We start from the raw sequence: 57,671 nt of genomic DNA, 5'->3' as shown, positions 1-57,671 counted from the left end.
ATGCTTCAATAGGCAACTCGGCCCGTCGCCCATGGCGTCAAAGACAAGTGATTCATCCTTGGCGAAATCGGTGATCACGTCTCCGCTTTGCAAGTCATAAAGTAGCACCTTTTGGGCTGATTGGACGGCAAGCAGGGTGTCGCCTTGGTCTGTGAGTGTGTCGATCGATTCGATGTCCGAAAAGGCAACTCGCAGGATGTCAACTTGGTAGTTGTTAGGCTCGGTAAGGTAAAAGCGACCCAAAAAGCTTTGCGATGCCGCGATGAGTGCACCGTCGTTGGGATCCCAGCAGATCGTTTTCACCCAACCGGATGTACCTTCGCCGCGTGTCTTGTAGGCGATTTCAAGTCGGTGGCCGTTCCAATGATAAATCCGTAGGTGATAACGCTCCGTAATCACCGCCAGTCTTCGTCCGTCATAGGACCACTCCGCTTGAATCACTCGGTCTCTGGGAGCAACCGTCGTGATACTCGCGTTGGTGATCGTGGGATCCAGCCGTTGCATGCGGCCGAGAAGCTGCTTGGATGTTGAAAAGAAGTCGACGTTTGCTTGGGGGCGATATTTTAAGAACGAAGCGTATTCCGGTCCGAAAACCGTATAGCCAACACCTCTTTTGGATAAGAGAGTCTCCGGTGGTGAAATGTCGGGCGTTATTGGCGAACTGTTTGATGTGGCCTGATCGGCCTTGATGCGGGCAGTCGCGAGGCGGTTCGGAGATGATCGGCTGTGGCTGCGATTAAGCCAACGCAGCGAGCCATAAGCGATCACAGCAAGTGCGAGGCACGAACACGCAACCAACGCTAGTCTGCGAGCTGCAGTCGGTTTCGATGGACTGTCCAAAAGGTCGGTAATGCCGACGGTGTGCCCCGTCGCGTCGGGCAGCGGCTTTTCGGTCGCACGATCACGAATCAGCAGGGATAAATTGGGCGTTGCTTCCGACTCAAAGGTCTGGATGAGTCTTGTGAGTTCTTCAGCGATGTCATGCATCGATTGGAAACGGTCGCTTGGCTTGGGTGCGAGTAGCCGTTCGATGAGTTTCGTTGCTTGTCCGCGAAGGTCGGGACTGCCCTGTGTCGGAGTGATTGTTATCGCAACGGGTCCCCGGGATACCGCTTGGAGGACTTTGCTGGCGTTCAGCTCGCTGGTCGTCGATTTCTCGTGGGGTGATTTTTGGCTGAGCAGAAAATACATCGTGCACCCGAGAGAGTAGATCTCGGATCGAATGGCAGAATTTGGATCGTTGCGAGTCTTGAAACGAACACTTTCGCCAGGCTTGGGATCCGTGACTGCCTCTTCGATCCGCTCGGGAGCCATGAATGCCAGCGTCCCGAATTGAGGTTTTTCGCCGCTCATTTGATCGTCCAGTGCGGCGGTGCCAAGATCGAGCACCTTGACCACGCCGGAGCGATCGAGCATCGCATTGGATGGTTTGATGTCAGCATGAACCACACCGTGGTCATGAACATATGCAAAAGCATTGGCCATCTGACGAACAATCTCGCAAGCGTCGATGACGTGCAACGGTCCCGTGGTCTTGATTAAACTTGAGAGGTCGAGGCCGTCGATCCATTCCATGACAAGGAAGGGATGATGGTTGATCAGGCCCGCGTCGGTTGCCGAAACGATGTTCGGATGGCTCAGCCTTCCGTGGGCACGCCATTCGTTTAAAACGAGTTCGGCCTGGTGCCGCGGCACAACGCCCCCGTCAAGGTCGGCGAAGTTTTCCATCCACTTGATCGCGACCGGCCGCCCCAAGTTGATGTGACGTGCTAAGTGAACTGTGCTCATCCCTCCTCGAGCCAGAGGCCCCGTAATGACGTAGGGACCAATTCGCGTGGGGATCTGATTCGATGGAGAACGAGGAGAGCGTCGTCGTTTGAGAAAACGACTGACCACCTCGTCGTCGGAGGAATCGTCGGCGATTCCCGCCAGACGCCTTAGTCGTTTGGCGATTCTTTCCGACGCCGTACCTCGCGCTGGCCGACCGTTTTCCGAGTTCAGGTCACGTGTCTCATCCTCGTGTTGACTATCGGTCGTGGTTTCCAAAGACGCCGCTTGTTCAACAAATTCCTTGCATCGATCGCAGGCATCGACATGAGCGATGATGTCTTCGAGCTGATCCAGCGCAAGCTCACCGCGGACCAGCGCTTGTAGTGCAGCGGTGGATGGGCATTGGGTTAAGGGCATGGAAGTACTCGCGACGAATCGTTGGCTGCCAACTCACTGTATCTTCGCGGCAGATTGGACATCTCCATTTTCGGCGAGGAATGATCGCGGCGGCCAGAGCACCGGTGGGCTGCGGAGAAAACCTGGCAGTTCATCCGATTTGAAACTCTTCGCCGAAATCCGCCTTCAATCGCGCGAGCACACGGGCTTTTGCCTTGTAGACGGCCCAGACGCTTGAACCGAGGTCCTCCGCGATATCTTTGGGAGCATCTCCATCGATGGCCGCTCGCCAAAATGCAGTCCATACGTCTTCGGAAAACGATAATCTGAGCTCTTTGAGGACCCTGAGGTGTAGATCGGCAATGTCGTTTTCCGTTTCCGGAGGCTCTGACGGGAGTGGGGTGACATCCGGAACGCTTGTGAAAAATTTGACGGCGTCAGTGCCACCGATCACAGTTTCATCGCTGGGGCGTCCTCGTCGCGCATCGGCGATCTTATGACGACACATACCCCAAAGCCATGCTCGGAACGAACCGTCGTGCGAACGCCGTTCAAATTTCTCGATGGAGTCGTTGACGCTGAAAAGGACGTTCTGAGTGATGTCCTGAGCGTCGGAAGTCTGGAGACCTGAGCGTTCGCACCACCGAAGGATCAGCGGGGCGTAGATTCGAACAAACCTCTCCCAAGCCTGCTGCTCGCCGTTGGCGATCGACGTCAAAAGCGTCGGCGAAGTCGGAGTGTCGTCGTGCAAATCGGACATCAGGTTGGGAAATGAAGAAAAGGCTGGGTTCAGCGATCCGTGGCTTCGATCGTTTCATCTCCGCGTCAGGCGAACCACAGTCATCCGATTTTAGTGCCCGTGGGCGAGAATTCTTGAGTCAAGTTCGCCGAAATGTCCAAACCGCGGCGAATGAAGAATGAGATACCCCATTTTTCCGCATAAAGAGGCGGGTCGGTCGATGACCACTTTCCATCCAAATGGTGGGACGCCGGAACGAACCAGCGTCCGAATTCAACCGCGAACCGCATCCACGCGGCGTCGAGCTCGACGTCGAATGCTCAAAGAGCAACTCGAAGCCCGCCAGCTATTGGCGGCAGATGGATTGATGGGGCCGATACCCGCAGAAGTTTCGACGCCTGCGCTGTCCTCCGCTGAGGCAAACTTCGTCGAGACCATCGACGATGCCGCGGCAATCGGTGCTGACGGCATCGAATCGTTTGGGTCTGGGCTTCGGCAAACGGTTCAGCAAATTTCTCGGGTGCTTTCAGCGGTTGAGAACGCGAGCGGGTTTGCGGCCGAAGTGCCTTATCTGGGCGAACTGTTGCCGGACGCGGTGGGTGGATCGAGTGTCCTCGATACCCAGTCCATCCGATCGCTTCTGAACTTAGCGACTCGGTTTGATACGGAGGTGCTTCAGCCACTCGAGGCCTTTCTTGATTCTAACCCGACGGCGACCGTGGCGGGTTTGATCGCCGAGTTTGATTTTCTCGAAGCCGCTGAAGGACTTGCCAGCGGACAAACCGGCGTGCGATTGGATTTTGCTCCGGTGCAAACGTTTGATGCAACCCTGGCTGGATTGCTTGAACCGATCACCTCGCAGGCGGGAAGCATTCTGCAATCGATCGATGGTGAGTTGTTGTCGCAGGCGTTGCCGTTTCGCATCGATTTGCAGGACTTCAATTTCGACATCATCCGCGATGCTGCGGAAAACTTTACCTTGACGATTCCCGATGTGTCGCTTTCGATTCTCAGTGAATCGATTCCACTGAACTTCGCCGCCAACGTCGGCGTGTTGGCGGGTGGTGTGACCGACGGTGTCATTCTGGCCGATCTTGGCGTACAGCTAAACACGTCGGACATCCTGGGCGAATCGATCTCGTTGGACGCCTTGCGTGGCCTGTCGATCATCGACGAGTTGTCGTCGCTGCAGGTCGAGTACGTTGGTAATGGCATCACGATGGACCTGCCCTTCGACTTTGAATTGGGCGGTTTCGACGTCGGCGGATTTTTGCCGACGCTGCGGGCGGTGGATGACAACCCATTTGACGATCGGTTCCCCGAATTTGAACTGATCGCGCCGACTGGCGCGGATTACGACGCCGACATGGTCTCGGGCTTTGCGACGATCAACGCGACGTCGATCCTGTCGACGATCGATGAGCTCGGTTCGATGTTCGGGGCATGGGAATCCGGCGAAGTACTGAATCATCCGTTGCCGCTGGGCGACAACGTTTCGGTCGGCGACGTCGCCGGTTTTGCCGACGCGTTTTCGGGTGCGGTCTTGCAGTTCCTTCGCGACGACGAGGGGTTGCCGGCGTTCGACACGATTCAGGAATTGGCGAACCTGATCCCACAGGCTGCCGACGCCGTCAACGACTTTGTTTCCTACGACAAAGACACGCGAACAATCACATTGGACCTCGGTTTTGGCTGGGTGCCTGAGGACATCGTGGCCCAGGCAAACTTGAGTGTGATCGCTGGTGGCGAAGATTCTCCGATCGCTTCGGTAACGATGAATCCGGGCGAGGACGGCACCAACAACCGCCTGACGATCAGCCGTGAGGTCGCATTCGATTTCCAGGTCGAGATCGGACTGGGACGTCCGGAGCCGGCGAAGGTCAACGTGGTCGAGCAGGCCAACCGCATCAGCCTCGAGGGTCAAACCGATGCGGTCAAAGATGACCGCGCGAACCTCGCGACACCAATGATGGCAATCCTACGGCGGATGGGTTTGGCGGATGTGGCCGATACCCCGCAAAAGCTACGAGTTCGATTGAACGATCCGGCGGCGGCCCCGGTCGTCGCCGGAGTTCCGGCAGGCGAGATCGAGATCGACATGGGAACGATCGATCCGCATGTCACTCTGGGCGAGTGGCTCGAAAGAGGCACCTACGTCGGTGACAACGACCAGTTGTTGGTGACCCTGGATTTCGAACCGACGGTGATCGCCGGGTCGCCGCTGGGCAACATGACTGGACGTTTCATCGTTCGTGACCATACAGCGGGAACAGGACGCGTCGACATCCAGTTCCAGTATTTGGAAGCTCCCGGTAGCAATCGGGGTGTGTTCGATCAAACGGCGATCAGCGACGAAGACGTGCCATGGGCGCGTACGCTCGGGGAGTTGAGGCGATGGGGATTTGAGCAAATCGCCGAGCACCTCGAGGGAATCATCGGCACTAGAGCGAACTTGGGAACGTTCGACACCGTTCTCGTTCAGGCAACCTTCGATCCCTCGCTGGAACCCGCTGGAGCCAATTTCGACTATGCCGGCACACTGGCATCAGCCAACGCGGCGAACAGTTTTTTTGGCCTGGCGCCAACGACTGATCCCAGCATCATCTATCCGATTGCCCAAATCGCTTCGATTTCCGGTATCAATCCGTCGGCGATTGCCGCTGGGCCTCACATCAAGACCCGGTTCAATCCACGGTTCGACTGGGATTTCGACACCAGCGGTGCCGCGGACCCAAACCGATCCAGCTTTCTTTCAACGGGGACTCACGAGCTCCTGCACGGGCTAGGATTCTTATCGAACATTTTGGGACCGGCGATCGATCCTGGCGACCCGCCGGGCGGTTCCTTTGATAACAACGCTCCGTCGCTGTACGACACCTTTTTGGTCAATATCGCACCGGGGGTCGGCGGTGCCGCACCCGTGGTCACTCCGTTAACGGCTCCGGGGACCACTAACGCCCAACGGCTGGCCGCGATTACTAGCGGGACCGCTGCCAACCCCGGGACGCTGTTCTCCGTCGCTCCAAACTCCGTGCTGGTCAATCCAGCCGGTCCGGGCTCGCCGCTACAGATGTACGCTCCTGCAAGCTTCGAGCCCGGTTCAAGCCGCCATCATTTCGATCAAGCGACGTTTGCACCGTTCGATGAAACGATGGTTCCGAGGGATCTGTCGGGTTCCGACGTTGCCATCGGCATTTCCACGTTATCGGCCGCGATGCTGACCGATCTGGGCTACGCCCAACCGCCGGTGGCGACCACCGCGGTGACGTCGAACGATGAGTTTTGGAATCGATTTTTCGAAACTGACACCACCCCGTTCTCGGTCCCGACCAGCATCAACCTGAACCTGGTCCCGTTCTCCGACATTCTCGACACCCCCCTGGCGGCGTTCGAACCCGCGTTGGCGGATCTAGGGGCCGCCCCGATCCCAACACTGCGGTACCAGTTGCGTGACGGCACGACCGACACCGTAAACCTTGGTACGGCCTCCGGTGCAACGTTCAGAGACTTCACCCGTCTCTTCCGAACGGGCGCCCCGGGTGGCGAGGGTTTGTCTGTCAGATCCAAGGGCGACACGATCTTCTTAAAAGACACCACCATGCCGATCGCGGGCGGAAGATTTTCGATCGGTTTCGATGATCCCGCCGACGCGAACCATCCGATCGGACGGCTGCTCCCCCCCGAGATCGCTCCGGCGGATTCCGCCGTGATCGTCCTAGATCGATTCATTCGAACGCTCCCGCGGTCGACCACCATTTCCAGGAACACGCCACTCTTCGACATCCTGACCCCCTCGGAATACAACAACGTCCTCAACCGAGATCACTACGCCCGGATCTCGCGGATCGATGGCGGCGATGCCGTCCAGGTGAGTACGGGAGTGCTGAATCCGGATTCCACCGTGGGGACCCTTCTCGACGCGTTGACCGTCCGCTCGGGCGGCGACATCCAAGTCCAGGCCTACATCGCGCCCGGTGACGACCGGATTACCCTGCACGATCGCCTCGGCGTTCTGATGCCGGCAGCATTCAGTGACGCGACGCCCCCGGGTCCGACGGACAAGGTGGCGTTGGAGATTGAGGATCTGACGGGCGGCGGTGGAATCTTCGACCTGTTATTCGAACAACACCGCGTCCCGCTGGCGGGTGGGGCGGCAGTGGACGCCAACCCCGACGGCGACGAGTTTTTGACCAGCGACTCGCTGGGAACGCGACGGGGTACAACGGTCTTCGGAAACGACGAACGTGTCATCGCAGTGGAGAAATCGACTCAGGCGGCACCGGGGCTACCCCTCGGCATCGTGCTTGATCGGCTTCTGCCCCGCAGCGAGTTAGCGTTCGACCAAAGCGCGACGTTTCTTTTGACCAACGGAAGTCAGGCGACGATCACGCTGCCGGGCGACCCGCGGAGCTACACTTCGTCGTCTGCCCTTGAAGCGATGGTGATCTCCGACCCGCTGGTGAGCGTCTATGCGGCGGACCGTTCCTGGATTGTCGCCGATTCGAATGGGGGCAGCGTCAACCCGCTGACCTTGGTCGACGCTGACCCGTTGTTTGATCGGCTCTTCAACGGCGGTCAAGCGTTTGGGACGGTTTTGCAAACCGTTCCCCTCAGTTCGACGACTGTCGGGAATACCGCAGGCGAAGCCCCGATCAGTGTCTACCTCGATGGCGGTCTGGTCCGAGACGAAGATGGCGAACTCGCGGCGTTTGCATCGCTGGACGCCGCAGCTGCCGGGGGTGCCAGCCCGCCGATCGAGATCCGTTTGCGGGACGGGACGGTTCGAACTATCGAGCCGATTGATTGGCAACGCGGACTAGACCATCTCGACCTCATCGATCGGTTCACGCTCTTTGAGGGTTCGCGGCAGCTCACCGAGGCGTGGATCGAAAACCGGACCTTCAACGTTCGAGACCTGACGACCGGTGTCCTGGGTGGGACGCCGAACGACCCCGAGAGCATCTTTGATCTTCGAACGTCCATCCGCTACTCCGAGGGTTCTTCAGGAAGTCTCTTCCTTTCCAGGATACTGCCGCTCGGGATCGATTTCGATGGTGACCGAGTGCTGCACGGTTTGCCGCTCTATAACGCGTTCCCGTCGGTTGCCGAAGCCACGGTTGATGCGACCACGACCTTGGATGGAATCGTCGCTGGTCTCGCGGCCGGCGACGAAGTCGGTCAACAACAATCGGTCCTGATGACCTCCAGCGACGGCATCGAGCGACGGATCGACTTGGGTGTCCTTGACGACAAGACCACGCTCGGCGATCTGGTCAATCTGTTGGCGGTCGAAGACACGCCGGGGGTGCCTTTGACAGTCGCCCAGATTGTCGAGGGATCGCGAATTTTTATCAGTAACACTGGCGGTGGGACTCTGGTCTTTCGGCCGGATCCGATGAGCGAAGGCTCGCTATTTAGGGTGCTTGGTTTGCTCGGACCTGACGGATCGGGATCGGTCAATCCGACCGACGAGGTCACGACCCGGGAGTTGCTGCTCAGCCCCGTCCGTCTCACTGCGTCGCTGGGAGATCTGTTCGATGCCGATTCCGGGTTATTTTCAGACGGGACAACGACCTTGGCGTTTGACCCGGGCGATGCCGTTATGCCAGTATCTGGCGTCGTTCCCGACACCGTCATCGGACCTTTCACGCCCGACCAAACGCTCGCCGATCTGCTGATCGCGTTGACCGTCGCCGATCCGGCAGATGCCGATCGCAACCTGTTGTCGTCAGCCTTGAACGGCGACTCGATCGTGGTCACCCACGCGGCCGGACCCAGCTCCGCGCTTCCGGCGGCGTTGTCGTTCGAGGGCGGCAATGAAGATCTTCGGCAAACACTGGAAGATCTTTTCGGCCTCTCGCTCGACTTCAACAACGACGGACGCTTTGTTAGTGAATCCCTGGCGACGTCAGCCGTTGCTAGTCCCGCTGACCCGGCGACCCCGATCCGGGAGGTCGTCGGTGCGGCGCGGTTCGATCAGGCAATCGCTGGGGGAGACATCGTGCCGGTAAGGGTCGCGCTTCGGGATGGAACCACTGCGAATATCCAAGTCGGTCACGCCGCCAAGTCGATGCGGAGCTACCTAGATCAGTTCACGATCGAACGGGACGGTGAGGTCGTGCTAGGTGCCTCGCTGCAACAGTTCGAAACCGATGAAGGCGGCGTCAGCTATCGTCCGGTATTTACCGATTTCACGTCGTCGACCGGTTCGACGCCGCTTTCGATCACCGTTGATCACGCCAACGCTCCGTCACCCGAAGCGGCGGCTTTGCCGATCGAGTTGGGCATTGTTGGTGTCGATCAATTCGACACGGGGAAAATCACCGGCCCGGAATTGAAGACCTCCGGTGCAAGCAACCGTCGCGGACCAGTGATTCGCATCCCGTCGCCGCCGCGGTTATACGCGTCCTTCGGGGCGGTGGCATCGGACGTCAACGCCACCGCGGCGATCGGTGAGATCCTGACCGCGTCGGTCGAAAACGGATCGGCATCGCTGACGGGGTCGGTTGAACTGACGATCCCGATCCCGGATGGACAGGGCTTTCTGTCGATCGGCGATCTGACTCGGGCGATCGTCAATCCGTTCTCGTCGTTGGAACTGAACCTGGACGCCGATTTGCAAATCGGCGCTGAACTATTCGTTGATGTCGGCGGTTTGAACGAACAACCGACCGACCCGGACGAAATACCTCGCATCGATGTCGCTTGGCCCGACGCGCTGACCGCCGATCCGCGGATTCGGCTGCAGACCGAAAATTTTGAGATCACGACCGAGAACCTCGACAACCTGCTGGACTTCTCCGACGTCACGATTCAGGACGTCATCGAGCTGATAACTCGCGTGGTCGATTTTGTCGGCACGATCGCCGTTGAAGATTTGCTCGGTCAGGATCTGCCGCTGATCGGCGTGTCGCTGGGCGAAGTGTTGGCGGTCGCCGACGACGTCGCCGGTTTGGTCGAACAACTGCAGAACGACCCCGGTGGGCTTTTGAATCAGTTGGAGGCCGAAGTCGAATCGGCTTTGGGTCTGTCGGACGAACAATTCGACTTGTACTTGGACACGAACGCGGCCGTCGTGCGCGCGGACCTCAATCTCGACTACGACGTTTCGACGACTCGGTCATTGAACCTAGACCTGTCGGAGATTTCTGGGTTCGACACGCTGGACAACTTCGTCGACTTCACCGGTAGCGGCGAGATCGGCGTCGACGCCTCCGCGACGTTGCGAGCGCACCTGGGGCTCGATACCGCCGCGGTCCGCGCGGGTGACGTCGCCGATGCGGTGCGCGTTTATGACACCAGCGGCGTCGCGGCGGAGGCGCGGCTGTTCGCCGACGATTTGAACTTCACCACGTCGGTGCTCTCACTGGAAGCCGCGGTGGTCGGCGGTCGCGCGGCGTTCGACCGTGATGGGTTGAACTTTAACGGCACCGCGGAGTCTATCGATCCGGTCGACATCTCGATCACCGCGGGCGATTGGCCGGGCGGGTTCAAGACGTTGACCTCACTCACACCCGACGACTTTGAATCGGACCTGGGGCTGATCGATGACGCTGCGATCGGCGTCGATCTGCCGCTAACGATCAATGGCACCGCGTCGCAGCTGCAATTGCAGTGGGATGACCTCGATAGCTTCCAGTTCACAATCCTCGACGACGGCACCCCGATAACGACGCAGTCCGGTAACGTCTTGGCGGTGCCCGACATTGCGGCGGCGATCGACAGCATCACGTTGGGTGACGGTATCGCCGCGTTGGCGACCGGTTTGCAAGGGTTGTTCGAATCGTTGGAGACGCAACTCGGCGACCAGATCCTCGGCATCGACGTGCCGTTGATTGGCGAGGCACTCGAGGACGCAGTCGAGTTCGTTGACCGTTTTGTCGCGCCGATGGCTGACGCGTTCAATCAAGGTTTTGACGACTCGCCGCAGCTCGGAGATGAAGTGCAAACCGCCTTGTTCGGCGTGCTCGGGCCGGCGGGGCTTAATGTGGTCGGTGACCAAGACAACGACGGCAACGTGACGTCGTCGGACATCGGCATCATCACGTTCGACGAAAACGACCGCGCGATCGGGTTTGATTTGGAACTGGATCTCGGATCGTTGACGCGTTCACTACCGATCAACCTGGACCTGGGCGGCAGCGGCATCGGGATGGACATCGCAGGCGACGTTGGGTTCAGCGCAGGTCTGACGATCGACGTTGGCGTCGGGATCGATTTGGACGCCGGCCCGTTCGTTCAATTCGGCGACGGCCAAAATCTGGGTTTGGAATTTTACGCGGGCATCGATGACCTGGTCGCCGACGGTCGTTTCGGTCCGCTGGCAGTTCAGATCTCGACGATCGACGCCGGGGCGTTGTCCGCGTCGCGTCGCCAGGCCGCGCGGATCGATCCCAACGACGAATCGACCGAGGCGATCAACGCGATCCGCGGTGGCTTCGGTATCAATTTCCCCGCCGGTACTTACACGATCGGCAATCTGGGCGATGCCTTCGACGGAATTCAGGTGACGACCGAGTTCGTCGGCAGTGTTCATGCACACATCGACACGGGCTTGAACACGGCGACCGAGGGTTTGCCGACGATCGTCGCTGACTTGCATTTGAATTTCGACGCGGTTGTTGGAAGTATTGACGACGTCATCGATTCCATTTCATCGCCGCGGATCGAGTTGACCAACGCGGGGCTCGATCTGGGCACGTTCGTCGCCGATGTCATCGCGCCGATCTTGGGGCCGGTTCAGGACTTTTTGGAACCGCTACAACCAACGATCGAGACGCTGACTCAGCCGATACCAGTGCTGTCGGACATTCTCGGCCCGACGACGTTCATCGATTTGATCGGCACCTTTGGCAGCGGTGGCGAAACGGTCGCCCGGTTTGTTGATGCGGTGATCGCGGTTAACGATGCGATCGTTTCGTTGCCGTTGTCTGCCGATGGATTGGTATTGCCGCTGGGCAACTTCACGATCGAAACCGACACCTTCGGCAACGCCACGCCGCGATCCAACGGCGGTGCGGAGAACATCGATGATTTCTTGGAGGACGCCGACAATGCCGCCAACGATGCGGCGGAATACCTGCGCGAATTGCCGAGAGGTCAATCGACCGCCTCGGCCGGCGGGTCGACGACCGTCGAACCTGGCAAGTTCGCGTTCCCGATCTTCGATGACCCCGCTTCGGCAATCGGTTTACTGTTCGGAAACGACATTGACCTGGTGAAGTTCCAAGCGCCAACACTGAATGCCGAGTTCGGATTCAACATCGGTATTCCGGTGTTCCCGGCGTTCAACATCACCTTCGGCGGCCAGTTCAACGCGATCATCGATTTCGCGTTTGGCTACGACACCGCGGGCATTCGTCAATTTGCCGAATCGGGTCGGGCGTTGGACCTGCTGAATGGCTTTTATTTGGACGACTACCGACAGGTCGGCGTTGACGAAGCCGGCAATCCGATCTTTGAGGAGCGTCCGGAGTTGACGTTTGCCTTCGCGGTCACGGCCGGCGGCGAGATCGATTTGGCGGTTGCCAAGGCAGGGGTCCAAGCGGAACTGGGCGCGCGGTTGTTGTTGGATTTGAACGATCCCGACGGCGACACGCGGGTGCGACTGGACGAGTTGGCGGCGAACCTGCAACTAGGCAATGCACCCGGGCTGGGGCCCCTTTGGATCTTCGACGCCAGCGGCCAGCTAACCGCAGCGTTGACAGCGTACGCCAAGGCGTTCGGCATCCGCGTGTCGGCAACCTTGGGTCCAAAGGTGTTGGTCAATTATGACTTCCCCCGACCGCAGCCCGCGGAAATCGTTTTGGGTCGGGTCGAAGATGACGGGACGTTGGTGATTCATACGGGCCCCGAAGCCGCCAACCGCGTCGGCGGTGATGCAACGGACATCGACGAAACGGTTTTCGTGGAGATCGATGAGGAAACCGGAAATGTTTTGGTCACCGGTTTCGGTAAGACTGATAAGTTCATCGGAGTCCAACGTTTGTTGATCGACACAGGCGACGGCGACGACACGGTGGTCGTCGACGCGACGTTCGACCTGCCGGCGACGATCACCGCCGGCGACGGCAACGATGACATCACCGTCGGCTCTGGGCCGACCACTGTGTACGGCGGTTGGGGTGACGATTTGATTACTGGCGGAGACGCCGACGATCGGTTGTTTGGACAGGGCACGTCGGACCCTCGGTTGGTCACAATTCCCAATCCTGACCTTTCGGACCCCGACGCCCCGGAAACAATCGATGTCCTGTCCAGCGACAACGATCAAATCCTCGGCGGTGGCGGAGCAGACATCATCGTCGGCGGGTTCGGCGACGATAATTTGAAGGGCGACGCCGGCAACGATCGCGTCGAGGGCAACCAGGGCGATGACTTCATCAACGGCGGCGACGGCGATGACATCCTGATCGGCGGCGATGGCGAGGACGTCGTCTCAGGAGACGGAGGCGATGATACCGGTTACGGCGACGAAGAATCCGAAGCAGGTTCGACCTCGACCACCGATGGTCCGGACGTACTCTTGGGAGGGCCCGGTGCCGACCGTTTGTTCGGCGGTGGGGGCAACGATGAATTGTTCGGTGGTCTCGGATCCGACCAACTTTTCGGTGGCAACGACGACGACTTAATCGTCGGGGCGATCACCAGCCGAGACGACCCAAATTTCGAGTCGATCCAAACGTTGCCCGACATTGAGGTCCACACGCTCGACGGCGGAACCGGCCGCGACCGCATCTACGGCACCGCCGGAACGGACACCGTGTTCGACGCCGGCGGACGAACGGTCGTGTTCACCTACGAGGGCAACGACTACATCCTCACCGGCGATGAAAACGACACGATCGATTCAGGCACAGGCGACGATACCGTCAACGCGGGCGACGGCGCGAACATCATCATGGCGGGCGGCGGTTTCGACATTGTCACCACCGGCAGCGGCCCGGATGTCATCGACTTACGTCCCGCAGTCATCATCCAAAACGGCCGCGCTGTGCTGACGACCGATACGTCCGGCGGTCAGGTTACCGACGGCGGTGGCAACAACCGGATCCTGACCGACGACGGCGACGACACAATCGATGTGTTGGGGTCGGGCGTGAACTTCATCAACGCCGGCGGAGGCGACAATTTCATCCGCACGGTCGGCCAAGGTGGTGACTTCATTCGCACCGGGGCCGGCGATGATGTGATTGATGCGGGTGATGGCGATAACGACATCAGTACTGGTGACGGCGTTGATGATGTGACCACCGGAACGGGCCGCGATAGCGTCTTCTTGGGTGCCGGCGATGACCGTGCCAGTACCGGCAGCGGCGATGACACCATCGTTGCCGGAATTGGTAACGATTGGGTTGACGCTGGTGGTGGCAGCGACTTCGTCAGAGGCGGAGCTGGTGACGACGATCTGGTGGGCGGAGTCGGCAGCGACACCATTGATGCGGGTGAAGGAATTGATGTCGTTTGGGGTGGTTTGCGGATCTACATTCGTGAAGAACTGCTTGCCGAACTGACGACGCCCGATGGCTACGACGCCTCCGCCACGGCGGTGGAGCTCGACCCCATCGTGCCGGTCATCGTCGGCGGGCCGCTCGAAGGTTCGCTGGAAGATGGAAATGACTTGATCCGGGGCGGTGGCGGCTTGGACTTTCTGTTCGGTGGCGGTGGACGCGATCGTATTGAATCGGGTGACGGCCAGGCATACATCGACGGCGGTCGCGGAAACGACATTCTGACTGGCGGTGATGACCACGACGTGATTCGCGGCGGCGATGGCGACGATGACGTCCAAGGTTTCGGCGGCATTGACTTCAGCTTTGGTGATGGCGGTGATGACTTCATCCGCGGCGGTGCGGGGGTCGACGTCGACGGCGTAATCGAAACGCGCGGGCAACGTTCGTTTGGCGGTGACGGCAATGACGTCATTTGGGCTTGGGCGGCATCAACATCGCCGGCTGAAACGTTGCTTGACGGTGAGTACCTTGATGGAGGTCAAGGTGCCGATGAGTTGCTGGGCAATTTGCGTCGTGATGAATTGCGTGGCGGCGGTGGGGATGACCGTCTGCTGGGTGATGAATTGACCGGCCCGGTTTATCAGCCGAATGTCTCGCGTTTCATCTTGGGCGGCGATGACTTGATCGTCGGCGGTTTCGGTGATGACCTGTTGGCCGGTCATGGGGGGAATGACCGGTTGTTCGGTGGTGGCAACGTTGATGAACTGGAAGGTCATGATGGTGACGACGAGCTGTTCGGCGGTCGAGGGATTGACTTCCTGCGGCTGGACGTGCGAGCCGAGTACGGCATCGATAACGACGTGCTTGATGGCGGACGGACCAATGCACCCGAGGAGGGTCCGTTCGGTTTGGATAATTCAACCGACGTGCTGATCATCAACGGCGTCGTGCCCGAAGACGGCAGCTCGTTCAATGACAACATTACCATCGCGGGCGATGGAGCTGGCCAAGCGGTCGTGCGTTACAACGGTCGCGATTTGCCCATCGTGATCAAAGACACCGATGGCAACACATTGGTTGAACAGTTCCAGATCAATGGCTTGGCCGGCGATGACACGATCGGTTTTGATCCGAGTTTTGATACTTCGGACTTGGCCGCCCGCAGCCGGGATTGGGTCGGCGTTTTCCAAGGCGGTTCAGGCGATGACCGGCTTACCGGTTCCGCTGGCCGCGACCGGCTGGATGGTGGATCGGGGGACGACGACCTGTTCGGCTTGGGCGGCGACGACCGATTGTTCGGTGACTCCGGTGAAGGTTCGTCGGATGACTTCGATCAACTGTTCGGCGGCACCGGGAACGATGACTTGCTTGGCGGCATCGGACGCAATGACCTGTACGCGTGGTCCAGTGACCCGAATGCCGGTGCTTCGTTTGGTGTGTTCGCTGGTAATGGTGAATTAGAAGATACCGGATTGAACCGGATGCTCGGTCGTGATCAGGACGATCGTCTGTTTGCCGGAACCGGGCTCGATTTTATGTACGGTGGCGACGGCGACGATCAGTTGTTCGATGTCGACGGGAATCTGCTGGAACAGTTTGGCGTGCCGCAGGGTGACGAATGGCTTGAGTACGCTCGCAACCACGATTCGGTGTGGTACTACGGCGGATCGGGTCTCGATGATCGCATCACCGTTGATTACGTGACCGAACCCGGTTTACTTGGTGGCCACCACCTGATCACACGGCAAACCGAGAACAACGGCTTTTTCAGTTTCGACGCCACAGTGCGATTGGACTTTGCCGCGACCAACCCCGATGGAACGCTGGTTTGGGATCCCAGTGACTTGGTCCAGCGGGTCGAAGAGATTCAAGACGCGACCGATGAAGATACTCGGCGACTCGCGGCGCGTTCGTTAGAACTTTCCGGCGATCTGCTGCCACCCGAAGGCGACTTCTTGGCAATCATCGTGAACGCGGGTGCGGGTGACGACGAAGTCCGCGTTGGCCCGACGGTGCAAAAGACCGTTTGGGTGGCTGCCGGAGAAGGCGATGACGTGGTCGAGTATGAATCGGGGACGGCAATCCTGGTTGATATTGGCGACGCCGACCGGCGCAACGAAGTGATCGGCGATCCGGATGATTTTTCTGCCGCGTTTGATTTGACGTCTTTGCTTGATGACAACCAAACGATGATTTCCGACACGACGTACTTTGAGTTCGCGTCGCTCGATTCGCCGACGGACATCGACTGGTATTCGTTCACCGTTGACGACATGACGTTTGCGGCCGGGTCGCAGTTTGTCATTGATTCCTTGTCGGATAACGATCAGATCGAATTGCAGCTGTTCGAATATGACGCGGGCGATGACAACCTGATTCTTCTTCAGACCGGGGCCGGCGACGTTGGTCCCTCGAATCTGGATAGCCGCCGAACATCACGAACGTCGCTATCGATTGCTGGCCAGTCCTTCTCTGCCGGCCAGCAGTTTTTCATTCGCGTTCGTAGCCTGAACGACTACCCGACTTCGTACAACCTTGGAATCGACCTGGCCGACGAGTTGCCGCTCGGAAATAGCCGGGTCGCTTTGGGAACGGTCTCGGACACCTTCCTGCGCCGCGACGTTCTTGTTGGTGGCCCCGGTGACGACATCCTTCGCGGTGGACCATCAGAAGACTGGGTGATCGGTGGATCAGGTGACGACATCCTGACCGGTGGCATCGACGGCAACGCTAGTGACATTTTGGTCGGCGAGGACGGGGACGATACGTTCCAAATCATTCCCACATTGGATGGTGGGCTCAACACGACGCTGGCCGATGAGATCGAAGGAGGTGACGGAGTCGACCGCGTGCTTTACCTCGGTGGTGATGTCGATGACTTTGGCAACACGGTACCTGATGTGGTGACGCTGCGTTACCAGCCATTGCTTTCGTCGTATGAATTAGCCGCCAAGGTTTGGGATACTGCCAACCAAACGTTCCTCGTCGATGGAGACGAGTTCGTCATCGCCACAGCCAGCTATCGCACTCGCGGTGTGGAGTTGACCGAGTTCGACACCCGCGATGGTGACGACGAAGTTCACTTGGAAGAGGCTTCGGTCAGTATTCTTCCGGATAGCGCCGGCGAATTGCAACAGGTTCGCGTGGGTGGCTTCCAGTTCGATCGGCCCGATGGCAGCAGTGACGAGCGAGAAAGCTACGGTATTTCGCCAGGTGACTTTGCCGGCGGTGCCTTGGCATCCTCGTTCATTATCGAAGGCGGTGCGGGCAACGATCGTTTGTTCGGATCCCCATTTGACGACATCATTCGTGGCGGAACCGGTATCGATCAAATTGTTGGCGGCAAAGGCAATGACGATATCGATGGCGGTTCCGGAGGCGACTTGCTGATCGGCGATGATGTGCAAACTGGCACGACGCTGTTCGATCGCTTTGAGTTCACGATCAACGGCGATTCAAATTCGCTATTGACCGGCGCACGGCCAATCGATCTGTCCTCCGGTACAGCCGTCGGGTTGTCGCTGCACGAGGGCGATGCGACCGATTGGTACCTGTTGCCGCTGCCGGCCGACGGCGAGGCATTGTCTAACGATGACATCACGTTGACGCTGACGGATCCCTTGTCCTCGGAGTTGTTCGCGTTCAGCGACGTCGCCGGTTTGCAAGTCTTGCCCGCCGCACTGGACCCGGTAACGGATCGCATTACGGTGACCGATGGAACCGCAGAGATGTATCTGGTGGGTGTCACCAATCCGACGGCTTCCGCATTGGTGGCAGGGGGGCCACTGCTGACGGATCTGATTTCACCTGACGGTTTCACGCCGGTTGAATTCCGCCTGCAGACCCGTTCGCTGGGATTTGCTCGTCGAGTGAACATCATTCTCGGTCCGAGCAAACCGGGATCATCCGTTGCCCAGAGAATCAACGACGAACTTGAATCGATCGGCGTGGACGACCATGTGCGCGCGTTCTATGACGTCGCCCGCGAACGTCTGTTATTCCTTTCGTCGGCCGGGCAAACGGTCACCATCACCGGGAACGAACTGGCACTCGCGAATCTGGGATTCGCTGATGGTCAAACCAGCGGCCAGGCCGCGTTGGGTTTGGGCGAGTATCAGCTGACGACACCTCGGGACATTCCATCGCCAACGGCAGCGACCGCCGCGATGCCTGCGCAGCCGTTTGAGTATCCAACGGCGACGCGGCGATTGATTCATGTTCCCGTTAGTCCAACAACGCTTGATCAACCGGTGGTGACGCTCCACAACGTCTTCACGGCCGAGGGAGTGGCGTCAGGTGAAGGGGTGTCGCGAGTGATTTCAGCAGGCGACATCAATGGTGATGGACGCCCCGACGCGGTTTTCGCCAGCGACAATGCGGCCTACGTTGTGCTGGGGAGCGAGAGACTCGATCCGTCCGTCGCTGACATCACCGAAGTTGCCGACTACGTGATTGATCTGACCGCCGGCGGTTATCAGATCGCCGATACGATCGTCGACTTGGACGGCGATGGGTTGGACGATTTGACCTTCCATCAGACATCACTTGGCGGCATCACCCGTGTCAGAGTCCTCCGTGGTTCAACGCTGACTGGTACCAATGCGGCTTTGGCGCTTCGGGGGCTAGACCAGCGCGTTATTACGGTGGGAGGTTCAGCGAAGGAAGTCGCGGCTCTGACACATTCAGGTGATCCAAGCCGTGTTCAAGTGGATTGGATCCAGTACGACGATGACGGTGTGCCGGATCTGGCGATTTTCGCGGAGTTGCCGACGTTGTTGGTCACCGGAACGGCGGACCAGTTGGGATATGGGGTCATCCGCGACGGGGCGCCGATCGCCACAAACTTTGAAATCAACTCCGTTCTGAGTGCCGCGAATCTGTTGTCGGTCGGCGAAGGAAAATCGAATGAGATCGCGGTCAGTGACGATGTGCTTGACGCAGAGCTGTCTTCGATAGGTGGCACCGACCAACTTCATGTGACTTTTGGTGACATTGATGGCGATGGTCGGGACGATTTGATCGGAACATTCCCCTATGGTTGGAAGTTCGATCACGATGAGATCACCGCGGTTGCCCTGACACATCGAATCGCGGGCGGCACGACGGGGTCTCGAGTCTCCATCGGTGATCGACCGGTCATCGCCGCGTTTAGCGAGATCGTCCTATCGGGTGATGGTCGGTCGCAAACGGGAGCCCTCAATCAAGACACGCCGGTATTCGCTGGTGACCTGGACTCCGACGGACGAACGGATCTGGTGTTCGTTGCCGACTATGCCGGTGCCGATTTCTTTAGTCGTGGCGTGGCGAGAATCATGACCGCGGATACTTTGCTCGACAACAGTCGTTTGGCGGTCGAAAAACGCTTCGATGCGCAAATCGTACTCGCGGACAACACCAACGGAGTGTTGCAGCGACCATCGGTTTCGATCGGCGATTTCGACGGCGATCGGATCTCCGATCTTGCGATCACCGAAGATGGTTTGACCGGTCGCCGCATCAGTGTCTTCTATGACGCCTTGAACGTTTTCAATCGGTCGACGGAAACCAGCTTTGATGATGAGCGAATTGATAATGTGATCGTATCGGCACCCGTGGGTGGCTCCACCATGAGCGGGCTGCCGATCGGTGCGTTCGACCTGAGCGGTGACGGCATCGACGACTTGCTGTTCGGCTCGGGAACCGTCACAACAAGCGACGGTTTATTCCGAGGGGGGGCGATCTACGGAATTGCTGGCGGCCCGAGAACGATTGGAGTGCCCGGCGGTGATGTTACAGAACTTGCCAACGATTCCATTCGTGGGATCGGCGACATCATTCGTGATTCGCAGGGTGACTTCACGATCGATGCGACGTTGGCCGATGGAACCGCGGTGGATTGGTATCGCTTCCGTTCGCTTGGAGATGGTCGCATCGGTGATCGCATCAGCTTATCACCTTATGCTCCGGTGCAATCGACGGTTCGAGCGGATGGTGTGGTCGCGACGATCCCGCTTTCCGGCGGCGATGGTGATGACCCAAGTGTCACCCTGACACCGGGTGGACGCCTCGGCGCTTTGGAGTTGGATCTCGGCCAACTCCTTTCGCTCATCGATCAACCGGGGACCCTGGTCGATGCTGAATTGGGTTTGACGGGCATTGGTCAGGCTGGCAATGCGGTGGAGCCCGTGCGACAACCCGAAGGATTCACGGTGGCTAGCGAGGGTCGCACGTTCTTCAGGGCCTCCACTCCGGATACCGGAATTGAACTGTACGTGACCAACGGTTCGCCGGGTGATGTCCGCTTGGTCGAGGATTTGACCCCCGGTCCGAGAAGCAGCTTACCCGGAAGCATCACCGCCTGGCGCGGCGGTGCGGTCTTCACTGTGTCCGAGTTCGGCGGCGAGGAAGAAGGCGGCGAAATTGGACGCGGCCCAGAGACGACCTTCTATTTTGCAACCGAAACATCGATTCGCGAGATCGCCGATCGCGATCGACTGAATCTGAACATCGAAGGCAGTATGTTTGAATTCAACGGCGATCTTTACGTCACCGGATACAGCAACAACGACTTCGAAGGCAAGTTGGCCGTCATTCGAAATTTCGGTGGCACCAACTTGATGGACGAGGTCGCGGTGGTCGGTGACACCGCTGAGATTGTCGCCAAAATTGATGCCGGCTTGATTCTCTTTGACAGAGGAGCGTTTTATCTATTCGATGGCTCTGGTGAACCGGTCGAGTTCTTCCGACCCGGCGGTTTTTTCGCACTGGGAAGCAATAGGAACAACATCGCCGGAGGAGACCGTTTCTTCTTCACCGCGGCAGACGCAGCGAACGTTCGCGGGGCCTACGTCACCGATGGCACGGCGGCGGGAACGAAGTTGCTTCAAGCGTTCGACAAAACCGACGAGAACTCGCCATACGGATACACGATTGAAGACAAGGAATCGGGCGGGGTTTACTTTGCCAGTGGCCGTGACATTTGGTATTCCGGGGATGATGGAACTAGCCTGATCTATACCCCGAACACGTCGAAAGAACCGCTCAGCAACGGAATCTTTGAACTGTTTGCGTTACGAGACACAGTGGTGTTGCTTGGCCGTGACGGGCCGACTCGGATCATTGTTCAGGAGGTTGATCCGGATGGGCGAGTGATTGCCGAAGAAGAGCTTACGGCAAGTCGGAATGTCCTCGTTGACGACGCGAAGTTGCTCGGCGAGCGATTAATCATGGGCGTCGAGAAACTCTTCAACAGTGCCCCGGGGCGGACTTATGAATTGTTGGCCTATGACGTGCCCTCCGGTCAACTCTCAACCTTGGATCGTTTCATCTACGAGCCCACCACAAGTGGCTTTTTCAATAACTTCGTAGTCGACGACGATCAACTTCTGTACGCGGGATATCGCAACGACAACATCATCGGGGAACAGGTTTGGAGAAGTGACGGCTCGCCCGGTGGTACTTACCCGGTTCAACAGGAAAGCAACATCGGAGGTGGAACTGAAGTCACCTTGAACTTTGCCGGAGGTCGCAACGACGGAAGGATCACGGGCACCGAAGACGACCAGGAAGTCGTCTTCACCAGGACAATGAGTTTTGACGAAACCCAATCGCAGCAAACACTCGATCTGTCCAGCAATCTCGAGGCCCTGCGTGATTTACTTGACCAAGGCTATCGATCAATCGTCGTCACGATGACGGTCACTGAAGGCGAGGCGCAGATTCAATCGCCGGGCCCAGACGACGGTCTGTTTCTAACACGATCAAGTGGCGTCGAGGGTCGCTTGATCGATGGAGAAGGACGGCTGATCGCGGATGACTTCAGCCAATTCGACATGCGGAACTTGCCCGCGGGTGAATACTTCATCGGTGTGTCGCGTCCGTCAGGACAAACAGACGGTTCGATCGCGTACGACCTTCAAGTTGACGCGCCGCTGTTGGCCGATGGGCACGACACTGGGCCAAATGATCGAGTCGACGGTGGCGACGGCGACGACGTGGTCATCGGCGGCCCGGGCAAAGATCGCGTCTTTGGCGGCAGCGGTCGCGACACTCTCGTCGCCGAGGTGTTCGAACGTCGTGACGCCGATGCGGGCGATTTCACCCGTGGCGATCTGATCGAAAATCGCTTCAACGAATTTGTCGATGCTCGACAAGAACGTGACCCGATTGCCGTCATCGGCGTCGATCCATTGGAGATCTTGCCGGGCCAAGTCGTGATCACGCAACAACCCATCGCCGAAGCCATCGGAGCGGTCTTGGGTGTTTCCGTGGTGACGACGGTTGGCGGTGATGTCCAGTTCGCCAGACCGGTGCACGCATCGGAGCTATCGTCGATTGCCGAATTGGACCTTTCCAATTCAGGGGTGACGGACCTGGAAGGCTTACAGCATTTGGTTGGCCTTCGTTCGTTGAATTTGTCTGGGAACAACTTGGACTCGACCAGCCTGTCGGTGTTGCGACCGCGCAACAACGATACTCAAGGACTGCTCGCCATCGAGCACTTGGACTTGTCGAACAACCAGTTGACGTCCACGAATCCCTTGCAGTTTCTGACAACCCTGCGGACACTGAATCTGAGCGATCAACGCGGAGTGAGCATCACTTCAATCGGTGGTTTGCGAACCCTGGAAGAATTGCGCGTGCTGACAGTCGCCGGCAACTCCGTGACCGATCTGTCTCCGCTGCGAAACTTGAGCAACCTGCGGGTACTCGATGCTTCGGGCAACATCTTTGCTCAGCAAGGACTCAATCAACTGGACCTGAGAACGTTGATCGCGACCGAGGTCATTGATGCGCGTGTCGATGGGATCGCTGGAACCTGGCATGCGTCCGTTGATCCCGGAAGTGTTGGCGGCAGCTACTTGTATGCGGATCTGGACGAGGGTGACCATGCATACGTTTGGAACACCGGCGACATCCCCAGCGGTCGCTACGAGCTGTTTGGCTTGTGGCATGGTGATTCCTCACACACTTCAGCGGCCCAGTACGCGATCAATGGTCAGGTTGTCGGCGTGGCGGATCAACGATTGGCCAGCCGCGGTCGCGTTTACGGTGACCGTGAGATGCAGTCGATTGGCTTGGTGGAGATTGGAAGAGACGTGTCCGAGATTCGTCTTTCAGGATCGGATGGAGGGCTGTTGGTTGCGGACGCCATTGTGCTGCGTCCCAGCCTTGGTTCGGCGGCTGATTCTCTGGTGCATCTGGAGGTCCGTGGCACAACGGTCAGCGACACTCAGCGTGACATCCTCCTGGGCGAACTTGCGGCCCGCGACGGCGTGGTGCAGATTGATGTCAACAAGGCACCGACGTGGATCGGTCCAGCGGGTGTAGCGGTTTCGCCAAGCAGTAACCGGCGTCTGTTCGCCGACGTCCAATCGTTGTTCGACGACGATCAGAGCGGTTCGTTGGTCATCACGGCGAACGTCAACCACCGCAATGCCGAGGTTAGGGTCGATAACGGCGAGCTTCAGTTGAATGCTCCCAATCCGATCACCGAGGTTGTCACAATCGAGTTGACGGCCACCGATGCATTCGGTGCGACGACCGTTCACATGTTGCCCTTGGGCGTCGGCTACTCGTTGGGGCAGGGCAGTGTCCGCAGAGTGTCGATGCCGGATGAAGGCACCCGAGTTGTTTCGGTTTCCAATCGAGGGCGCGAATTTGCTGCGATCTCTGATCGGCTGGGTAACTACACGGTGCTGCTTGATGACGCCGAAGGCGAAATTGAGTTGGAGGACGGGCAGAACATTCGCCAAATCATTAGCGGTGGCGGAAACGGTTGGGACATCGGCGGCTTCAGTGTCGTGACGAACCAGGATTTCTCCTATTTCGCTGGTGCAGCAATTTCCAATCCCGGTCAGGTCAACGAAGGCGACGTGGTAACGCTTCGCAGCGGAACCTTTACAACAACCGGTGACACCTATACCTACCAATGGCAGGTCGACGGACCCGGTGTCGAAGCGAATCGACTCGGTGGCGAATCGGTTCAATTCAAGCCGACCGACAGCGGCATCTACACGGCCACGCTCGTTGCCACGCGTGGTAGCGACGGAAGGGCCTTCGTTGATTCGCGGACCTTCTTTGTCGACGAAGTCGCTTCGCAGTTCGTCGTCGGCGACGACGTGACCGCATCCGAAGGCGACTTCGCCTTGCGTCGGTCCTTCGTTGTCGACCCCGGCGATGAATCAGTGCTATACAACATTGATTACGGCAACGGCGATCCTGTCGTAGCCATCAGTACTCGTAGCGGAGATGCCGTCAATCTACAAACGTTTTATGGCGACGCCGGCACGTACACGATCAATGTCTTGGCGATCGTCGACGGCGAACGGTTCGAGGATTCGTTTGATGTCACGGTGACGGAAACTCTGCCCACGCAAACCTTTACCATTGACGAAGCCTTCATCGCGGAGGGCCTCGGCGGTGTCGTCGAAGTCTCAATCACCGACCCATCGCGATCGATCAACCGCACCGATTGGACGGTCACCATCGACTGGGGGGACGGCCAATCGCAAAGCATTACCGATGACTTGACCATCACTGGCCAAGGCGCCGGGGCCAATGGCAAATTCACGCATGACTTCCCCGAAGGAAGTTTTTCAACAACGCTTCGCGTGATTGATGGCGACGGCGAGACCTTTGAACAGTCACTCGAGATCGTCGTTTCCAATGACACGCCGCTAGTCACCACGGACATCCCGGGCACAATCATCGAGGACCAAACGTTCCTCGCCGCGGTCGATGTGATCGACGCGGACGCGGTGACAATTGCGTGGGACTTTGGCGACGGATCGGCGGTTCGGACGGGTGATTCCGTGCGGCACGTCTACTCATCTGACGATGACTACGTCATCACCGTTACAGTGACTGATGCTGATGGGGCCACGGTTGTTGAAACCACGCCGGTGAACGTTACCCCTGTCAACGACTCGCCGACGATCGAACCCATCGCCGCAGCCGAGGTTGTTGAAAGTTTCGAAATCACGATTCCAACCGCTTCTGCAGATCCCGATGGAGACAATCTGGACTACAGCCTGATCAATGCACCCGTAGGCGTCGTCATCGACGATGTTGGCGTGATCCACTGGACGCCGACCATTGACCAGGGAGGTACGACCTACACTTTCGAAGTACTGGTCAGCGACGGCGACGCTACCGCAACGGCGCCTGTAACAGTCAGTGTTTTGCAAACCGGTTCAATCAGCGGTTCCCTGTTTGTTGACGTTAATGGCGACGGAATTCGCCAAGCGGACGAATTGCCGTTGACCGATGGCATGGTCAAGATCGACGAAGGTGACGATGGCGTTGTCGACCGGATCGTTTCCGTCGACGCGCAAGGTAACTATCTCGTCGACAGTTTGCCGATCGGCCTTTATCGAGTTTTCAGCGAACTCGGCGGCGGTCTGCAGGCAACAACGCCGCTGTCATTCGTCATCGACATGGTCACACCACGCGATATCACGCTTCCATCGATCGGGGGAAGCGATGACATTGACGGCGATGGGATCAGCAATGACGAAGAAGATAACTCGCTCGCCGGCGCGGACGCCAATGACGATGGCATCTTGGATTCCTTGCAGTCCTACGTCGCATCGATCGAAACGGTCGGCGGTCCAGTCACGCTTGTGAGTGATCCCGGAACAACATTACAGTTCATTTCAGCGGACGATGCGGTTAGTGATAGCAAGACAGATGCCCGGTTCCCATTCGGACGTTTGTCATTCTCGGTCGCGGGTCTAGCGCGGGGGGGCCGAGCTGATGTAGAAATTCGCGTTCCCAACGAAGTGGGAGTCGCCATGGTTTACACGGTCGACGACCAGCCAGATCCGCTACCCCCGGTTCTTGATGAGTTTGGTAGCACGACTGATGACACGATCGACATTCTTGCCAATCGCGTTCTCTTAACGGCCCGTGAAGGCGGCGTCAGTGACATCGACGGCAATGAGGACGGCAGGATGACGTTCTCGCTTCAGCCCGCCGCGGTGGATGCGACGTGGACGAACCCGAGCAACCGGTTTGATGTAAGTGGGGATAATCGCGTTACCCCGTTGGATGCCTTGTTGATCATCAATGCATTGCAGCGTTCTTCAACCACCAGCATTGACCTAGAAAATCCGCCCGGACCGAGCGATTCCTTCTTGGACGTCAATGGTGACGATCGCGTCACCGCAATGGACGTCTTATGGGTGCTCAATCAACTCAGGCGGCAAGCTTCCGCCGAAGGCGAATGGATCGGTTTCAGTCCCAAACCGGCTTCAGTATCGGAAGACGACGACATCGATCAAGCCATTGGCAGGCTCTTCTAGATTTTATCAATCAAGGATACAGCTTTTTAATCCACAGAATCGACTGGAAGTACCGGGGAGTGGAGTGAAACAAACGCCAGGAAATCGAATGGGAGCGTCGGTATTCAGCTGAGGAGAAGATTGACTTACCTGGCGAGCGATTAGGTTCGTTGTGGAACGCAAGTCGTCGGGGCAGGGCAAAAAATTCAAGTTTGCGCGATTCGACGTATATCGCCTGAGATTGGCGTGACGGAACGCTTGAAAACCGACCACCTGGGCCGCCGCTGGCTTCCGCCCATTGGTCATCGCAATGACAAGGATATCCATCAAGCCCATTTCCGCAGGTGTTCGATTCGTTGTGTCGCCGCGAATAATGGCTTCAGCCACTGTACCCAACAATTCTGCTCGCTGACCCAGATCACGCGGTGTTTTCGGCACCGCCTAGGATCCTGGGCTCTCTCTTGTTGGTAGGGCGTGAGTCAGCGTCCGGGGTTCGACCGCCAGATCTTGCCAAAATGATCACGCTGTTTCGATCGGCTTCAGTTTATAGGTTGACGCGAACTCCGCCGCTGGCAGCTGATTCATAGATTTTTTCGACGATACGAATATCCCTTAGACCCATTTCCCCGGGTGTCTTGAACGTCTTATCGCCGCGGATAATTGCTTGGGCGAATGCGTCCAGCAAGTCTGCTTGCTGAAGCGTTTGTTCAAGCACAACCTCTTTCCGATTGACCAGCAGGCGTTTTGGGCTCGGATTGCCTCCACCGGACTGACCGAAAACGCTGCCTCTGGAATCGCCAGGAACAATCTCAACAGACCCTTTGGGCCCCAACGTGGTGCATTGGTGAAACGACTGGCTGTAGCTTGCACGGCAAAGTGCCTGAAAACCATCGTCGAACAACAGCTCATAGCTCATGGTTTCTTCGACGCCGTCGGGAAACAGATCATGATGAAATGTTGTGGGAAGTCCGCGCACTGCAACCGGCTCTCGCCCTGTCAGATAGCACGCGGCTTGGATGGGATAGACACCGGTATCGAACAAGGCGCCGCCGCCGGCCATCGTCGGGTTAAGCAGCCACTTCTTGATCCGGTCCTTGTTCTTTCCCATCAATGCGCGAGCATAGCCCCACGAGAATTCGTAGTTGCCATTGGTCAGATTTCCGACGGCCCCGCCCGATAGTTTGTCGATTGCTCGAACGTGGTGCGGCTCCCAGTGCAATCGATAGTTGACGCCCAGCAGTACGCCTGCCTGTTTTGCGGCGGCGATGATCTGTTCGCACTCCTTACTGGAAATCGCCATTGGTTTTTCAACCATGACGTGTTTGCCTGCCTTCGCGGCACGGATCGCAAACTCCGCGTGCATCGAATTGGGAAGTGTAATGTGGACGAAGTCGATCCGATCGTCGCCGGCGATCTTGTCGATGGTGTCGTAGTCATAAATCGCGTCTTCCTTAAATCCATGTCTTTGCGCCCATAACTTTCCCTTCTCCGCGTCACCCGTCACGACGCCAGCGAGCCGGACATGCTGACAGGAGGAGACTTCCGGAGCGATCGATGAGGTTGCGTAGCCTCCAAGGCCAACAACGGCCAAACCGAGCTTTCTCGTTGGTTCGACGGCGGATGCACGGCCAATCATTGCCGGAGCAACACCAGTAGAGAGCATTGTGGCAAAGCTGATCTGGGAAAATCGTCGACGGTCAAGTTGGTTGGGGTTTTGGTTCATGGTTGGTTTCAATGGCTGTGGGTTAGTGGACTAGCTGGGAAAAGTTTGGAGCCACCTCGATACAAGCACGAAGCGCAAGCAAGCGAGTGAGTTTGCAGTACGTGATTCACTCGCTTGCGCTTCATTCGTGTAAGGAAAGCAAGCAAGTAGCTTGCCCATTCGCTTTAGGCAATGAGTTCCTCGATCACCTTGCCGCCGAACTGGCTGAGTTGCTTGAAACGCCCGGCGTGATAGTACGTCAGCTTGTTGTCATCGAGCCCGAGTAACCGAAGTAGTGTGACGTGGAAGTCGCGAACGTGATGTACTTCTTCGACGGCGGTCATCCCCACTTCATCGGTGGCTCCGATCGTGTGTCCTGCATTGCAACCGCCGCCGGCTAGCCAGATCGTCATCGCGTTTGCGTTGTGGTCACGTCCATAGGCGGTACCGCCGCGCACTCCGTTGTCCGGCGACCTTCCAAACTCTCCGCACCAAACGATCAATGTGCTTTCCAGGAGGCCCCGATCCTTTAGGTCAGCGATCAACGCGGCGATCGGTTGGTCGACGCCACGGACGAGATTCTCGTGGGCCCGTTCGATGTAGTCGTGACTGTCCCAGGTGCCGTTGTAAAGCTGTACGAATCGAACACCCTTCTCGACCATCTTTCGAGCGAGCAAACACTTCCGCCCAAATGCATCGGTCGCTTCGTTTCCGATCCCATACATCGACAGCGTTCGCTGATCTTCGCCCGACAAATCGATCGCCTCGGGCACTTCCGTCTGCATCCGAAATGCCAGTTCGTAACTCTCTAGTCGAGCTGCTAGCTCCCGGTGTTCAGGATGTTGCTGTAAGTGCCGCGTATTCATTCGCGCAAGCAGATCCAGATTGCGGCGTTGTCGCTTGGGAGTCACGCCAGAAGGTGGTTGAAGGTCCAGGATAGGAGAGCCTTTAGGTCGCAGTGGCGTCCCTTGATAAAACGCCGGGAGATAACCATTGCTCCAATTCGCAGCTCCACCCTGTGGGTATGAAATTTCGGGCAACACCAGGAAACCCGGCAGATCCTGATTCATCGAACCAAGCCCATACGTGACCCAGGCACCAATTCCTGGATCACCCCCGAAGCGATTCCCACAATTCATTTGGTACATGGCGGTGGGGTGATTCACGCTGTCGACTTGGCAGCCTCGATAGAAACAGAGTTCATCGGCGACCTTTGCGAGGTGTACCCAGTTGTCAGCCATGTCGGCGCCACTTTGGCCGTGCTTGCTGAAGCTGAACGGACTCTGCACGTAATACCGTTTTCCGCTCTCCATTGCCGATTTCTGCTGTCCTTCTCGGACAAACTCTTTGAGATGTAGATCTTTGAGCGCAGGCTTTGGATCGAAGGTATCGATGTGAGACGGTCCGCCCTCCATCATCAGAAAGATGCAATTCTTTGCTTTCGCGGGAAAATGACCGTCCTTGGGAGCAAGCGGGCTCTGCTTTCCATCGGCGCGTGCTTCGTCTGCCAGCATCGCAGAAAAAGCAATGCTGCCCAGGGACGTCCCCAGGCCGTATAAAAACTCACGGCGGTTATTCATGCAATTTCTCCGTTTTTGCTGGGACGAGCTGATTCAGACGCTGACTCAAATGACTGACAACGTGTGTCATCTTTGGGTCGCTGATAATGTTTTCCATTTCGAGCTGTCCGGGCGTCGTGTCGTTTCGATGGTCATACAGCTCACGAGCCACGATGTTGTTCTTTGGATCACGCCATTCGGTGTATCGGAATTCGGCGGTTCGGATGCTTCGGCCGAGACGCCCTTGCCGTTTCATCTCGCTGCATGCGGCGTCACGAACGCTTGTGTCGTCGTTTAGTAGGTCCGAAAAGCTGATACCTTCCAAGTGTTCAGGCTTGGGCAAATGCGCGAGATCGCAAAGCGTCGGATAAAGGTCAAGGAATTCAACAAGTGCGTTTGACGATGCTCCCGCTCGCGCCATCCTTGGCGACGAAATCAGCAACGGTGCACGGGTCGAGATTTCAAAGTTCGAGTGCTTGTGGCCCCAAGAGTCATACTCACCCATTTGGTAACCGTGGTCGCCCATGAACACGACGATTGTGTTCTCGGCATGCCCCGACTTTTCAAGAGCCTCCATCAAACGACCAAAGCAAGCATCGACGTAACTGATGCACGCCAGGTAAGCCTGCAGATATCGCTGCAGGAACGCGGAATCGGTTTCTTCCAGCGACGGCATGTTGTGATAGTTCTTGACGATGCCTCGGTTCACGACCCAGGCGGGAACGTTTCTCGGCAGCTGACGAAACGCGGGAAGGCGAAGCGTCGTAGGGTCGTAGAGATCCCAGTACTTTTGGGGAGCGTTAAAGGGCAGATGCGGCCGCAGAAATCCAACCGCCAGAAAGAACGGCGTTTGATCTCCTTGCCGCGAATCCAGATATTTCTCGACGGCTGCTGTGGTGTCGCCGTCCTGCATCTGATCGTCAGGGATGTCGCTATCATCCCATGTTTCGGCTCGCGGCCAATCGTGCGGATGCTTGAACTCTTTTCCGGTTTTCTTTGCTCCGGCGATCAGCCGGTCGCGAAGTGCGTTCTGCTCAGGTCCCCACACCGGAACTTCGGGCCATCGAGTGGGTTCGCTCCACGATTGGGCATCGTCTTCATCACCGAGCATCGATTCATCGTAGATATGAAAGATCTTGCCAAATGCTCGGGTTTCGTAGCCGTGATTCTTAAAGTGCTGGGGAAGAGTGACAATGTCGGGTATCACATCACGCACTTTGGTACCAAACCCACGTAAGCCCGTCGTATTTGGGCGAAGCCCACTGAGCATTGAATTGCGGGACGGGCTGCATACCGCACTTTGCACGTACGCATGGTCGAATCGCAATGCCCGCTGCGCAAACTGGTCAATGTGTGGCGATATGACCACTTCATCGCCGTAGCAACCGAGTTGAGGCCGAAGGTCGTCGGCCATGACCCACAGCACATTCTGTGCGAAGGCAGAAGGAGCAGCGAAGGCTGACGGATGAAGGCAGAAGGATGAAAGAAGAAGGAATGTAGCGAAGGCAGAAGGAGGAAGGCAGAACGATGAACGAAGAAGTGTTGTAGGTCTCGTTGACTTCATCTTTGTTCCGCTTGGTGAGTTTTGTGTTCCGGGTTGCGCTTCGATTGAGGTAGCTGATGTCGGTTTTCCTTCTGATACTAGCACGCAGCGCAAGCAAGTGACTCTCTGCTGACTCTCTGCTGACTCTCTGCGTTCTCGTTGCGGGGGCCACTTGCTTGATCAACTTGCTTGCGCTGCGTGTTAATAAGTGCAAATCTCGATTGGTCACTATTCCTCTTGTATTGGCTCATCTTTCGTACCCCGGGTGTTCCTCGCGATCTTTTCTGTCTTGGGCTTCTCCGACGTACAGCACGGCTGCTTCCAGATCATCGTCATGGTTGATCCAACGCTGGCTACCGCCTTCGGTCCAGAATCGCTCGCGTCCGGGATGAAACGGTTTCAGCTTCCGAGTACACCAAGCTTTGAACTGGTCGCGAACGGTTTTCGGATCGTATCCCGACGCGGTAACAACGACATGGACGTGATTCGATCGTGCATTGACCGTGTGCAGCGTCCATTCGCGAATCTCGCAGTGGCGTTTCACTGTCTCTTCGACGATTTCGCGATCATCAACAGACAAGAAAAACGCCGATTTCTTCATCTCAGACCTCGCGGACTCTTGGATCCGCTCATCGGATGGTTGGATTCCGCCTTTTCCCCAACGGTGCCATCCGCGATCGTCTCCGGGAAGCCACGTGCCGTAAGCGGTCCATGTAAGGAAGAAAGCGATTGGCTCGTCGGCATTAAACGGTCGTTCACTCATCGTGTTCTCCATACCAGCACGAAGCGCCAGCGAGTGAATGAATAGACCAGCACGACGCGCAAGCGAGTCCCCGTGAGAATTCGAGAGCTGGGTTCACTCGCTTGCGCGTCGTGCTAGTATTTGAGGTCTCAATACACATACACGAACTCGTTTGAATTCAGGATCACCAGACAGACGTCTGACAATGCTCGTGTGTGACGGTCGACGTCGGCCGGTCTCAGATCAGGAACGAAGTCGGCGTTTGAAAAGAGGCGTTCCACAAACGTGAACTTCTCGCCCGTGTTTTCCTCGACCGCTTCCCGGAGGACTTCCAGTGGCGGAGCGCCGCGAAAGGGTGGATCGGTGGGCAACGAATTTTCTGTCTGGTGCCAGTGCGCGAGGAATTCCTCCAACTCGGTCGGCGTCGGTTCACGCAAGAGTGTCAGTTGGAAGCACCGCCGGATCGCGTCGCGGTCGTTGTCCGTTTCCTTCAAGACACGTGCAGCCAGCGATAACGCACGATTGTGTGTGTTCCGGCCATTGAACAAGTTGAACACCTGCGGTGTGACCGTCGATGTTTCTCGCTGCTCACAGGAAAAGTCGGGGGAGGGTGAATTGAAGACTTCCAGCATCGGGTCAATCAGACCACGCAGCTTGAGCACATAGATCGAGCGACGATGTCTCTGATCGGGAAACGGATTGGGTGTCCATGCAGCAGCGAACGTTCCCATCACTTGTCGCGGTTGAAGCGCGACTTCCTGACTGATTTCGGGTCGACAGGGTATGCCACCAAGCTTTGGGTTGAGTTCACCTGTGACGGCCAGCATCGAATCCCGTAACTCTTCGGCACTCAGACGTCGCGGATGAAAGACGGCGTAGCTGATTCCTTCAGGATCGAGCTCTCGCAATCGCTTTGGGTCGGGGTGACTTCCAGATCTGCAATAGGCATCGGACAGCATGATGCGACGATGCATCGCCTTCACCGACCAGCCCTCTTCGACGAACGTCGATGCCAGCCAGTCGAGCAGAAGTGGATGTGTCGGTCGCTGCCCAGTGGATCCAAAGTTGTTCGGATTTCCGGCGATCGCTTTGCCAAAGTGCCAGAGCCACAGCCGATTGACAATCACGCGTGTGGTCAAAGGGTTCTTCGCGTCAGCGATCCAGCGTGCAAACGCGGCGCGTCGTCCGCTGGTGGTGTCGGGAATTGACGGAGTGACTTGGTCGTTGACGACACTCAGTGTCCCCGGCGAAACCGGCTCGCCCGGTGAAAACGGATCGCCACCGGTTAAGATCGCGGTTTGCTCGAGTTCGCCTTTGTGAAAACGGTCCTTCGGAATTCGCGTCGGCGCGTAGATGCCCTTCACGTCCCTCGTTCGACCGTTGTAGACAGCGAGTGCATACGGCTGATACCGCTCCAGCTCCCATCTCAAACGCTCAATCCCTTTCCTCGCGACACGTTCGCGTCCAAACTGCTCCGGGGTAAAGCCGACCAGCTTTGGCGGGTATTCATTTTCAGCGATACCCGACTTAATCATCGCCGACCGGGCGTCGCTAAACAGGTTCTTCTTGCGACCCTTCGCTTTAAGGTCGGCAATTGCACGATCCCAGGACTCCGAGGATTTCCCCTGTTGTTGATACCACCGCTGGGCGTTCTGCAGCAGTACCGAATCCAGTTCGTCGAGAGCCTGTTGATGTTGTTGCAGTTTTTGCTTGAGGTACGCCTGCTCGTCAAAACCGGTGGTGTTCTCGTCGGGGACAAACTCGGCTTTTCGCTCGGCCAGTTGCGTCGTCGCGAACACCGCTTGGATGGAATAATAGTCTCGTGTGGGAACAGGATCGAACTTGTGGTCGTGGCACCGTGCGCATTGCAATGAATGGGCCAGGAATGTCTCACCAACACTGTTGGTCACATCATCAAGAAACCGCTGTCGGGCTACTTTGGCGACTTCCATGCCAGTCAATTCCCATGGGCCCATGCGTAGAAACCCAGTCGCCACAATCATCTCTGGATCTTTGGGATACAGTTCGTCTCCCGCAATTTGTTCAAGAATGAACTGATCATACGGCTTGTCATCGTTGAACGAACGCACCACGTAATCGCGATACCGCCAAGCGTTGCCGCGTTCATAGTCATTTGCAAAGCCTGATGAGTCGGCGTAGCGAACGACATCTAGCCAGTGCTGGGCCATCCGCTCGCCATAGTGGGGTGATCTCAACAATCGATCCACGACTTTGGCAAAGGCCTGTTGATCCGAACCTGAATCGTTGACAAACGCATCGACTTCTTCGGGAGTCGCCGGAAGGCCCGTCAAGTCATAGGTGGCTCGCCGAATCAGCGTTCTTCGATCAGCTCTCGGTGCAGCCACCAACTCGTCGGGCAACGCTTCGTCAATCAGGACATCAATCGGGTTTTGATGATTCTTACTAGCACGACGCGCAAGCGAGTGTGCACTGTCCGACTGAGCAATTCCCGAGTGAGCACCATTCGAGCGAGATCCTGTGTTTGATTCACTGCCTTGCGCGTCGTGCTGGTATTGTTGCAACGGTTGGTAGGCCCAGAGTCCCGCTGGATCGTACTTGCGATTGGTCCAGTGAGAATCCAAACCGCCCGAAGTCTGCACGACGATTCCATCCTCCACTGACCATTCGTCTTCGTACGTTTCTTCAATTTCGCGGCGGCGATCGTCGCTTGGCCACTGGGCACCCGAATCGATCCAATCATATAGCCATTGGAGTTCTTCGGCCGACAATTGCTCCGCCTCTTTGGGAGGCATCTCGGACCAGTCGTCGCTCTGGCGGGTCGAAGCAAGGTACAGCGGGCTGTCCTGCGGCGCTGCGACAACGATAGCAGGTTCGCCGCTGTCACCACCCGACAGCAATCCCTCACGTGTTCGCAAGTCGAGCGATCCCTCAATGAAATCGGGGTCGTTTCCATGACAGCCAAGACACTTCTCGCGTAGCAGGGGGGCAACGCGCCGGACGAATAGGATTTCGGAGTCCTCTTTCCGGTCATCGCCCGCTCGATCGACCAACTGGGGTTGTCCAGAATCTTCCTCGGCAAGCTCCGTGATGTAGCAGGCATCACGGGTTGTGACGGCGATGCTTCGCGAAGGCGCCGGCGCGAACGCAACCGACGTGGGTTTGCCGGGCGTCTTAACAACCGTCTTGGTTTGGCCCGACTCATTCAAGATGGCGAGGCCAGCCTTCGTGCAGCACCAAAGTCGTCCGAACCGATCAAATGCAATTCCGTCGTTTCCCGTATCGGCGAATGTTGCGAAGACTTCACGCCGATCCAATTCGTTCTTGTTGTTGATCTTCCAACGATAGAGGTTCTTGGTAGCACTATCGGTCACAAACAACCACCTTTCATCCGGCGAGAAGGCGATCCCATTGGGTTTGTCTAATCCGTCCACCATTTTCCGGAGGGAGTTATCTCGCGGATCGAACCGAAACACGAACTGGCCGGCGAGTTCTTTGGTGTCGCCTGGACGTTGATTGAAAAGCCAATCGGGATCGGTGAACCAGACGCTTCCATCGGAGTGCACCACACAATCATTGGGACGGTTCAGACGCTTTCCCTGGTAGCGATCGGCAAGGATGGCAACCTGTTGCCCTTTGGAGTTCCAACGAGTGAGCTGCCGAGTGGTTTGTTCAACGACGTAGTAGCCACCACTTCCATCGGGTCTGAACGATGTCGCTTCGGGCGAGTCATTTCGCCAAGCCTCCAGTCCCTTTGACTCAGTCCAGCGGAATGCCAGGCGATCGTGGTGGGCGGCATACATCAGCGCGAATTCGCCATTGCGAATTTCCCATTGGGATCCTTCACATCCGGCGTGCCCGTTGCTGAGTTGTTTCCATTGTGCGTTCGGCGTGAAGGGAGATTCCCCTTTAAGAATCTCGATCGGCAACCCTTCGTTGTTGGCAACGTCTTCTTGCGCGAACAGACTGTTGGTTTCTATGCCGAGGATAACGACAAGCACAAGCACGAAACGCAAGCAAGTGAGTTCTGCCATCAGTGATTCGCTCGCTCGCGCTTCGTGCTGGTATCGAAGTGTTTTTCCTCTCATGGTCTGCCCTGCATATATATGGTGCGGATTTCATTCGCTTCAAGCGCGGCGGAGTAGATGGCAAACTCGTCAATGCGTCCATTCAGCGAACGAATGGCCTTGGCCCAGATCGGATCCGTCCAGTTTCCGAGATCGGCATATCCGATTCGCAGTTTTGGAAGCGGTCGATCCATGTTGCTTCCACCATTGAATCCAACGGGTTGGCCATTGATGTAGTGAACAACACTCGGTTGCTTTGCGCGATCCACCGTTGTTGCCAGAAGAAACCAATGCCCACTCTGGCTGGCGTCCCAAAAGTTTTCTGACCAGAACCGACGGTTCTCGGCTTGAATCTGTTCATTAGGTGCAACTTCAAAGCCGGCCGGCGCGGGTGGAACACCAATAGGACTGGTCGCGAAATGCAACGATCCATGCACCGACAGTTGCCAATGGATTTCTCCGGGATCGAAGTGGTCGGTTAGAAACAAGGAGTTCAGGTCCCTGTCCAAAGCGTCGATCCGAACCCACGCATACAGTGTCATGGCGTCGAACTCGCCCGGGATGTTGAACCGTACGCGGTCGCCTTCACCACGAAAATCCAATGCCGGTTTACCGGGCCACCTGCCATCGGCGACCCGAGCACCAACAATGCCACCATCCAGTTCGCTGCCGGAGCCAGCGACCGCGCGATTTGCCAAGCGGCGGGAAGTGTCTGTCAGGTTCTCAAAATCGTAATAGGCGATCAGGCGTGGGTCGCTGCGTCTGTCGGTTGCTGCCGCTTTCCAACGGGCATAGCGAGACTGGACAAGGTCGCTAGACCGTTCGATGATCGCCAGGATGTCTGGAAACTCCCCCAATTCTTGACTTGAAGACATTGTCGCTCCACCTTCGACGAGGTGAGCCGTGTCACCGGCGAGAAGAGAAAGTTCATCCGCCTCGCGGTCAACAGCCCGAACTTCGCCGTCAAACACAACGACATCCGACTGACCGTTGTCGCCCGCAACGATTCCGAAGCTTGTACCGAGATCCTCGAGTCGCACATCTGCTGTCTGAATTTCAAAGCCGCGAGCAGCAGGAGGGACATTCGCCCGAACACGTCCCCGATGCAAAACAGCCAGATTCCTGCTCCTCAGTTCAATCACGGTGGGACCCGACAGGGTCATGGAGGCGCCGCTGAAAAAGTCGATCTGAGCCAGGCCTTCCGCCAGATTCAGCATGCCGGGTTCAAGTGCCGTACCTTTGCCAATTCGTTTTCCATCCTCTGCCGTCCACACCGCATCCGCTTCGGCGGAGATGACTGCGACACTACGCACAGGCTTTGACGGAGTTGCATTCGTTGTGCCCCCAACTTGGTTGCCAACCGGTCTGTCGGGGCGAACCATCATCCACGTCGGTACCAGTAGAATCAGAACGGTGGCAGCAATGACCAGCGTCTGAGCGACTCGTGGCATACGAGACCAAGTTGATAGCTGCGGTGATTTTTCACTCGCGGGTTCGTCAAACGCTCCCCCGGACTCCCGCAACTCGGAGTCAAGCCGTGCCATTTCCACATATCGGGTACGCGCATCGGCATCTGATTCCAGCAATTGCTGTAACTCAGCAAATTCGCTGTCCGAAATACATCCATCGAGATGGGCCAGCGTGAGTTCGTTCAGGCGATGATTGTCCATACAGACAGACTCCCGATCGCCAGGAGATTGCCCGAAAAAACAACATCAAAATCTCTGGCGCCCGCTGCTACGTCGCATTCAGACGCTGCCGAACGCACTGGCGGAGCTTTTCGCGTATCCGATTGAGCGTCTTGTAGAACGCGGTCGCGGATTGACCGACATCGTCGGCGACTTCGCGAATTGTCCGGTCTCCAGCGTAGGCTGCTCGAATCAGGTGTCCTGATTTTTCCGGAAGCATTTTCAGGCACGCCTGCAACGCGTCCCGAAACTCATCGCTTGAACTGCTGGCGTCTACCTCTTCAACGACGCCCGCCAGCAGCGACATGACATCTTCACGGAAGACATGCCGGTCCCTGGCCATCTTGCGGCGGTACTTCAGCACCTCGAATCGGGTGATCACCCGAGCCCATTTCATGAAGTCCGAATCGACATCATATTCATGCCACTTACGCCACATCACCAGGCTGACCGTCTGCATCACGTCGTCGGCGGCGGCCCAGTCTAGCCCCATCGACCGAACAAACGCGCGCAGGTCGCGCTCATGTCCGGCAAACATCTGCACGAACTGTTCCTCGACGTTTTCCGGCTGGTCATGTTTCATAAGCGGGAGGAATCCCCAGGTCTGGCATCAAAAGCGATCATCACCAATTCTAGTAGACTCCCGCTGTCTCTGAGATTGCCCATAAATTGGCGACAAAGTCACGGTTGGCCTCCTGGTTCCATCCAATCGTCGTCTTCGAAAGACGCTGTACACCGTGTTCCAGTTGGGGAAATCCGATGGCAGGTATCGAAGTTGGCACCCGATTGGGCAACATTACGCGATGGCTGTCCAAGCTTGCATGTTGGTCGGCAGATTCCTATGTCCGTTGGCTCCATACAATCGGCAGGAAGACGGTCATTTCGGCCTCACCACGATTGGACCAGGCGAAGTAGGGCACGAAACGCGTCTGGATCGTTCGCCACGGTTGGCCGTCGTGCAGTCGTCCGTACATCTGCTGGCGTTGTTCGCTTCGCACCAAGACCTCGCCGCTGAGGGTGGTGATCCCGTCCAGTAGTGCCGGATCACTTTCCTTTTTCAATTCAATGTCCGACGGTAAATGCACATCCAGCGTGCGGACATCGTCGGGAAGGTCCGGTGATTCCAAGCAATACACCAGTGGTCCCACCTTGATTGCCGCTTGGTTTCGAACTTCTTCGATCAGCGGATGCCCCTTCATCAGGGTTACATCCATCGGCAGATTTAGCTCGATCGTGTCACCTGATTGCCACGATCGCTCGATTCTGGCGAAGGAACCTGGTTCGACATTGATGTCCATGCGACCTCCGTTGACCAACAGTTCTGCACCGTCAGCCCAATCCGGAATGCGAAGCAAGATCTCGATGGGCGTCTGCCGACACTTCTCAACGGTGAATCGGACTGCACCTTCGAAGGGGTAGGCCGACCGTTGGATCAGCGTGAAATCCGATCCATCGGTTAACTTCGTCTCCAGGCGGTTGCCACCAAACAGGTTCACCGCCACACCGCTGTCCGTCAGGCTGTAAGCCCAGTTGGAAAGTTTGGCAATCGTGCGAACCAGGTTGGGCGGGCAGCAAAAGCACTCGATGTACGGCTCGCGGATCGGGCTTTCTGTGCAATCGCGATGATCCTGATATTCCCTCTGGCCGCGATTGAGTCGTAGTGGATTGGCGTAAAAGTAGTCCTTGCCGCCCAGGCCGATGCCGACCAGGGCACTGTTCATCGCCACCAGTTCCATGATGTCGGCATACTTCGATTGGCCATGGATGCCCAACAAACGGAAATTGAACATCGCGTTGGCAATGTTCGCGCACGTTTCGTTATACGCGGTTGCCATCGGCATTAAATAGGCATCCAAAAAGCCCTCTTCGATTTTGTCGCGTCGCGTCGACGCGCCGAAATGAGCTTGTCCCACGGCACCGGTGACATACATCTTCTGTTCACAGACGTTGTGCCACAGACGGTCGAGCGCATCGATCAGCGCCTTTTCGCCCGTTTCGGCAAACACGTCGGCTGCGCCGGCATAATAGTACAGTGCCAGCACCGCGTGCCCGACGGCCTCGGTTTCCTCTCGTAGCGGGACACGTTCCTGAACCATGTCTCCAATGGGATAGCCTTCGGTGCTGGGGTCGTCGACGACTTCCGACTGCCCACGGTTGTTGATAAAGATCTCGGCGAGTTCCAAGTAGCGTTTGTCTTGCGTCGTTCGATACAGTTCGACCAGTCCCATGATCTGGGATTGGTTGAAACCGAAGCGGCAGAGTTCTTTGGGACGTGGCTGGAACAACTTGTAGAGCAGGTCGGCATTTTTGATCGCAATGTCCAAGAAATTGCGTTTGCCGGTCACTCGATGGTGCACGCAAGCACTCGTGTATAAGTGCCCGCAATTATACATTTCGTGATATTTGCGATTGGAAAAGTGGCCAATGTTCTCAATCTGGATTTGAGTATGCAGATAACCATCGTCTTCCTGCACCCTAGCGACAATTTCCAGAATCTCGTCAAGTTCGTCGAGAATCGATGGGTCGCCATTGATCGAATAGACGTAGACGGCGGCCTCCATCCACTTAAAGAAATCCCCATCATGCCAGGCTAATCCCTGATGTTTGCCTTCTATCATTCCGGCGGCGATTTTAAAGTTGTTCAGACCATGGCCGATGTCGCCTTTAAGCAGCGATCCCATGTACGGGATCATAACGTCCTGGCACTGCTGGAACTTGTCCGCCCAGAACCCTTCGGTCCATCGACAGTCCCCAATGGGAATGCTGCGGAACTTGACATGCGGGCTGTTGGTGGTGTCGATCATGACTGGGCCTCCGGACGGAGTGTACGCTCGATTTCTTCAATGCTCATGTTCTTCGTTTCGACCAGCGTGAAGAAAAGGATGACCAGGCCGACCAAAACGGTGCCGGCATAGAAAAGAAATATTGATGTCATTCCCATGGTTTCCAATTGCCAGGGGAAGAACTTCTGAACGATATAGTTGGTTAGGCTTGTCACGATGGTGAACAGCGGAATCGCAATGCTGCGTACCGAGATTGGGAAAATCTCGGAAAAGAGCACCCACATGACTGGACCCACCGAGAAATGAAAGGCCGCAATGAAACTAAGGATGCCGATCAAGACCAGGGTCGCCGGCATCTTGATCGATCGTTCCAACAACGCCCCTTGAAACTTGCGGGCATCATCCGGGCCGATCGCGTCCTTGACCGCGTTTTTGAACGCGATGTCGCTTGGAAATCCTTGATCAACAAGCGGATCCAAACGTTGCGGATCGGAAAAATCCTCTAGTTCCGCCACTGCATCCGCCGGCAATGTGTATCGGGCTTCGTGGAATCCATAGGCGCAGATTCCCAAGCTGGCGATGATCCACACCATGCCCCCGATGATCAACGGTCGCCGCCCAAGCTTGTCGACCAAAAGCAATCCCAGGACCGTGAACACGATACCGGTCAATCCGACCCAGATGGCCTGCACGAACGCGGCGTCGGTTCCTCCGCCTAGCTGTTTAAAAACGGTTTGTGCGTAGAACAAGATCGCATTGATGCCGGTCGCCTGTTGGGCGATTGCGATCGTCAACGCGATGATGAATGTCAATCGCATCGGACGGCTGAATATCTCTCGAAGTTGCGCACCCATCGATCGGCTGGTCGCACCAAGCTGAAGGCTCTGTTTCATCTCGGCTAAATGAGCCGTCACTTCGTCCGCGGGCAGGAGTTTTCGGAGGGTCTTAGCAGCCTCTTCGTCGCGTTGCCTTGAAACGTACCAAGCAGGGCTTTCGGGAATGATCAGCAGCAAGAAGAACCAAACAATGGCGACAGGGATCTCCGATCCCAGCATCCAACGCCACATGTTGGCTTCATCGATTCCCAGTGTTCCCGCAATTCCAGTGCCGGACGTGGCCCAATAGTGGATGAGATAATTGATGAAGTAGGCACCCGAGAGACCGATAACGATATTGATCTGTGTCATGGAAACCAGTTTGCCACGCAGCTTCGGCGGCGCGATTTCCCCGATGTACATGGATGCCAGTGAGATCGAACTGAATGCCAGTCCCCCCAAGAACCGAGCGGCCACCAGCATTTCATAGTTGACCGCGTATGCGGAACAGACGGCGGAGATCAGATACAAGATGGCAATCAGTAAGATCGCCTTCTTGCGCCCGAACTGGTTGCAGATCCACCCAGCAAAAGGCAACGCGATCAATACGCCCAGGGCAGGGGCGCTCACCGCGTTTCCCAGTTGAAGCGAGTCGAGTGAAAACTGCTGGGTGATCGAATCGACGGTTCCCGCGATCAACGCCGCGTCGAGACCAAATAGAAAGCCACCCATGGCGACGATCGTCGAGAAGATCAGTGCGTTGCGTTCGAATGATTTCATGAGTGGCTTCGCCTTGTGTTTGATCACAGCCCAATCGTTTCGTAACGGAGCTTGCCGAGTGTTTCGGCGCCCCAATCAGTCGTTTCGTCGCGAGAGTTTCCGACAGATCCGACACGGCCTCAGGGTGGCGCTGAAACGCCACCAGCAGAGCAAACGCGGCAATGGCCATTGAATTGTCGGCTTGCCGTCGCACATTTGCGACGCAGAGCATCACTTCACGGCGACTGGGGTTTTGTCGCTTTTTCCTTGGCCACTTCCGCGGCTCGTTTGGCGAACCACGTTTGACGTTCCTGGCCCGACGCCAAGCCGTTTTGGTCGACATCCATTTCTTTGAAATTGGCTTCAACCGCCTGCTGGTTCCACGGCCATCCGTTCTCTTGCCACTTTGCCTTTTCCATGTCGACAAACTCCTGCAGCGTCATGTCATTGGGCGACTTCTTCACGGTCTTCCCTTGAATGACACTCATCGCCGGTGCGGAAGCTGATGGATCATGAGCGGATATGGAGATGTCGTCGATGTAGATCATCCCTTCGCCCGGTTCCACCTGATCTTTCATGAAACGCAGACGCAATCGGTCACTATCGCCTGATGCTTGATCGCGTTGGAAGGTCTTGGTCATCTTCACCCATTGTTCTTTCGGGACGTCTTTCAGATCGAAGCCGTCCAAGATGACTTCTGGGTCAGAGAGGCTGACATTCAGCGATTGCAATCCACAGTCTTTTTCCAAATAGACCGACAAGGACAAATCAAACTGGCCGTCAGAAATCTGGACCGCGGCCGGGGGAGTCACCGCTGAAACATGGACGTTCAAGCCGTTCGGATCGAAGCGTAGGCTTTTGATTCCCTGTACCGCTTGGTCTTTGGTGATCGCAAACCGCGTGAGTGCATCTTCGCCGAATTGCCAAAACTGCTGGTACTGATTGACCTCGCTGCTCTCGGGCACCAGCATGTTTGGCTTCGGATTGTCTTGGAACAGGATCGGCCCTTCAAAACCAAAGAACTGCCGTGCAAGTAGGTGTTTTGAAGGTTTCTGCCAGACCCTGACGTAGTCAATTTCATAGTCCATCGGCAGCCCTTCCTCGGTGGGCATTCCAAGCCAAGTGAAGATTTCCGAATCAAACCAGATTTCCAGCGGGTTGTTCAGCACCCAGCTTTTGCCTTCACGCTCGCGTGTTGTTTCCCAAATCAATTCGCCATCAAGGTACAGCTTCAAATAGTCTTCGCCCCATTCGGCACCATAGACATGAAAATCGTCTGCCACCCGAAACGGCAGTTTGGTTTTCAGGCCGAAACGGCGTGTCGGGCGTTTTGCCGGAGGCGACCAGTCATGTATGGACGCTTTCCACATGTCTTCTTGGATATCGCCCGTCTTGATCGCGGGATTTCCGATCTGTTCATAGATGTCCAATTCGCTTTGGTAGCCGATCGCCCAAAACGAACTGGTCATCGAGGCATTTCCCGCCTTGGTGCGTGCTTCCATGTAGCCATACAAGAATCGTTTGTTGCTGATCACGCCGCCGGTCGTGACTGGGAACGGTTGACCTTCCCAAACACCGTAGGTGTCGTTGTGCGCGCCGTCGGCATAGTCTTCTTTCGCGAACTCGAATTCCGGTTCCCATTGGCTACGGATTTTTAGCTTTCCGTCTTCGACCAACACGTTGTGCGGAGCAAACTGGGACGGTGGGCGGCCCTTCCAGATGTAGTACTCGCCATCGGTGCCTTCGACGAACCACTTGTCCTGATCCAACTGGTCACCGTCAAACTCATCACTGACGTCGGGATTCAACACCCAGCCACCTTCGTTGTCCGGGTCCGACGCCGGGGCAGGGTGCTTCTGCGATGAGGCGTTTGAAGCACCGCCGGTTGGTGATTCCGCTTCCGCGACGGAAGAGGGCATGCATGCCAATACCGCCAGCGTCGCCAAACAATAGGGAATGTATTTCATCTTGCTACCTCTTAGTTCTTTTTCGATCAACGAACGACCCTACCCGAAGCGGAACCGCCCATCAGTCGCTCGACCTCTTGGCGAGTCGAGTAGTTGAAGTCACCCTTGATGGAGTGCTTCAAACATGACGCGGCGACGGCATAATTCAGTGCCGTTTGTGGTTGTGACAATTCTTTGGTGGACAATGCAAAGATCAGCCCACCGGCAAAGGCGTCTCCTCCGCCCACGCGGTCGACGATGCTTTTGATTTGATAGGGCTGGTAATCCCCGTCAGAATTCAAGGGCGAGAAGCACGAGGCTTGATTGGCCGCGTCGTATAACATCGCGCCCCAGTTGTTATGGGTGGCCGATAGGCTTTCACGCAGCGTGATGGCGACCTTGGAGATGTTCGGGAATTGCTGAACCACCTGCCGAGCCACCTCGGGATAGTGCGAAGTTTCAAGGGTCCCCGAATGGACATCCGTCTGGCCCGCTTGGATACCCAAAACGTCGTGACAGTCCTCTTCATTCGCGATGACGACGTCGACATGCGGCAAGATGCCGTTCATGGTCCGACGTGCTAGTTCGCGCGGCTGCAGGGAGGCATCCCAATTCCAAAGCTTGCCGCGGAAGTTCAAGTCGATCGAAATCGTCACACCCGCCTTCTTCGCCTGCGTAGCGGCCACGCGCGTTGCATCGGCGGCATTGGAGGACAACGCCGGCGTGATCCCGCTGAGATGAAGCCAGTTGGCGTCCTTGAAGATTGCATCCCAGTCGTAGGCATCCGCCGGGGTGATCGCTACGGCCGAATCCGCGCGGTCGTAGATCACGTGACTTGGCCGCTGATTGGCACCGGTTTCCAGGTAATACATTCCCAAGCGACCGGTGTCGGTTCGCAGGATATAGCTGGCGTCGATGCCGACCGAGCGAATCGAATCCATCGTCGCGTCGGCTAATGCATGTTTGGGCAGCGCGGTGACGAACCGAGCTTGGCCGCCGAAGTTGCAAATTGATGCCGCCACGCTGGCTTCGGCACCGGCATAGGTGACGTCCAATGTGCGTGTTTGACGTAATCGCAAATGCTCCGGGGCCGCCAAACGCCCCATGATTTCACCAAAGGTGACAACGACTGAATTCAACGTTCGCCTCCCGTTTTCAAAGCGTTCACGACTTCGGCAGACCGTGATTGCAGGCCCGCCCAGTCCCCATTTTCCACCATCTGTTTATTGACGATCCATGATCCACCCACCGCGGTGACTTCTGGCATTCGCAGGTAGTCCAGCATGTTGTCCACGCACACGCCGCCCAACGGGAAGTATTCGATGTCGAGATGCTTGTACGGGGCAGCCAAACTTTTCAAGAAAGTCACGCCCCCGGATGCTTCGGCTGGAAAAAATTTGACGAAGCGGCAATCGGATTCGATCGCTGTTTCCAATTCCGATGGTGTCATGATCCCGGGCGCAAAGGGCAAGCCGGCATCTTTGGCTCCTTCGATCACGCGACGATTCAGGCCGGGAGCAACGCCGAACGCTGCGCCGGCCTGGGCGACCGCCGCGGCAGCGTCAGGGGTAAGAATGGTGCCCACGCCCACCAGCATGTCGGGGACTTGTTGACAAATCGCTTTGACCGCGTCGATCCCCGCATCGGTGCGTAACGTCAACTCGATCGCATCAATGCCACCGGCCAATAGTGCTTCGGCGATTGGCACCGCATGGTCGACGTGATCGACAGAAAAACCGGCCACGACGCGGCATTGTCTCAGCCGATCGATGATCTCAATGGGGAAGCTCATCAAACTAATATTCTCAGTGGCAGCAGCAGGTCGGTAAGTCAGGTAAAACGCGTCAGGATTCTGTGACGAGGCAAAGGATCTAAGATTCCGGGACTCGTGCCCTCGTCCACTACGAATCAGGATGGGACACGAACGGAGACTCGCTTCAGTGTCAGGTACTCTTGCAAGCTGTAACGAGAACAGTCCTTTCCAACGCCACTTTGCTTCAATCCACCGTGCGGCAGATGGACGGCGTAGTGAACTTCGTTGACGCAAACACTGCCCGCTTGAATTTCTGCGCCGGCGCGAAGCCCACGATTCAGATTGGTGGTGTAGACGTAAGCGGCCAGCCCGTACTCCGTATCATTGGCCAGTGCGATTTCATCGTCGTCATCGCCAAACGAAATCACCGGCAGGATCGGACCAAAGATTTCGTCGCACGATAGCTGCATGTCTTTGTTGGCATCACGCAGGATCGTGGGCTCAAAGAAGTATCCCTTGGTGCGATCTTCCGGGACTTTGCCACCGCAAACGACCGAAGCACCGTTGTTGATGGCCGACTGGATCAGTTGGCTCATCCGGTCTCGCGATTTACCCGTCAACAGCGGCCCCATCTGACGGCCTTCGCCACGACCGGCAGCCAACACGATACCGCGGACTCTTTCGGCCGCTTTGGTAATGAATTCCTCATAAACCGATTCGTGGACGAAGCAGCGATTGGGCGAAACGCATACCTGCCCCGAATTGGCAAATTTTAAGTCGACGATACTGTTGGCGGCGGCTTCGATGTCGGCATCGTCATACACCAGCACCGGGGCATTGCCCCCAAGTTCGACGGAGAAGTGTTTGACGTTTGTGCACGCGGACTTCATCGCCCCCACGCCGGCTCGCGTCGATCCGATCATCGTAAACATCGACGGAATATCACTTTCCAACAGTGGACCCGTGACGTCATAGTCGGTTCCGGCAATGACATTGACGACCCCCGCCGGAACACCGGCTTCGCCCAGCAATTCGGCGCAACGCAGCGATGCCAATGGGGTCAACTGTGATGGCTTGATGATCCCGGTACAGCCTGAGGCAAGGATGGGACCGATCTTATAGCCAAGGTTCAGGAGGGGGAAGTTCCAGGCCAAGTAGCCGACCACCACGCCCAAAGGCTGGCGAAGAACATAGTTCAGGAAGTTGCCATCCGGATCAGGGATCACTGGTTGGTCGATCCGTGCCGCTTCTTCGCAGAAAAACCGCAAACATGTCGTCAACATGCCAAAGTCGTATTCGGCGTTGTCGATGGGCTTGCCGGTTTCTGCGATCAAAAGATCAACGATTTCATCGCGATGGGCTTCCAATCGTTCCGCATACCGATCGATGATCGCTTTGCGTTTGGAAAGTGGTGTCTTGGACCACGCCGGGAATGCGTCGTTGGCGGAATTCAAACACCGCTGTACTGTATCGGCGTCAACTTCGGGGACATCCGCAATGACTTCTTCCGTCGCAGGATTGATGACTTCGAAAGTCTTGTCGGTACGGGTCGCCCGTCCGTCGACCCACAGTGAAAACGTTTGATCAGGCATGTTTCAAGCTTTCAGTTTCGTGTGGAAACGAGTTGTCGATTCCTGGTGCAGTGGGCGAGCCGGCAAGCCTTGTGCTTGGTGACTTGTTGCCCCGTCCGCCATGAATCCGCCGCTACTTAGACCTTTAGTTCTGTCTGGTTGACCACGAACGATTGCATCTTTTGTTCGTTGACGATGACACCCAGCCCCGGGCCGGTTGGCACGGTCGCCACGCCGTTTTCGACAACAACAGGAATGTCGAAAAGTTCGTCCCGCAGCGCGTTCGGAGTGCGATCGTATTCCAACATCAACGCGTCGATCTCCTTTCGTCCCGGTTCGCGATAACCGCTGGCCAGGAAGTGCGTTGCCGAAGCCAGGTTCAGCATTGTCCCCCAAGCATGCGGGATGACATTGATACCTTTGGCCGACGCCAGCGTTCGAATCTTCAGTGCTTCTGAAGGGCCGCCGCAATAGGCAAGGTCGGGCTGTGCGATCTGAACGCCGCCGGTCCTGAGTAAACGTTCAAAACCGAATCGTGTTTGTTCGCATTCGCCGGTGGCGATCGGAATGTCTAATTTGTCTTGCAGTTGTCGAAACTGATTTTCAAACTCCGGCGACAGCGGTTCTTCGAACCATCGGAAGTCGTTGGCTTCTAAGACACGACCCATGCGGATCGCCTCGGGCAAGTCAAACGCATGATTCGAATCGGCCATCATCGTCATATCGGGCAGGGCATGACGGAGCGATTCGACTTGTTGAGTATCAAAGTTTGGGTTTTTGCCGACTTTGATTTTTAGCGCTGCAAAGCCCTGCTGCTGATAGGTGGATGCCTCATCGACGATCGATCGAATCAGGTCGTCTTCCGGCATTTCTTTGAAATACATACCGGTCGCATAGCAGGGAACCGTATCGGAATGTCGCCCGCCCATCATTTCACACACCGACTGATTCAGGATCTTGCCACGAAGATCCCACAGGGCCATATCCATCCCCGACATCGCGCCCATCATCACGCCGCCACGCGCGAAGTCCAAAGAAGCTCGCCACATCAGTTGCCAGTTCCGGTCCGTTGCCAACGCATCCTGGCCAAGTAGACGCGGGGCATAGAAGCGATCGATCGCCGTCTGATAGACCTCCGACGGACCGTAGCATTCGCCCCAACCGGCGGTTCCGTCTTCAGCGACAATTTCCACCCACAGCGTGTTGCGAGTGTCGTAATACCACTGCGAAAAACCGAACGGTTCCTCGAGATGGTCACGCAGGTGGTAGGTCCGGATGGTGGCAATCTTGGTGGTCGAACTCATGTTCCTCGAGGCCGTGTTGTAAATGAAATGCCCGGGAAATCGGATCCGGCGTGCGGCCGGTTCGTGCTAGCCTTGTCGGTCAATGCGAATTACCTTATTGTATGACAAAAGGGAGTGCAAGCCGGTGATGGGCAGACGAGGTGAAGATTTTGACGATTCGCAGAAACCTGTGCGGCCAGATCGTTCACGATCTCGGACGCCAGATCCTGGGAGGCGAGATCCAGCCGGGCCAGGCCATCCCAAACGAAAGCGTGCTGTGCGAGCGGATGGGGGTCAGTCGGACGGTGATCCGAGAAGCCGTCAAGTCATTGGCGGCCAAGGGGTTGGTCCGATCGCGGGCCAAGCTGGGGACCATGGTTTTGCCCAGCGATTCTTGGAATTTCCTGGACCCCGATGTGTTGGAATGGCAGGCCCAAACCGACGTCGACGGAAGTCTGCTGAGGCATTTGACTCAGTTTCGTCACGGTCTTGAGCCAGCCGCCGCGGCGTTTGCCGCCCAGTGTGCCAGCGACGATGAGTTGCAGGCCATTCGTGATGCGTTCCAGGCGATGGAGGGAGCGGTGGAAAGTGTGGAGGCATTTCTGGCGGCGGATCTACGATTTCACACGTCGATTTTGCACGCCACGGGCAACCCCTTTTTCTCTCCGGTCGCCAATGTGATCCGGGCTGCTCTGAAATCCAGCATCCGAGTGACCAATCGCCAATCGGCCGAAAACCGCAAGTCCATTCCGCTGCACCAAGCCGTCATGAAAGCGATCTGGGACCGCGACTCGGTCGCTGCGGATGACGCGATGCGAACGTTGCTGAGCGACGCACGGGCCCGCATCCAAAAAGCGGGCGGCGGTAAGCGACGGCGATGACTGGTGCAAAATCCACCATCCAAACCTTCCTTTCAATCCCACGAATGAACCCATGCGAATGAATCCATCCCGTGTCGTCGTTGTCTTGGGCATGCTGCTGGTATGGGCTTTGGCTCTGGAAAACGCTTGCGGTGAGAAGCCGGTTGTGACCCAGGTGGAGAATTCTTTGGTTGAGGAAGCGGTCCGCAAGACGGGCGTGCTGAATGAAAAAATGGAGGAAGCGAAAGCCAAGGGAATCGATGTCACCCGCGAGGAATCAACGCTCTGGTTTGCCCAGCAGTTCTTGAAGTTCGCCGACTGGGATGAAAGCCATCCGAGTGAGGTGGCCTATTTGTTCGCCCAATACGGACCCTACGAACAGCAGAGTGAAACCCTGGCCAAAGAGATCCCTGAGTTTCAACGCCGTATGGTTGTCGAGACACTGGATCAGGCGATCGAAACCCTGTCCAAGGTTATCAGCGGTAAAATCCAAAGACGTCCCGTCAACAAAATCGATTGGCGAAATGTGAAAGTCGGCGACAACATGTTGGTGAGCCATGGCAAGCCGGTGTTTCTTTACGACTACTTTTCAAAATCTGTCGGACGTCCACTTCGTGATGGTGATGTCTATAACGATCACCTGGGAGCAATCTATCACGGCGGCGAAAACCTGTATCCACCCGAATACGATCGTGCGATCAACTCGTTCTTGTTGAAAGAAAATCGCGATCTTGATCTGGAATTGCTGCGTGAAGTGACAGGAGTTGATGACACCAATGTCGGCTTTTTGTTGTATTGGATGCAGGGGATTCCCGAGTGGGTGGAGAAGCGTGAACCCGAGGTGCGTTTTGGCCGCAGCACGTTCACAGGATTTGATATCGACAATCCGTTGGTCAAAGAAGTCTGGGGAACGATCGCCCGAGAAACCGGTGCACTGACTCGTGGGAAAAGGGTGACCCGGCTTGGATACATTCTGGCCAACGAACCGCATTGGCATTCGATCGCAAGCAATTGGACGAGGCGAACCGGCGAGATGCAGCAGATCTCATCCTACACGCTGGAAGGATTCCGCCAGTGGCTGCGTGCAAAGTATTCCGGTGACATCAACCGGCTCAATCAAAATTGGGAGACGCAGTTTTTGGGTTTCGAAACCGTCCAAATCCAAATACCCATCTCTGCACAGACCCGTGGCACGCCGGTCTTTTACGATTGGGCACGCTACAACATGGACCGGGTCATTTCCTGGTATGCGATGCTTCAGGGTGAGTTGCGAAAGGGCAATCCGGATGCGGACACTCACATCAAACTCATTCCTCACCTCTACACCGACGACGATCGCGCGCACGGAATTGACATCGAATCGTTGACACAGTTGACGTCCATCATTGGTGATGATGCTAAAACGCGACCGACACGACGCAACTATACGAACGCACCCGAACCGTGGGAACAGCATTATGCGTTTTTCTGGGAAGAGCTCTGTATGTCCTACGACTTCATGGAATCCGTCGCACCGGACAGCATCCACATCAATTCAGAATCGCATTTTCTGTCGGCAGCGCGTTGGCGCAAGCTCGATCTTTCGACGCAATACGTGAAGTGTGTCTATTGGCTGGCAACGCTTCACGGAATGGACGCCAATTTCGCTTGGTTCTGGGCTCGTGACCCTGATGGTTCGCCGGAAGACCGTTTGGAGGGCGAGCTGAACTTCGCAGATCTGGCGTTAGCAGGATCTTTCGCAGGTTCGGTCAACCAACAGCCACACATCGCCAACGCCTATACCCAGGTCATGTTGGATTTGAATAGCTTTTCCGAAGAAGTCATTGCTTTGCGAAAGCAGCGTCGTCCGTTGCGATTGTTCCACTCGGAAACATCGGCCATCAACAAACGTTCGCACATGACCGAGCAGTTTGCTTTGTACGAAGCGATGTTCTTTGACGGTTTTCCGGTGGGGTTTGCAACGGAAAAGATCATCAAGACCCAAGACAATGCGTCTTGGGATGCCATTCTCATTTACCGCACGCCGTATGTGACAGTTGCGGAACTCAATGCTTTGCAATCGTATCTGGACCAAGGCGGGACAGTGATTGTGGATGGAGAGAAAAGCCTGGCCAAAGACGAGTACGGTAACCCACATGCTAAGCGTCTTGAAGCCGGCCAAGGCAGGCTGGTTGTACTGAAGAGCAACCCAAGTCCACAGCAGATTCGTGACATTGCCCTCCGCGACATTGCCATCAGCATGCCTGCCTTCGCATTGGTCGAAGACAACGGCAGTGATCGCAAGGGCTGTCGTTGGCAAGCGGTCAAACAGGACGACGGCAGCTATCTGGTCAGCATCATCAACCTGGGCAAGCACGACGCCGATTTGCAGATTGTCTTCGATCACGACAAGCCGGTCTCCGTAACGAACTTGTTGACAGGTCAAGTCGTTGGGACCGACTTGTCTTTGGATTCACAAGGCGTGGCACTGCTAAAGATTCATTCGCAATCAGGCAACTGAACATCTGCCGATGGAGAATCGTAAACGCCTGATCTAGCGGGCGTACGTCTCGAAAAACTCTTGGAATTTCTGGTGCAGATCTGGTCGCTGATCGGAAAGCTCCGTCCGTTCGCCAGGGTCGGATTCAAGATCATAGATTTGTATTGGTCGGTTCAACCCGTAACGCACGGCTTTCCATCGGCCCTCGCGTGCCGCTTGAAACACCTCGCCGACGATTCCCGAGTTTGGGTCGCCGGCCTGTTTGCCGAATTCCCAATACAGCATCCGTTCGCCGATCGGTTGTGGTGAATCGCTTAAGCGGCGATCAATGGAGGTTCCGTTGGTTTGAACGCGGGGGACTGAGGTCAGCGACACGCCGGCCAGTTCGGCAAGAGTCGGAAGCACATCCGCAAAGGCCCACGGCGTGTCATCCACTCGTCCCGTTCGGATTCTGGCGGGCCAATGGATGATCATCGGCACATGGATGCCTCCGTCAAACAAGTCCCGTTTCATGCCTCGGTAGGGCGCGGCAGCTTTGAAAAACTCGGGATCACCACCACCCTCATCGTGCGGTCCGTTATCAGAGGTGAATAGAATCAGCGTGTTGTCCGCAATGCCCAGTTTCCGAAGCCGTTCGACGATTCGTCCGATGTACGCATCCAATGCGGTCACCATGCCAGCCAAAGTCGCCCGTGGTTGGTCAACGGGTTCGGGGTAATACCAAGCATATTTGTCGGCCGGTTCACCAGTGGACATACCCAAGTAACGCGTTTCGTCAAAGATTTTCCGGTAGGGGGCGACGAATTCCTCGGGTGCCGCCAGTTCCGCGTGCGGCGATGAAAAATTTAGCATCACGAAGAACGGGTTTCGATGTTGCTGCGCGATGTAATCGATGGCCTTGTTGGCAAACAGCTCTTGCGCATAGGCACCTTTGCGGCCGCCTTCATTTTCACCGATACGGATCTTTTGGCCATCGCGCCACAGAAACTGGGGGTATTGTCGATGGCCTTCGAGGATCGAATACATGCCGTACCATGTGTCGAAACCCATCGCCAACGGATCGGTCACGCCCATCTGCGATCCGACCGAGTATTTGCCGAATAGGGCGGTGTCGTAACCCGCGTACTTCAAAACGTGAGCGAGCGTCACGTCGATGTCACGCAGTTGGACTTTGTTGGAATTGTCGTGCAGCAGGCGTCCGTCTCGTCCGGTCAGCAGCGACACCCGTGATGGAGAACAGACGGTGTTTCCCGAGTATGCGTTGGTGAATCGAATCCCATCTTTGGCCAATTGATCCAGGATCGGAGTTTTGATCGGTGTGTCGCCGTAGGCTCCGATTTGATTGAAACCCAGGTCGTCGGCGAGGATCAGAATGATGTTCGGCTTGGCCGGATCGCTATGCGTTTCCGCTCGCAGCGGCAAGGCAAATACGACGCTCATGAACGCGGTGACAAGACAACGTGTTGTGAAGGGAATCTGGTCGGTGGAGGGCATCGTCTGCTTCGTTATTTGAGTGTGTCGCAATCGCAGGTGGCGTGGGGCAGGGCAGTGGCGTGTCGATTCATGGATGCGACCGCACTACTGGCTAATCTGTATCCGCAGTGTTGTTCCGTTGCGTTTCAGTTTGGCCGTTTGTTCCGCCGTCATCCCCTCGCTTGTGACCGTGACTTGGTACGTGCCCAAAAAACCGCGTGTCTTACACGTTCCATCGTCGGTCGTCACCAGTGTTTCGTCCGTCCACCATTGTTTGGCGACCAAATCCACAAACACCTCTCCGGCGGGCTTCAGTGTCCAGTCCTTTCGCCACAAGGCAGCGGCCGGTTTCCAATGTAACGGCTCCCAAAATCCCCATTGGCAGATTGCTTCGAAGTTCGGATGGCTGAAGGAAGCAATCATAACGTCCCGAAAGTAGTCGGCTTGGAGTTCATCGTCATCGCCTGCATCCACATCAAACTCGCTCAGTTGTAGTCTGGGCGCGATTTCTGCAAATTCATCGAAAACACTCAGCAGTTCTTCGGGAGGCGTCAGCGATGTCAATCCAAAGTGCCCCATGAATCCAACCATGTCAGGGCCTTGGTTCTGTTCGTTCAGATAACGAATGATCTTCTTGTAAGGCTCACGTTTGTAACCGTCCGGCAGCACTTTGCCTTCGTTGATGGCATGCGATGCATTGGGGGCCAATCTTCGAGCTTCGGACATGATGTCGGCGTAAATCTTCGGGCTTCCGTATTCCTTCTCGTACGTATGCTGTCCCCAGCCGATGATGTGGTTGATCGTATCCCACTCTTTGACGTACTGGTTGGTGGCCGGCAGAACATCGGCCATGTGTCCCCAGAGCCACTTGCGGTGCTCGTCCGGTTTGCCGATGAACTGCTTTTCGAAAGCGTTGAAGTCCATTGGGGCCCAGCCGATGTAGTGGCCTCGTGCGGCGATGTTGTTTTCAAGCAACCATGGCAGAGTTCGGTTCAGCAAAATGTCCTTGCGTCGCTGCCAGACGGGACTGTCCGAACTCAAGTTTTGCCAGTTGTGCGGCCGAAGTTCAGATTCGAAGGTCACGCGGTCAAAGTACTGCTTGACGATTTCGCGGTACTTTTGTGCGTCGTTCCAGCTGACGGGAATTTTCTTCTTCGGGGTGATCGGGAAGTCGCTCTGAGGTGCGCCCAGCATCTCGGCGTTGACCGCATTCCCAAACCCAAAGGCGTGCTTTTGCATGGCGACATGTACGTTCGCATTGGGTACAGGTTGTCCCTGGGCGTCGACAACTTCGATCTCCAAGTCGCCCTTGCGAATTTTCTCTATTCGTTCCCACGCGTTGATTCGCCATGCAGCATCTTCTTCGCGTCCCGCGTACATCACGGTCGATCTCGGCAGCGATTCGATGTCAAAGGCACAGCCATAATTGACCAGTTGGAAATCGGCGATCTCCACGACCGTGCCCGCTTCCCCAAGATCGAATCGAACCACGTCGGTCGATGCGTCGATTGTCTCCGTCGCCACGAACGATCGAACGTGTTGTTTCCACTCGCGATATGCGGACAGCTTGTTTTGATAAACGCCGTTTCCAGACGGGTCGCCGATGGAAAGGTACACGTTGTTCGGTTGGCCGCCCGCTTTGGGGCGACAGATCCAATAGGAAACCAGAACGACGTCGCCAGTCTGGATCGTTTCGTCAATGGGAACGCAAAGCTTCACGTCGGATGGGGTGGTGAAGCGTTCGTCGCATTCAACCCGGTACAAATCGCTGAATGGCATTTGTGTTGCTTTTGCCCATCCTGCTTCCGCTGTTACGTGCTGGGATGCAAATTCCAGTTTGGTCTGCGGGTCAAACGACATCGCGGGTTGGCCACCCTTGGGAGGCACAATCTGATCCGATTCTTTTGAATCGTTTCTCTTTTCAATTTCCAAGCGATGCGTTCCCGGCTGCAGCATGACCAGGACGATGTCCGCATCCGCTGTTGCTTTGTCAATCGTTTGGCCATTGTGCTGAATGTCGACCGCTCCGTCCGCCGGCAGTTCGGCCGTTGCTGTGGTGTTCGGCGGTACGACGGCTTCGACAATGATCCCGTCGTCGGAACGCCGCCATTGGCTCTTGGCAGTCCCGAAGGGTGTTTCAAGTTCCGCCGATGCTGAATCGAGTGGTCCACCGACCAGCGGGCGAACGAAGAAGTGCTTGTAGCCCGGCCGTTCGGGATCAGGTGATAGGCCCGCGACACGCTCGTACATGAATTGACCAATCGCGCCGTACGCATAGTGGTTGAACGAATTCATGCTGGCGTCGCCAAAGCCGTCGGCATGGCTGTAGCTATTCCAACGTTCCCACATCGTCGTCGCACCCTGATTAATCGAATAGAACCACGACGGATAGCTTTCTTTGAAAAGCAACTCGTAGCAGATATCTGGGTGCCCGAGTTCATCAAAGACGGGGGCCAACAGGGGCGTGCCCAAAAATCCAGTCCTCAGGTGTCGGTCGGCTTCCTTGAATTTTCTCATTAGGATTCCGGCGACGCGATCCCGCTGATCAGCTTCGATCAAATCGTAGCCGAGTCCCATCAAGCAAGCGGTTTGGGTGTCTGCGCCGACGTGAGTTTCGTTCTCGGGAAAGTAACGATTCGTGAATGCCTTTCGTATCGATGCATGCAATTTTTCGTAACGCGCCGCGTCATCTTCTTTACCAATGGCCTCGGCGGCCCAACTCAGAATACGAGCGTCGCGACCGAAGTAGGCCGTCGCGATCAGATCTTGAGCCGTGTCACCTTTGCGATCCGATTCTGTGTACGGCTGCAGCCAATCGCCCCAGCCTTTCAGATCCGGAATGAAGTTCTTCGATCGGTTTTCGTAAACGGACACCCACTGTTGCATCGCGGAATAATTGTCATGCAGGATCCTAGGGTCGCCTGTACGTACATAAATTTGCCACGGTGCCGTCACGATCACATCGGCCCAGCCGGGACTGGCATAGCCGAATCCACCGGCCGGAACGGTATGCGGGATCTCGCCGTCGGCATTTTGCTCGTCGCGAACACTTTGCAGCCAGCGTGCCCAGAACGAGTAGACGTCATAGTTGAAGAACGACGTTGGCAAGAAAACTTGTGCGTCACCGGTCCAGCCCAGTCGTTCATCCCGCTGCGGACAGTCGGTCGGGACGTCTACAAAGTTGCTGATTTGACCCCAGCGGATGTTGCTTTGCAGTTGATTCAACTCGTCGTGTGACGACGCGAATTCACCACTGGAATGAAACGCGGTATGTAGGACCTTCGCGACCACCGCATCCTTCGTCAGCTTCGCACCCGCGGACAAACCGCTGAGTTCCACGTATCGAAAGCCAAAAAAGGACAATGAGGGTCGGTAATGGATCGTCCCGTCCTTGGCAGCCTGGAAAGTCGCCTGAGATCGCGCGCTGCGGTAGTTTTCCGTATACAGCGTCCCATCTTGTTGAAGCATCTCGGCAAAGCGGATCTGAACTTTCTCACCTTTCGTTACGGGTATATTGATATCGGGAACACCAACTAGGTTTTGGCCGAAGTCAAAGACATAACGCCCCGGTTCGGGTTCCGTTAGCCGAATCGCCGCAACTTGTTTCATGCATTGGACCGGCGGCATTCGTTTCGGCACAATCAAACGTTGTTTGTCCAGCTTGGTTGACTTGGTGGGTTTCCAAGCGGAATCGTCGTAGTCGGGGCTATTCCAATTGCCCAACTCTTGCGTCGCATCGTAGTCTTCACCATGGTAAAAGCCGCCTGCCCGAATGGGGCCTTGACCGGTCCCTCGCCACGCATCGTTGGTCGCGATCGTTTCGACGGTTCCGTCTGCGAATGTAAGCTCCAGTTGACCAATTAGTTTTGGATTCAACTCTCGAAGTTCGGTTGGCTTGCTCAGCAACAATCGTCCCGCGTACCAACCTTCGCCCAGCAGGGCACCGATGGCGTTATCACCTTCACGAATCATGTCGGTCACGTCATAAGCCAACGATTCCACTCGTTTGGAATAGGTTGTGTAGCCAGGGCTCAGGACGTCATCACCG

The 57,671-nt window shown here is 56.6% G+C and carries 21 protein-coding genes (2 of these 21 cut by a window edge); 3 read left to right on the top strand and 18 right to left on the bottom strand.

The window, feature by feature from the left end; genetic code table 11:
- Positions 1-1,896 carry the 5' portion of a serine/threonine-protein kinase gene (locus Mal65_RS25160; protein ID WP_261343550.1) on the bottom strand. It extends 1,728 nt beyond the left edge of the window, so the window shows 1,896 of its 3,624 coding nt (coding positions 1-1,896); the start codon lies at positions 1,894-1,896; its stop codon lies off the left edge, out of view.
- Positions 1,897-2,317: 421 nt separating this feature from the next.
- Complete coding sequence (locus tag Mal65_RS25155) at positions 2,318-2,926, bottom strand: RNA polymerase sigma factor (RefSeq protein WP_145304130.1); 609 nt, start codon at positions 2,924-2,926, stop codon at positions 2,318-2,320.
- A gap of 295 nt (positions 2,927-3,221) precedes the next feature.
- Between Mal65_RS25155 and Mal65_RS25150 the strand changes: the two genes are divergently transcribed.
- Positions 3,222-26,642: a PKD domain-containing protein gene (locus Mal65_RS25150; protein WP_145304128.1), complete on the top strand. Its 23,421-nt coding sequence runs from the start codon at positions 3,222-3,224 to the stop codon at positions 26,640-26,642.
- A gap of 523 nt (positions 26,643-27,165) precedes the next feature.
- Here Mal65_RS25150 and Mal65_RS25145 read toward each other — a convergent pair.
- From Mal65_RS25145 to Mal65_RS25075, 14 genes are all read right to left on the bottom strand, one after another.
- Positions 27,166-28,344 (bottom strand): Gfo/Idh/MocA family protein, encoded by a 1,179-nt coding sequence (locus Mal65_RS25145; RefSeq protein WP_145304126.1) that lies wholly within the window; start codon positions 28,342-28,344, stop codon positions 27,166-27,168.
- Positions 28,345-28,508: 164 nt separating this feature from the next.
- On the bottom strand, positions 28,509-29,903 hold the full coding sequence (locus Mal65_RS25140) for a DUF1501 domain-containing protein (protein WP_145304124.1): 1,395 nt from the start codon (positions 29,901-29,903) through the stop codon (positions 28,509-28,511).
- The gene (locus tag Mal65_RS25135; protein WP_145304122.1) at positions 29,896-31,530 is read right to left on the bottom strand and encodes a sulfatase; all 1,635 of its coding nucleotides are present in this window, start codon (positions 31,528-31,530) and stop codon (positions 29,896-29,898) included. Before Mal65_RS25135 ends, Mal65_RS25140 begins: the two co-directional genes overlap by 8 nt.
- 142 nt (positions 31,531-31,672) lie before the next feature.
- Positions 31,673-32,188 (bottom strand): transposase, encoded by a 516-nt coding sequence (locus Mal65_RS25130; RefSeq protein WP_145304120.1) that lies wholly within the window; start codon positions 32,186-32,188, stop codon positions 31,673-31,675.
- Between the two features lie 128 nt (positions 32,189-32,316).
- Entirely contained in the window at positions 32,317-35,949 is a 3,633-nt protein-coding gene (locus tag Mal65_RS25125; RefSeq protein ID WP_390621989.1) for a DUF1549 domain-containing protein, read from the bottom strand.
- A 281-nt stretch (positions 35,950-36,230) separates the two neighbouring features.
- Positions 36,231-37,883 (bottom strand): LamG-like jellyroll fold domain-containing protein, encoded by a 1,653-nt coding sequence (locus tag Mal65_RS25120; protein WP_145304116.1) that lies wholly within the window; start codon positions 37,881-37,883, stop codon positions 36,231-36,233.
- Between the two features lie 67 nt (positions 37,884-37,950).
- Complete coding sequence (locus tag Mal65_RS25115) at positions 37,951-38,484, bottom strand: sigma-70 family RNA polymerase sigma factor (RefSeq protein WP_145304114.1); 534 nt, start codon at positions 38,482-38,484, stop codon at positions 37,951-37,953.
- Between the two features lie 256 nt (positions 38,485-38,740).
- A complete protein-coding gene (locus Mal65_RS25105; RefSeq protein ID WP_145304112.1) occupies positions 38,741-40,705 on the bottom strand; it encodes a glycoside hydrolase family 127 protein in 1,965 nt (654 codons plus the stop codon).
- Entirely contained in the window at positions 40,702-42,279 is a 1,578-nt protein-coding gene (locus Mal65_RS25100) for an MFS transporter (RefSeq protein WP_145304110.1), read from the bottom strand. Before Mal65_RS25100 ends, Mal65_RS25105 begins: the two co-directional genes overlap by 4 nt.
- A gap of 215 nt (positions 42,280-42,494) precedes the next feature.
- Positions 42,495-44,225: a family 16 glycosylhydrolase gene (locus Mal65_RS25095; RefSeq protein ID WP_196784441.1), complete on the bottom strand. Its 1,731-nt coding sequence runs from the start codon at positions 44,223-44,225 to the stop codon at positions 42,495-42,497.
- 26 nt (positions 44,226-44,251) lie between these two features.
- On the bottom strand, positions 44,252-45,343 hold the full coding sequence (locus Mal65_RS25090) for a sugar kinase (RefSeq protein ID WP_145304109.1): 1,092 nt from the start codon (positions 45,341-45,343) through the stop codon (positions 44,252-44,254).
- Positions 45,340-45,996, bottom strand: coding sequence for a bifunctional 4-hydroxy-2-oxoglutarate aldolase/2-dehydro-3-deoxy-phosphogluconate aldolase (locus Mal65_RS25085; protein WP_145304107.1), 657 nt, complete (start codon positions 45,994-45,996; stop codon positions 45,340-45,342). Before Mal65_RS25085 ends, Mal65_RS25090 begins: the two co-directional genes overlap by 4 nt.
- Before the next feature lie 116 nt (positions 45,997-46,112).
- Complete coding sequence (locus Mal65_RS25080; protein ID WP_145304105.1) at positions 46,113-47,549, bottom strand: NAD-dependent succinate-semialdehyde dehydrogenase; 1,437 nt, start codon at positions 47,547-47,549, stop codon at positions 46,113-46,115.
- A 116-nt stretch (positions 47,550-47,665) separates the two neighbouring features.
- Complete coding sequence (locus tag Mal65_RS25075) at positions 47,666-48,832, bottom strand: mandelate racemase/muconate lactonizing enzyme family protein (RefSeq protein ID WP_145304103.1); 1,167 nt, start codon at positions 48,830-48,832, stop codon at positions 47,666-47,668.
- A 140-nt stretch (positions 48,833-48,972) separates the two neighbouring features.
- Here Mal65_RS25075 and Mal65_RS25070 point away from each other — a divergent pair, with 140 nt between their 5' ends.
- Together Mal65_RS25070 and Mal65_RS25065 are read left to right on the top strand one after the other, a co-directional pair.
- Positions 48,973-49,692 (top strand): FadR/GntR family transcriptional regulator, encoded by a 720-nt coding sequence (locus Mal65_RS25070; RefSeq protein WP_145304101.1) that lies wholly within the window; start codon positions 48,973-48,975, stop codon positions 49,690-49,692.
- A 58-nt stretch (positions 49,693-49,750) separates the two neighbouring features.
- Positions 49,751-52,171 carry an alpha-amylase family protein gene (locus tag Mal65_RS25065; RefSeq protein ID WP_196784440.1) on the top strand — a complete coding sequence of 807 codons (2,421 nt, stop codon included), beginning with the start codon at positions 49,751-49,753 and terminating at the stop codon, positions 52,169-52,171.
- A gap of 33 nt (positions 52,172-52,204) precedes the next feature.
- Here the strand turns inward: Mal65_RS25065 and Mal65_RS25060 are convergent, their stop codons facing one another.
- Positions 52,205-53,590, bottom strand: a complete 1,386-nt coding sequence (locus Mal65_RS25060; RefSeq protein ID WP_390621988.1) for a sulfatase-like hydrolase/transferase — start codon at positions 53,588-53,590, stop codon at positions 52,205-52,207.
- A 138-nt stretch (positions 53,591-53,728) separates the two neighbouring features.
- Positions 53,729-57,671: the 3' portion of a family 78 glycoside hydrolase catalytic domain gene (locus Mal65_RS26735; RefSeq protein WP_165701520.1), read on the bottom strand. It continues 833 nt past the right edge of the window; the window shows 3,943 of its 4,776 coding nt (coding positions 834-4,776); the start codon falls outside the window, past its right edge; it ends in the stop codon at positions 53,729-53,731.

Origin of the sequence: Crateriforma conspicua, from assembly GCF_007752935.1 — a bacterium.
Taxonomy (GTDB): Bacteria; Planctomycetota; Planctomycetia; order Pirellulales; family Pirellulaceae; genus Crateriforma; species Crateriforma conspicua.
The sequence above is the reverse complement of the archived record's forward strand: the minus strand, read 5'-3'. Positions and strand labels throughout refer to the sequence as shown.

Coding starts and splice junctions, on each gene's coding strand:
- Mal65_RS25155 (WP_145304130.1), bottom strand. CDS start 2,926: ATGTCCGATTTGCACGACGACACTCCGACTTCGCCGACGCTTTTGACG.
- Mal65_RS25150 (WP_145304128.1), top strand. CDS start 3,222: ATGCTCAAAGAGCAACTCGAAGCCCGCCAGCTATTGGCGGCAGATGGA.
- Mal65_RS25145 (WP_145304126.1), bottom strand. CDS start 28,344: ATGAACCAAAACCCCAACCAACTTGACCGTCGACGATTTTCCCAGATC.
- Mal65_RS25140 (WP_145304124.1), bottom strand. CDS start 29,903: ATGAATAACCGCCGTGAGTTTTTATACGGCCTGGGGACGTCCCTGGGC.
- Mal65_RS25130 (WP_145304120.1), bottom strand. CDS start 32,188: ATGAGTGAACGACCGTTTAATGCCGACGAGCCAATCGCTTTCTTCCTT.
- Mal65_RS25125 (WP_390621989.1), bottom strand. CDS start 35,949: ATGTATGCCGCCCACCACGATCGCCTGGCATTCCGCTGGACTGAGTCA.
- Mal65_RS25120 (WP_145304116.1), bottom strand. CDS start 37,883: ATGGACAATCATCGCCTGAACGAACTCACGCTGGCCCATCTCGATGGA.
- Mal65_RS25115 (WP_145304114.1), bottom strand. CDS start 38,484: ATGAAACATGACCAGCCGGAAAACGTCGAGGAACAGTTCGTGCAGATG.
- Mal65_RS25105 (WP_145304112.1), bottom strand. CDS start 40,705: ATGATCGACACCACCAACAGCCCGCATGTCAAGTTCCGCAGCATTCCC.
- Mal65_RS25100 (WP_145304110.1), bottom strand. CDS start 42,279: ATGAAATCATTCGAACGCAACGCACTGATCTTCTCGACGATCGTCGCC.
- Mal65_RS25095 (WP_196784441.1), bottom strand. CDS start 44,225: ATGAAATACATTCCCTATTGTTTGGCGACGCTGGCGGTATTGGCATGC.
- Mal65_RS25085 (WP_145304107.1), bottom strand. CDS start 45,996: ATGAGCTTCCCCATTGAGATCATCGATCGGCTGAGACAATGCCGCGTC.
- Mal65_RS25080 (WP_145304105.1), bottom strand. CDS start 47,549: ATGCCTGATCAAACGTTTTCACTGTGGGTCGACGGACGGGCGACCCGT.
- Mal65_RS25075 (WP_145304103.1), bottom strand. CDS start 48,832: ATGAGTTCGACCACCAAGATTGCCACCATCCGGACCTACCACCTGCGT.
- Mal65_RS25065 (WP_196784440.1), top strand. CDS start 49,751: ATGAATCCATCCCGTGTCGTCGTTGTCTTGGGCATGCTGCTGGTATGG.
- Mal65_RS25060 (WP_390621988.1), bottom strand. CDS start 53,590: ATGAGCGTCGTATTTGCCTTGCCGCTGCGAGCGGAAACGCATAGCGAT.